Genomic DNA, 57,671 nt, shown 5'->3' with positions numbered 1-57,671 from the left:
GACAGTGAATTGCGATGGTTTCAGGCTGGATGCGATCAAACACATGGATCCTGCATTTTTTAATGAATGGCTGGACCATTTACGGGGAAAATACCAGAAAGAGTTCTATACCGTCGGCGAATATTGGGCACCGTATGACCTGGGTTCTATGCTGGCTTACATTGAAGCGACGGACAAGCGCGTTTCGCTCTTCGATGCGCCGCTGCAAGCCAACTTTTTCAGGGCTTCAAAAGAAAACGAACATTACGATCTGCGGACAATCCTGAACGAAACGCTGGTGGAAACGATGCCGGAACTTGCCGTGACATTGGTAGAAAATCATGACACGCAGCCGCTGCAATCCCTGGAACAGACCGTTGAAGGCTGGTTCAGGCCGATGGCTTATGCGATCATTCTGTTACGCCAGGCCGGTTACCCCTGTATTTTTTACAGCGATTTGTATGGCTCCAAATACACGGATACAGGCAATGATGCACAGGAACATGAAATCACACTGGAAAAACTGAATGTTCTTGAAGCATTGCTTTACGTAAGAAAAAAGCTGGCATATGGCACGCAAAACGACTATTTCGATGACATTAACTGTATTGGTTGGACTCGCGAAGGTGATGAGCATGAAAACTCAGGTTGCGCAGTTTTGATTTCCAATCACGAAAATGCGGCAAAAACAATGTTCATAGGCCAGCAGCATGCTGGAAAAACTTTTGTGGATTATTTGAATTTCGTTCAGGAACCGGTGGTAATAGGAGAGGATGGGCACGCAGAATTCCGCGTAAACGGTCGTTCTGTGAGTGTCTGGGGAGTTCAGAATGGGTAATTGAAATATTAACAAAAATGCAGGGGAGTATTAAATGCTGCTTCCCTGCCACACAACGTCAGCCGATCTGGTAATGGTTTAAAAACCTGTTAACCAGATTGGCTTATGATTCGTAACCATTTCAAAATTGCATGGCGTAATGTACGCTCGGGCGGTTGGTATTCAGCGCTTAACATTGGCGGTTTGGCTGTCGTGCTGGCTGTGAGTTTGCTGCTTTTTTGGTGGGTTCAGGATGAGCTGGGTTTCGACAGGTTCCACGCCGATGCGGACCGGATCTACCAGGTTAATGCGCGTTTTGGCAAAGGAACAGACGAAAATATATTTACCTCAACGCCGGGCCCCGTAGCCGTCGAGGCCAGAAAGCAAATCCCGGAAGTGGAAAGTGCAGTGCGGATGGGGTATTATCCTTCGGCAACTTTCAAGGCCAATGGCAAAACATTTAACCAAAAGGATAACCTGGCATTTACGGAAGCAAATTTTCTGACATTTTTCAATGGCTTTAAAATGCTGTATGGCGACCGCCACGCACCGTTTCCAGAACCTAACTCGGTTGTGCTTACAGAAAAGTTGGCCAGAAAATTCTTCGGCACGGCGGATGCGGTGGGCAAAACCTTCATGAATGTTGAAACCAATGTTACGCTTATAGTCAGCGGTGTGCTGGCAGATGCGCCCGACAATTCTTCCATCAAGGATCATTTGTATATCAATTTTGAAGTATTAAAAACCGCCGGTCCTGACAAAGGCGGCGCCAAACTCGCTGACGAGAATTGGGATGATTTCGGATTTGCAACGTATGTGAAGCTGCGTTCGGAAGCCTCACCGGAAAGTGTAGGAGGGAAACTAACGGCAATACAAGCATCTATTCTGAAAGGCAAGCCCAACATTCCGGATTATCTCTTACAACCATTTACCGAGATTCATTTATATCCGGTAGAAGGCGGTGGGTTCGCTATGAAGCAAGTAAGCATCTTAGGAATTGTTGCGGTGCTTTTATTAGGAATCGGTTGTATCAATTATGTAAACCTGACCACCGCACGAGCCACAAGAAGGGCCAAGGAAATTGGCGTCCGCAAGGTCGTTGGAGCAGGTTCTGCACAGCTGGCGAGGCAGTTACTGGTAGAATCATTGCTGACATTGACCCTGGCACTAATCCTTTCTATTGCCTTACTGCAAGCGCTTTTACCGCTTTACAAAAGCTTAACGGGCAAAACGGGCCATTTCTCGCTCTTCGATCCAAGGGCTTGGCAAGTGCTGATCGGCAGTCTGACATTCTGTTTCCTGCTGGCGGGAATTTATCCGGCTATAATGGTCGCTGGGTTCAATCCTATTCAGGCATTGAAAGGTCATTCCAGCCAGGTAAGCGGTGCTGGGTTGCGGAAATTACTCGTGGTAACGCAATTTTCGCTGGCAACGATTCTCATTGTCGGCACTTTTATCATTGGCAGTCAGCTTCGTTTCATTCGCGAGCGTGATCCGGGCTTTAAGCGGGCGCATGTTTTTACTTTCGACGGGCGCAAATTTACGCCTCAATTCAAGCAAGCATTAAGCGGCCAATCGAGCATACTTGGCATCAGCACATCTACGGATACACCCGTCAATATTCAGACCGGAACCGCCTCGGTTGATTGGGACGGAAAGGAAAAAGACCGGACGCTGATCATGGTCCAGATGGGTATCGATAAGGACTTTATTGAAAATTTTGGAATAAAAATGCTGTCGGGACGTAATTTCAGCGGATCAAAATCCGATTCAGCCTGTTTCATATTAAATGAAACCGCTGTAAAAGAAACGGGATTGAAAGATCCTGTGGGTAAGCGTTTCAAGCACGAGGGCACGGAAGGGACGATCATTGGCATTGTTAAGGATTTCAATATAACCTCCATTCGCGAGCCTGTCTGGCCTTTAGTCCTGTTCAGCAAACCGGAAAGTAATTTCATGGTGAATATCCGCACCACCGGCGAGCTGGCACCAGATGCCTTGGCGGCAGCCGAAAAACTTTGGAAGCAATATTTGCCTGCCTATCCATTTGAATACGCATTTCTGGACGCGAATTACAACGATATGTACCGAACCGAACAACAAACGGGGCAATTGTTCAATTTTTTTGCAGGCGTAGCCATCGTCATTTCGTGCCTGGGTTTGCTGGGACTGGCTTCTTTTACCACGGAGCAGCGCACCAAAGAAATCGGAATCCGGAAAGTGCTGGGCGCTACTGTTTTGAACATTACAACATTGTTGTCCAAGGATTTTATGAAACTCGTTATTATCGCCATCGTTATCGCAACGCCTGTCGCCTGGTTTTTGATGGAGGAATGGCTGAAAGATTTTGCTTATAAAATAACTATTCAATGGTGGATGTTTCTGCTCGGCGGGTTGCTCGCGATCATTACTGCGCTCATTACAATAAGCTTCCAAAGTGTTAAGGCCGCATTAGCAAACCCGGTAAAGTCCATCAAATCGGAATAATTATCCAAGTCGTTTAAATATAGAGATCGGACTTAACAAGCATTCATTTCGCGGTGCAATAGTTAGTTATTTAAAAAAATCCCGGCTGACATTTAAATGTTGGCCGGGATATTTCTTTGAATAGCGTGACACACCGCTAAATCAAAACGAGTACCGCAAAATAATGATTGAGCGTTTCGGTATAAATCTTCTCAAATTTTCATGGTTGTTTTGCACCGCGTTAGCAACAAATCATATCTCAAAACTTAAATAGGATCATTTGAAAAAAGTAAAAAACCATGAAAAAAACGGGCCGAAAATTCGGCAATCATTTCGTTAAAATTCAAATTTAATTAAAAATCTTTTAAAAATTATTACACAACAAATCATGAAAAATATCTTAAAAACAATCGCACTATTCAGTCTCTCTTTTACCTTGTTGAATTGCAACAATTACAACGAGCCAATGCCTTCCAACGCGTCCGAAAGGACTTCAATGAATGCTGACGCAAATGCAAAACTTGGCGGTGGAAATTTGGGAGATTCGGAATCGGGTACAATGGGACAAGGTTCGATAAGCTCGCGTTTTGCCTGGAAATTAGCTAAAACGCTGGATGTTCCAACCAGCAAGGGATTTAACTTAACAGCTCCTTTTGCCATCACATCCGAAACAACCGGCGATATCGCTTGGGACGAATATGGCTGCTACTATGCTTTAAAACCATTGAAAGTCTCTTTCGCCAATCTTAAAATCGTAGATATTTCAACAGTTAATTATAGCACGCTGAAAAATTTACCATTTAACTTTAATCCCATCGCAAATGCTCCTGCAGGATCTGCTTTCTGGACCAACTATATGCCGGTAAAAACGGTAATTGCATGCAAAACTTCCGCTGGTAAATATTACCTACTCGAAGTTGCCGCTGACAATCCGCTGAAAGTAAATATTTACCATTGGGCTTTGAACATTTAAGCTTTCAATGTAAGTCTTTCAGATAGTAAGATTTATGAATGCCCATGCGTCGCCAGTTTGCTGTTCAGCAAATTGGGCGGCGTTTTTTATTGTTTGGACAAAGCATCATCATCTTCGTCATCTTCAACTCCTTCAAAATAATTCACTACGGTCATTAAGGGCAGGGTAGTGCGGTCGGCAGCATTTGACATTTGTATAACGGCGCGGTCAATATTTGTTTTATCAAAACCAATAAAATGGCCTTCGATCATTTCACCCGGCCTGACCTGGTATGCAATCGCCTTATCGATGTATTTCGAAGCCCGCTTTTGCAAGCCTGTAAGTTGTGGTTCCGACATTCTTTTCTCGTTGTTTCTCTTGTTTTATTCTCCTGCAAATGTTTTATTCTCCTGCAAATATCATAAACCAATTGGTTTCTATTTCATTCCATTTCATCCGGCTTTTATTCGCAATCCAAATGCCGCTGAAAACGCTCCTTAAAGTGCGTTGCCCTCAATGAGCATAATGCGTTCCACCGATTCATCTTTCAAATGCATATGTTTCAAGCGTTGTGGATCATCGCGATATCCCTCGAAGCTTTTCCGGTCGGCAAAAGTGACGAGGTGGATCTCATATGGATGTCCCAATGTGGTGGTTACGACAGAAGAAATGCTGGGACTGATGCGATAGACGAGTTCGCCATTATGGTGACTGAGCAAAGGCAAAACCTGGTCTTCAAAAAAATGGAAGGAGCTTTCTTTGCCGGGCTTAATGAAAATAAGCTGGGTGTAATAAATCATGGCTAATGTAGGGTAAAGATCAAAACCTAAGTCAACTTCTGCTTAAAGAAGTCAATCGTACGCGTCCAGGCCAGCTCCGCGGCGGCTTTGTCGTATCGTGGCGTGCTGTCATTATGGAAGCCGTGGTTTGTGTCGGGATACATATAGGCCGTATATTCTTTGTTATTTTCTTTAAGCGCCTTTTCGTAAGCAGGCCATCCCTCATTCACGCGCGTGTCCAGGCTCGCGTAATGCAACAGCAGCGGCGCCTTTATTTTCGGAACGTCCTCAGCGGCAGGCTGCCCGCCGTAAAAAGGCACGGAAGCGGCAAGTTCAGGCACCCTCACGGCCATCATATTCGCCATGGCACCTCCAAAACAAAAGCCTACCACACCAATCTTCCCATTGCAATCTTTGTGGTTTTTCAAATAATCAAATGCGGCAATAAAGTCTTCCGACATTTCATTTTTGTCTCTTTTGCTCTGCATTTCACGCCCTTTGTCATCATTTCCGGGATAGCCGCCCAATGGCGTCAACGCGTCGGGCGCGATGGAAAGAAATCCCGCAAGGGCCGCCCTCCTGCCCACATCTTCAATATACGGGTTAAGGCCACGGTTTTCATGCACCACAATGACGCCGCCCAGCTTTCCGGTTGCACCTTCGGGCTGTGATAACAACGCCTTAATGGTTTTTCCACCCTTTGGCGAATCGTAGTTGATATAATCTGATTTCAACCGGGGATCATTGGGCTTAACTTGAATGGTGCCCTGATAATCAGGCATCAAGAAACTCATAAGCGACGCCACAGTAACACCACCGACTGCATAGGCCGATAGATTTTGCATAAAATTCCGTCGGTCGATCCGGTCGTGGGCGTAGTCGTCGTATAGGTCAAATACTTCCTGCTTAATGTCTTCTTTTCTGATCTCTATCATATTCGGTTGTCGTAAAGGTGTTTGATAATGCTATTAGGAAAAGCATTTTACCTTTAAAAGTTAGCATCATTTCACGAAAAGGCATGCAGCGGTTTACATTTGCTGAGATGCAAGCCGAAAAGTTTTGCGAGCATTAAGTTCACAAGCGATTTTTATTCAGACTCCAAAAGCACAACCGCTTCATGGTTACCCTGTTGCAAAGCCAGATCTGTAACCGATAGGCCCCGGGCGTCCAGAATAGTCTTGTCCGCACCTCTCGCCAGAAGCAGCTTAACCAGGTCGTTTCTGCCAAACATGGCTGCGAACATCAATGCAGTTCCACCGTTTCCGTGCTGCATATTCAGATCGGCACCATTGTCAATAAGCAATTCAGCGATCTCGGGATAACCTTTGAATGAAACGCCCATTAATGCAGTATTTCCACCATAATCGAATCCATTGACGTCGGCGCCAGCTTGCAGCAGCAATTTAGCGGTCTCATAGCGATTGTTGTAACATGCGATAATCAGCGGCGTATAGCCTTTTTCATCCTGGACATTTACATTAATCCCTCTTGACAGGATTTCTTCAACGACAGCATTGTCGCCCACGCGTGCAGCATGGATAAGGACATAATCCAGATTTACATTTTCGATAGTTCCCATTTATGATGCGGTTGCTTCCAGTTTGTTTTCAATTTCCTCTTTTGTGCCTGCTACAAAATGTTTTTCACCATTTTTCAGGACCAGAAGGCTGAACCGAAAATCGGCATCCGGAACAATTTCGTCGATGTCGGTGCTGTTAATCACAATTTCGCTGGAATCTTCTTTTAAAGTAAAACTGGCCTTGCCCATCATAATCAGGTTTATTTAGAACGTGAAACTTGCGTAAGGCAGGTCAAAAAAGCATGCCACTAAGGGCGATCCTGGTCAGTTGTTGCCTTCGCCGCCTTTTTTATCATCGTTACTAATCCGCTTTTTCTGGCGCGGGCCGCTGCTCATTTGTCCGAATTCATATTTCAAATTGATCCGCCAGCCGCGTCTGTACATGGCCACATCCTGGATTTGTACAAAATTAGGCCCTACGAAATCATTTCGCCATCTGATCTTTCTGTTGAATGGATTGTCGTAACCAAACCCGATTGTGCCCTTCTTTTTAAGCACTTCTTTTTGCAAAACCATATTATAAAAGCCGAATCCGCCATATTTTCCTTGCAGGTTAACCCGCGCGGAATTATAAAAACCAAAAAGCTGCGCCTTAATGCCTTTTCCAAAATCAATGCTCGAATTCAGGTTGATCCGATACATCCAGTCCGCATTGCGCGCTTTGAGCTCTTCGCTTTCCAATACATTATAAAATACATTCAATGAGCCATTTACGCTCCATTGCTTCAATATTTTCGTGTTGGCGCTCAGATTCAAACCGTAAGCTGAGTTCTGAGCCACATTCTGGAAAATTTGGGTTAAAACGCCGCTCGTATCCACGGAGCTGATGTTTTCGATCGCATTGTTTGTCTGCCGCAAAAAGAATGATGCGTTAAAGCTGGTTTGTTTAATGGAAATGCTGTAATTGGCTTCAATAGAGTGTGTTAGCTCAGGTTTCAGATAGGGGTTTCCTCCATATTGATTTTTAGAATCAGCCTGATTCACATATGGATTCAGGTAAAAAAATTGTGGTCGCTGAATGCGTTGCGTGTAACTCAGCCGTAGCTGCTGGTCTTTCTTAACACTGCGAGATAAACTTACGCTGGGAATCAAATTGCCGTAATTGTTTGAAAACGAGGCTGTCCCGTTTAAAAAGTTAGCCTGGATAAAAGTGTGTTCATAACGGGCCCCCAGATTTATGCCCCAGCGTTTTTTGGGCGTCCGGGTGTACACAGCGTAAGCGGATGTCACCTGCTGGGCGTAGTCAAAGATATTCGCGAGCTGCGGCATGTCCCTGAAATCGGTCGAACCGTCGGATGCGCTGGAAATCCGGTAATCGCTCAAGATTTTGCGGAAAATTGTCTTGGAGCCCAACTCCAATGTGCTGATGCTATCGATCGGATTGGTAAAATCCAATTGAACGGTTCCTTCTTTGTTGTTACTGATGTTATAACTTTTTTCGCGGTAATATACTGTTTGCTCGCGGTTAAGGAGGTTGGAATAATAATCACTGTCTTCACCTTCAAAGGAATACATCATGAGCAACGTTATTTCCTTTTTAGGTTTTTTGAACAAACGCGTGTAATCCAGGTTCACTGTGGCACCTGCCCAGTCATAAGTGCGGCTCATATCCCGTTTAAAATATTGCCTGACTGTGCCCAAGCCGCTCTCCGTAAACTCGATATCAAAGTTGTTGGTATTCACACCATTGTAATAATTGAAACCCGCGCCAATCCTGTTCAGCGAATCCACATCCCAATCGACATTGACCGTTGCATACGAATTCTTACCCTTTCCCGTGATCCGCTGCGGTTGATTTTGGTCAATAAGTGTGTCGCCATTGGTAAATGAGCGTCGCAGTTGCATGAAGCGCTTGTTTTTCCAATCATTGAAACCACCATTTGCCGAAATATTAACGGCTTTCATGCGGTGGTTAATGCTCGCATTCTGCCAGTTGTTCCACTGTCCGAAGTTCGGGCTGATCGAACCGTTCGTGCCGCGCAGCGTATTTTTCTTGGTAATGATATTGATAATCCCTGCCGTGCCCTCCGCATCATACTTGGCTGATGGCGAAGTGATTACTTCCACCTGTTTAATAATATCCGCCGGTATTTGCTTCAATGCGTCCGAAACACTCCGCGCCACAATGCTCGACGGCTTGTTGTTGATCAGCACCTTAATGTTGGAACTGCCGCGCAACTGCACATTGCCTTCAATGTCCACCGCCACAGAAGGGATTTTTTTTAGCACGTCCGTTGCATCGCCGCCTTTGATGCTAATGTCTTTTTCAGCATTGTAAACCATGCGGTCCGCCTTCTCCTCAAAAAGCGCTTTCTGCTCGGTAACAGTCACTTCACTCAGGTTCTGGACAGTCGGAGCCAGCTTAATAATGCCCATTTCAATGTCCTCATCTTTCGCGATAATTTTTTCAACCGTTTTTGAAACATAACCCATCAGCGAAGCCTGAACAGCATATTCGCCTTTTTCTACTTTCAGAAAAGCAAAGCGTCCTTTCGCATCAGCATTCACGCCCTGGACAATTTTGCCATCTTTAAGGAGCGCGATGGTAGCGAATTCAATGGGTTTTGAAGCAGTTGAGTCCAGAAGCAATCCGGAGATCTTAATGTGCTGGGCAAATGTGAAGCAGATGCTGGCTGTAAACGCAGCAATAGTCAATAAAACTTTTCTCATGGCTAAGGTTTGGTCTCGTAGTACCGCAATGACGAGCCAACCCCGGAAACGTTGCAGATGTTTGTTTAAATTTTTGCGATATCTAATGCTAAGCTATCCTCGGATTACTCGGAAGAATCCAGAAAGGAATTTTTGAAATGGAGCTTGGTGAAGAGGGGATTCGATGATTTTACTTTCATGAGCTGAGGTAACTGTGCCTATTACTCCAATCCCGGAGGATATGGCATCCCTCTGCGATTTGTTGGTATCGTTCATTTTTACTGAGGCCATTCTTCTGAACAACTCCATTATAAAATTCCCAACCAACGCTTTAATCAACCAATGGAATATGTTTCCTTTAATGTGTCATTAATTATTTGTCAAAATGAAAATTAGAAGTTACGAGCTTTTTCAGGTTCCGCCGAGGTGGTTATTTCTTAAAATAGAGACGGATGAAGGCATTATTGGCTGGGGTGAGCCGGTGATCGAGGGGAAAGCGGCGACGGTGAAGGCGGCAGTGATCGAGCTGATGGATACGCTGATCGGAAAAGATCCGATGGACATTGAAGGACATTGGAATACAATGTACAGAGGCGGTTTTTACCGGGGTGGACCCATATTAATGAGTGCGATCGCGGGTATCGACCAGGCACTTTGGGACATTAAAGGAAAATTCTATAATGCGCCTGTGCACCAGCTGCTTGGCGGGAAATGCAGGGATAAAATCAAGGTGTATTCATGGATCGGGGGCGACCGGCCTTCGGATGTAGCGATTGCGGCTAAGTTGTCGCTCGATAGCGGTTTCAAAGCCATTAAAATGAATGCAACCGACGAAATGCAATACATTGATTCTTACGAAAAGATCGACCTTGTTTTGCTTCGGGTTGCGTCGATCCGGGAAGCAGTGGGTTATGCTTTGGATATTGGCGTGGATTTTCATGGTCGTCTGCACAAGCCGATGGCGAAGGTTCTTGCCAAAGAATTGGAGCAATTCCGGCCGATGTTTATCGAAGAACCTGTGTTGCCGGAAAACAATGAGGCGCTGCGCGAAATTGCGAACCATACCTGCATTCCGATCGCAACCGGCGAACGCATGTTCAGCCGCTGGCAGTTTAAAGAGTTGCTTACACAGGGTTATGCGGACATTATCCAGCCAGATTTGTCCCACGCTGGGGGCATTACGGAATGTAAAAAGATCCTTTCCATGGCCGAAGCGTTTGACGTTGCCGCTGCGCCGCATTGTCCACTTGGACCCATCGCGCTGGCTGCCTGTCTGCAAGTGGATGCAACCTGCCACAATGCATTTATCCAGGAACAAAGCCTGGGCATCCATTACAACCAGGGCAATGATTTGATGGATTACCTGGAAGATAAAACCGTTTTTACATATGAAAATGGCTTCGTAAAGATTCCGTCAGGCCCGGGCTTAGGTATTGAGATCAATGAAGAACAGGTGAGGAGAATGGCAGCAGTAGGCCACAACTGGAAAAATCCGCTTTGGACGCATGAGGATGGCAGCGCTGCGGAATGGTAAGAGTTAAAAAGTTACTTTGAGCATGTTCCCAAGAGATTATCAGCGCGTCTGCAACATGACAATCTTCCCGTCCATTGTCGTTACCAGCACCGTCCGCTTATCGACAGGTGTGATGCCGCTGATGAGTGCGTTGGAAATTTTGTGTTTCCATATCGTTTCGCCGCTGCTCCGGTCAATGGCGCACACTATTCCGGAGTTGCTGGGAACGTATAGGATGTTGTTGGTTTCGACCAATGCGGTGGGGGAGATTTCGTAGGGTAATTTCAATTTGGCTTTCCAGCTCAGTTCCATGGAATCGGCTTTGGTGGAGACGCCGTAAATGTCACCATCCATGGTTTTGACAAAGACAAGACTGCTGTCTGAGGAAAGTCCGATGGATTCCCGTACGCGGACGGTTGGAATTTGTTTGCGCCAGATTACATCCCCGGAAGTGGCATTGAGTGCAGTCATGTAACGGTCGGGGGCGACGATAAAGAGGCGGTTGCCGGAAGCGACGGGATAAACGGCTGCTGGCGAGAACATTCGGTTAGCAGCACCATTGTTCCACTTCCAGACCAATGCGCCGGTTTTCAGGTCGAGGGCATAGAAGTCATTGGCCCAGCAGCCGAAAAAGATCTTTCCCTGATAAATCAATGGCTTGGTAACCACGAATCCTTTTACATCTTTAAAATCCCAGACCAACTCACCGGTTTCCAGCTCTAATGCGCGGAAATGGCCGTCCGAACCACCCGTAAACACTTTACCGTCAGCAATCACGGGATTGGCGACGATTGGTTTTTCGGCAGTAAATTTCCATTTCAGCTTTCCGTTTTTTACATCGACACAATAGATGTTCTTATCACTGGAAGTCACGACTACACTCGAACCGGAAGCGGCAGGCGTGGCGTAAATCTTACCATTGGTTTTGTATTCCCAAATCTTCTTTCCCTTTTTGTTCAAAGCAAACAGCACACCTTTCGTATCAGAACACAAAATGACTTTGTTATGCAAGGTCACACCGGAGCCTATATCGCTGTTGTCCTGGTAATTCCATAGCATTTCGACATTCTTAAACTGATCGTTCACCGCGTAAGACGGCCTTGGGAATTTTTCAGTGCTTTTTGCAAATTGGTGATTTGTTAATGTTACTTCGTTCCAAGCGCTGAGACTGTCGGAGAATGGTTTTTTTATTTCAAAAGACGCTTTTCCATTGCTTATGGTCACAATGTTGTAGCCGCCGATCTCTTCCTTTGCCCGGAGATTGGAGCGGCCCATCACGCCGGGGATCTTTTCAAAATCAAATTCTTTGTTACTATGCCCGTGGCCGCAGAGGATCAGCTGAACATTGTTCTTTTTTAACCTGTCCAGAGCATCGTACCAGTTGTTGAGTGCGGAGTCCTGCGGGTAATGGTTGAGGTAAATAACCGGCATTTTTGGATCGGGCAGCTTGCTTAATGTGCTATCGAGCCACACCAGATGTTCCCTCGGAACCTGGCCGGGACCCATCCGCATGTTAGGCCCCGACGCTGTTCCGAGAAATGCATAACCTTTGTGCTGAAAATAAAAAGACTCGGCACCGAAGATGGTTTTGAAGCTATTACTCCCGCTTTCCGACCAGTTTGAATCGTGATTGCCGGGTATGACATGCCAGGGTTTTTGCAGACTATCCAGTATAGCCTTAGCCAATGTCAGCTCATCATCGGAGCCGAACTCCGTAATGTCTCCGGTCACCACGACGAAATCGAGCGATGGATTGGCATTGATGTCCTTCACCGTGCGCATGAGATCCTCCGCACCTGTGGAGCCGCCCACGTGTGTATCGCTGACGAAAGCGAATTTGAAATTTTCATTTTGTCCAAAACAAAACGGGGCAATGCAAAGCAACAGGCAAAGTGCGAAGTATCTCATAATGTAATGATTATTCCCAGCCGGGATTCTGTGCCAGTTCAGAGCCGGCATCCTGGTAAAGCTTGATCTGATCCAATGGGATAGGGGTCAGGTAAACTTTCGGACTTTCAAATAAGCGTTGTGATTCAGGCTTTGAAGCGGGGATAATGTAGCCTTCTGCAGCACCGCCTTCGATGATGGCATCCGTGTTGGGATAATCTGCTTTTTTGATCCATGCGCCCCGGTTAATGTCTGCATTGGATTGTGTATCAGTATATTCCATCTTTTTCCAGCGGGTAAGGTCATTTAATCTAAAACCTTCCATCATCAGTTCCACGCGACGCTCACGACGGATTTCCCATAACAGTGACGAGACTGTTTTGTCCCGTTTCGGGTCGTCATACACCTTTCCGTTAACAGCCGGTAAGCCTCCCAAAACTTGCAATGGCGGCAAAGCAATACCCAGGCGGGCGCGCAGCAGATTTACCGACTGGTCCAGATCAGCCTGCACCATCGCGCCCAGTTCCGCAGCGGCTTCCGCATAATTTAGCAAAACCTCTCCATAGCGGATCACCGGGCCGTCTGTCTGGTTGAGCGAACCACTTCCTTCGGGCAACTCTTTGGTTTCTTCATTAAAGAATTTCAATGTTGCATAACCACTAGACGAAGCATTAGGCGCATATTTGCTCACACGCAAGGCATCCACAAACGTTGATGTAATGCGTGGATCACGGTTTGTCATCACATTTTTAACGTTTTTGTCACCCAAATACAAGGGCGAAACAGCGATAGGCAAGCCATCCTTAGACAAATAACTTTCCACCGCACTTTTAGACGCGCCGGATTGCGGTTCTTTGTTGTTATAGCTGTTCAAACTGTGCGTAAGCTGCCCGGTCTCATATTTTCGATAAAGGATCATTTCCTTCGAACCCGCCAGTGAGATGGATGTAAACAGGGAGCGGTAATTCTCCGCAATAGCATAGCGGCCGGATTGAATCACCTCATTAGCAGCCCATTTGGCCGCTTCCAGATACGTTTTAGCCCGTGCCTGATCAATGTTATGATATTTCAAATAAGTCCCTTCAAACAAGAACACGCGAGACATGAAAGCCAAAACCACCGACTTATTAACCGTCAGGCCCTTTTCGCCGTCATCAGCTCGAACGTTGGCAGCAGCAAACTGAAAATCTTCTAAAACCTTGTCCATCACTTCGGTACGCGGCTGGCGTTTCTTGTAAAGTCCCGCAGCATCCTTCTCGTCCAGGGCCTTGTCGTAAAATGGCACATCGCCGTAAGTCCGCACGAGCTCGTGGTATTCCATCGCCCTGAAAAACCGCGCAATCCCCGACCAGTGCGCGATGGCATCCTGCTCCATCGGAACAGTTTGAATGCGATCCAGGAAAAGATTCGCTTTTCTGACCCAGGTAAAAGTCCAGGTTGTGGAAGTAGCGGGGACGTTTTTGATAAATTGCGTTGGACTCAGCGGGGCAAAATCATCATTTAATGTTTGTCCTGTAAAATATCTGCCGAATGTAAATCCAGAGCCATAAGCAGGGAAATAGTTGGGATAAAAGCCCCAGGCAAAGGTTCTTACATTCTTTTCATTGGTCCAGTAGCTGTCATCCGTGAGCGCATCCTGCGGCTCGCGGGTGAGAAAATCCTCCTTACACCCCGTTACAACAAGCAGTGAAATGGAAAGGATGAGCAATATCTTTTTCATAATGACTGTGTTTTTGAATTAGAATGTAAGTTGAAGACCCATTGAAACGCTCCGGCGATAAGGATAAACCCGTCCGAATGTTGCGCGATCGATCGTGGAATTACGGAAATCCACTTCTGGATCGATCGGGATATTGAGGTTATCAAACTCAAACAGGTTCTCGCCATTCACATAAATGCGCAGGTTCTGCATCTTGATTTTTTGCGTCAGACGCGCGGGCAACCGGTAACCAAAATTCACACTCTTCATTCTCAGGTAAGACATATCCAGCAGATATTTATCCTGGATCAGGAAGTTCTGCGTATTATTGGACTGCCCGGTGTTGGTAGGTCTTGGATAAAAAGCATCTTGCCGTTCCGGCGTCCAGTAGTCCATCTGATGCGCGTACATGGCATCATTAGGGTTGTTTCCTGGAATAAAAATGGAGCCGGAAGCCCAAAGGTCGCGCTTACCGACACCTTGCATGAAGATATTCAGGTCAAAGCCTTTCCAATCAGCGCCCAAGCGGATCCCGTATTGATAGCGTGGCGTAGCATTACCGATCACTTTCAAATCACCGTGATCATCGAGGCTGCTGCTGCCGGTGAAAATCGTTCCGTCGCCGTTCAGGTCCTTGTATTTTACGTCACCCGGGCCATAGAAGAATGTGCCTGCTTCGTGCTTGGTCTGGTTGGGGATGCCGTCTTTAAGAATGTAATGACCGGCTGCGTCGGTGATCAATGTGCCGTCGGTATTTTGCTGAAAGTCGTCGTTCCGGAAAAAGCGGTCTGTTTCATAACCCCAGATCTCACCCAGAATTTTGCCTTTGTAATTTCCGTTGACCAGATTTCCGTCAAACTTGGTAATCTTTTCCTTGAAATCAGACAATGATAAACCTACGCTGAAATTAAAACCGCTGGCCAGGCTTTGCCGCCAGTCGAGTGCGATTTCCCAGCCTGTTGTCTGCATTTGGCCATAGTTTCTTCTCGGAGGCGTTGCCCCGAAGCTGCTGGGGAGCACGATGCCGCCCGTGATCATATCACTTGTGGTTCGCTGGTACCAGTCGTATGTAACGGCCAGTCTGTTATTGAATAGGCTCGCGTCGAGACCGAGATCGAGCGTGCTGATCTTTTCCCAGGTGAGCGATGGCGGCACAAGCGAAGGCGTTGCCACGGTCACCATATTGCTTGTTCCGATCCACCAGTTGGAAGCGGAAGAGGCCATAGTCGGCCGGAATGTGGTGTTACCCACGTCCGTATTGCCCAGCGAGCCCCATGATCCGCGGACTTTCAAATTATCGAGAACAGGTTTGCTGAATGACATAAACGGCTCGGCAGTAAGAACATAGCCCGCTGACACGGATGGGAAAAATGCCCACTGGCTGTTGTTTGGGAAGAATGACGAACCGTCATAGCGGCCGTTTACTTCCAGCAGAATTTTGTCATTGAATGTATAGTTGACCCGGCCAAAATAACCTTGCGTAGCCCAATGTCCCCTGAAACCATCTACATACTGATCGCCCGTTGCAAGCGGCAGTTCTCCATGCGTTTGATCCAGTAACCCGCGCCTTTCGGAAGACTGTCCCCATCTCTTGAACAAATCGAGATCCATACCGGCCAGGAATTTGAGCGAATGCTTTTCTACATCTTTCGAATAAGTTGCAAACGCCTTGAAGGTGTGCATCTCATTCCAGTTGGAATTGTACTTAACACGGTCGTAAGTGGCGCTCGTATAATTTTCATATTTCAAAGGCACACCGTTCCACTGGTTCCAGGCCGTAACGCTTCCTCCCACTTCGCGCAGGTGATCGTTGGTGTTGGAATAAGTGTAATTGGCGTCAATAGTCAGGTCTTTTGCCAGCTTAAACTGACCACCCACCGTTGCCCGGATGAAATTGGACGAATAGTTGAGCATATTGGCCTGCTGAACCTCTGTAACCACATTTCTAAACGGCTTGCCTTCGTAAGTCCCATACGGGTAAACCGAATGCCAGCGATACAGATAATAAAGCGGGTCATAGGTCGTTCCGCCAAAAGAAAACGGACTTTCCGCTACATTCTTCGAGAGTAATAGCCTGGCATTCAGGCTAAACCATTTGTTCAGATCAGAATTAATGCTGAATGTGCCGCTATAACGTTTGAAAAGGTCTGTTTTTTCTTTCAAAACGCCTTCCTGCCCCATATAACCGAGGCTGACGTTATAGCTGGTTTTATCATTTCCACCGGTAAAGCCCAGATTATGATTGCTTTGCGGCGCCCACTTGCGCATATACATATCGCCCGCGTCCCACGGACGGTAAAAGTATAGGCGGCCATCCTTAATGTCGAAATCGCGGCCCAGGACCATTTCATTGCCCAAATCCTGACCCCCATATTGCGCTTCCCAGTCCCGGATTTTCTGGATGCTTTCGTCTGTGAAATACATGCCCACCGTCCCGAATGTCGTGGCCGACGGGTTGTTGCGTTTTGCAGCCAGCAATGCATATTCCGGCCCATCCGCTGCTGGAGCGAGCTTGGGCGTATTTGTAGGTGTGCTTTGTGAAAAATTGGCGGAGTAGGAGATTTGGTTGCGTGTATTTTTCTTTCCGGATTTTGATGTGATTAAAACAACGCCCCAGGCAGCCCGGCTTCCGTAAATAGAAGTCGATGCAGCATCTTTAAGCACAGAAATGGATTGAATGTCGTCAGGGTTAACAAGGAGCAAGCTTTGTATCTCAACATTATCCAGCAAAATAAGCGGCTGTGCGCCGTTGCCCGCATTCAGCGAACCAACCATTCCCCGGAGGCGGATCTGCGGGCTGCTGCCCAGATCGCCGGTCGTTGTCGTAATCGTCAGGCCCGGAACGGCACCCTGCAATGCCCGGCCCACGTCTGTGACCGGTCTGGATTGCATGGTTTTATCCACGTCAACCGTGCTCACGGCGCCGGTTAAGTTGGCTTTTTTCTGCGTTCCATAGCCCACCACGACGACCTCGCTCAGGCTTTTTGTATCCTCTTTTAATGCAATCGTCAGGCTTGTGTTATTGCCGACCGGCACTTCCCTGGTTTGAAAACCAATGTAAGAAAAAATCAAAACGCCTGACTCTGAGTCTACACTGATCTTGAAATTACCATTTTCATCCGTCAAAGAACCTTCCGACGTTCCCTTCACGAGCACGCTAACACCAGGCAGCGGACTGTTTTCAGAATCCGTAACCTGACCTTTAATGACAATGTCCTTTTTTATATTTAAAGAAGACGCCTGCCCCGTTATCAGTGGACGGTTTGACAGGCTTTCCATCGCTGCCGGCTGGTCTTTTGTTTTGAAAACAACAATGCTTTCCTCCGTTTCCCTGAAAGAGTAGGGGGTTTCGGCCAAAACCGATTCCAGCACTTCTTTGACACTGGTTTCCTGGAAGTTACTGCTATGGACCTTTATCTTTCTGACTTCTTTATTGTTGTAGGAAAAGTCGATCTGACTTGCCTTACTGATTTTTTCAATGGCTTTTTCGAGCGAAACGTCACTGAAACTGACCGTGACCTTCTTGCCCATGAGACGCTGGCTGTAACCATTTTCGGCCAGCAAAGTCCCCGCCGTAGTAATCAACACCCCAAACACGATCAATCCGGCCCTCATGACTCTGATTAGTTTAGTAGTTCTTCTTTTCATAAATTACCTAGGTTTAGTAAACACTTATTAAACACGGCAAAAGCCGGGGAGTGGATCCGTCAAAATCAGCCCCCGGAATTGTATTTATTCTTGCTGGGCCTGTTGGCGCAGGTCCAGCATTTCACGTTACTGACAGCCCTCTCCGCTTACGATCACCTCCTTTCCCTTTATTTCGTAGCGGATCCCCTGGATGTCACGCACAAGGTCCATCACACTTTCGAGGCTCTGATGGGTACTAAACCGAATGCTGTTCTCGCATTCTTTAAATTTTTGCCTATCAAAGTGAATGCTCACCTGATAGGCATTTTCCACAGCTAATATCAAATCTTCAAAGCGCACGGACTTTAATATCACATTCCCCGATTTCCAGTCGACCGATTCGGCCGCTTCCACCAGCACTTCTTTTTCATTTCCACTGTTTTTGTCAAAAATCACTTCCTGGTCTTTTTCCAGAAGCGCCAGCGGTTCGGCGCCCCGCGAAACCGCCACTTTTCCACTCACCACAGTTACGATCTCGTGGGATAATTCTTTGTAGGCCTTCACCCTGAATGATGTCCCCAGCACCCTTGTGTCAAGATGGGAGCTGTGGACCGTGAATGGCGCCGTTGTGTCCCTTTTAACCTGAAAAAAGCCCTCGCCTTCTTCAAGAAAGACTTCCCGTGTTTTGCCAAAGCTGGCCGGATATCGTAAAACGCTTGCTGCATTCAGCCATACATGGGAGCCGTCAGGCAGTGTCACTTCACGGGTTCCGCCCGAAGGAGCTGTGATGGTGATCATATCCTCTGACCCCGCATTGTGAACAGTATAATTATAAACCCCCGCTGCTGAGATTATCAGAAAAGCCAGCGACGCTGCGATCGCATACCATTTGCGCCAAAATATATTCCGGGTTTTGTCAAAATTTAATGTCTCGTCAATCCTGGCTTTAATGTGGTCTCCATCGGGTTGGTGCTTATTTTCGCCATCCGAAGGCGGTTCCAGTCCAAGGTTTTTATAGAGGTCGTCGATATCCATTGAGTACGATTTTTTGATGACCCTTTGAATTTGGATCCCAATTGGTGCTTACAATGACATGACGAATGGGAAGTGCAGTGGTACTATTCCCGCGTAAATTTTTTCTAGATTTTTACAAATGCAGTTCTTTCAACCGGAGACGCCGGATCGCATTACTGATCTGATTTTTGACAGTTTGCGGAGATAAGGAGAGTTTTTGCGCTATTTCAATCGTAGACAAATGCTCCCGCCGGCTCAGCAAAAATATAGTCTTCATATCAGCGGGAAGGTTTTCGACTTCCGCCATCAATTGTTTTTCAATGTCATCGGACGCGACGATATCAAAGAACTGGTTTTCATTTACCGCCGTATTTTCCAGGATATCTTGCTGAACACGCAACCGATACGCATCTTTCCGGCTCTGATCAATGAGACGGTTTGTGAGCATAGCGTGCATATAACCAATGAACGTCGAATGAATGTGGACTTGCTGCCGCTTGTTCCAGATGTCGACAAAAAGATCGTGGACCAGGTCTTCGGCCAGAGAAGCATTGTGCAGTTTTTTGAAACCAATATCATAAATAACCTTCCAGTAGCGGACATACAGCTCATTGAAGGCATTCCTGTCATCTCCATCCTTCAACAGATTCATTAACGCTATGTCTGATAAATCCTTCAAGTGATTGTGGCGGATGATGACGAAGTAAGTATTCAGGAAAAGAGGCCTCTAACTTATACAAAATGATCGCATGTTACAAACTGTGTTTCACCGAAAACATGTATTTTTATCGCATTCACTCACCTTCAACATTGGCTGTACGCTATGTATGTAAATCGTTACCTGTCCCCGCTCATCGTTTATTACTACTCTTGGCGCATGGTGCTTTTCTCACTGTTTACGGGCTCCATGGCTATTTTTGTTTATACATATTTGGATTGGAAATGGGTAGCTATTCCGTGGTTGCCTGTGTCGCTGATCGGTACGGCCACTGCTTTTTTTGTTGGTTTTAAAAACAATCAATCCTATGACCGCAGCTGGGAAGCACGTAAGATCTGGGGTAGCATTACGAATCACAGCCGGTCATTTGGTGCCGCATTACGAGCCTTTGCAGCAGAAGAAGGTCCGGAGCTGGCCGGTGAATGTGATGAAATTAAAATCATGATTTATCGCCACATTGCGTGGCTGTATGCATTGAAAAACGCCATGGCGCAACGCACGAGCTGGGAGCATAAGGATCGAGCGAGCAAGCGCCAGCGCGACGCGCTGCATGGGAAGCAGACGCCATGCGAGATTGAAATTGAAAAATATCTGGCCGCTTCGGAACATAACGCACTTAAAAGCAAGAAAAACCTTGCTACTCAGATTTTGGATAAACAATCGCAGCATCTGGCCAGGTTAAGGCAATCGCGTAGGGTGGATGCTTACCAGCACGTCGCCTTGCAAAATCTCATTTCGAGCCTGTACGATGAGCAGGGCAAAAGCGAAAGGATCAAAAACACGCCCTTTCCCCGTCAATATGCAACGACTTCGAATCTATTCATTTTCGTTTTCATGACATTGCTTCCGTTTGGCTTGCTGCCGCAATTTGTTGAACTAGGCGAGCATTACATGTTCCTACTGATTCCGTTCAACATGATCGTCTCCTGGGTTTTCATGTTTATGGAATATGTGGGCGACATCAGCGAAAATCCTTTCGAAGGTCTTCTCAACGATATTCCCGTCGGCACCATCGTCCGCAACATTGAAATAGATCTAATAGACATGCTCGAAAATGAGCAGACCCCGGAAAAGTTGCAACCTCATTTTGGAGCTTTGTTTTAAAGATGCTGACGCGTTTCCAACCTAAAACTAAACCTTCGCCCGAACATTCTCCGCTGCTTTTTCTGCCGTCAGCTTCACGCGTTGTTGCCGTGTTTCGGGCCTTTTGGCATCAGAGATCCAGGTTAAGATAAGGCGCTTGGCTGATGGTGGGAAAGCGAGGAAATTTTTAAGTGCATCCTCATTTTGATCGAGTAATTCCTGCAAATCAGCTGGAATTACGTTGTTTTCCGCGTCCACAAGCGCGGCCCAGGTTCCTGTTTTTTTCGCCAGATCAATGAGTGCCTGGCCTCGTGGTGTCATCAGCCCGGCTGCTGTTAACCGCTCGACGCGTTCCTTATTCACAGCGCTCCATTTGCCCGCTGCTTTTCGCGGCGTGTACATTTGGTACGTGCTCTCTTCGTCGCGCTTCACAGATTTGGAGTCGATCCAACCGAAACACAATGCTTCTTCAACAGACTCTGCGTAGTATACGCTTGGGGTTTTACTTGATTTATGATAAATGATAAGCCAAACGGATTGCTCCGTTTGACCATTTTTTTGCAGCCATTCACGCCATTCCTTTCTTGTTGGTGCGTGGAAAGCCTTAATGTTATTTTTAGTTTCCATGGTAGGCAAATGGGCTTGATCAGACATTTTTCTTATCATTTAAGGTTAAATATTGTTTCCTTACAAAAATAAGAGCGGCCTGCGACAGCCTTATGTCAGGGGTGTCATGATTTATTTTGAGAAATTTGAAAATATTCCTGCGAACAGCACACGTTCCGATTTTCTATCATGATCATTGAATGGCTAAGACGACTAAGTTAATGACTGTCAGCCAAACTTAGCCGTCTTAGTGATCAGGAATTAAGAGATTGCCATTCGAATCGCTCTTTCCACAGGGCTGTTTCCATTAATATGCAGCTCATTTCGGGTTAATAACGGCGGCTGCGCCATAAACTTCGGGTTCTGACCGCGATGCAGTTGAGCCGCATGGGCGATAAATGGATGGCAGAGGTAAACCGTTCCCGCCTTACCCGTTGCCAGCATCTCGTCGCGGACAGGAAATTTATCCAACTCATTTGCCAGATCCATAAATCCAAGACCTTCTTCGCCTTTTGTGGCCAGTAACCGGGCAACATCCATATGCGAACCAACACGGATGCGTGTAGGCGCGTCATTCTGACCAACATCTGAATACAGGAAAAGCATCAGCAACGCGCGGCCTCTCGAATTCACATTGACCCACCATTCGAAAAAGTTAGCCGGATCACTACCCGGGAAACTTGCATCCACGTGCCAACCCGTGTCGCCCGGATCCTCGTCTGATGGAAAACGAACAGGAAAAGTGCCCATACTCATGCATGGAAGCCAATTACCAGCACCAACCAATTGATCAAAAGCGCTATGCAAAACCGGCGTGTTCGCGGATTGCACAAAGGGCTCCTGCGAATACATGCCGAGCCGCACAACCGGCTTCGTCCAGCTCGCCGGATCATACGGGTCGTAGCCCAGATCAGCCCACAAAATATCCCTGGCGGCCTGAGCTAACTCCTCAGAAAATGCATTGTCCAGGCGGACAAAGCATTTATTTATAAAATCATGAATTTGATTGTCATCCAATATTTCTCCCATAACATTGTTTAAAATTGGGTCAAAAAGCAGGACAAGCCGTCCGCATTCAGATCGGGTTTTTGAAATTGTAAATACACAATGAAACATTCCCTGTAAAAAAGGGAGCGCGCCGGGGTTGACGCTTGGAGAAGTATTAGAGTGTTGGAGTCATCCTCATAGTGGCAAATCTAAAAATCCAGCAGAAATTTCACAAGAAAAAGGGGTTGAAATTCAGGCACGATTTGTTTGACATTTCTCTTAATCGACCAAAATCAATTTCGAAAAGCATTATGGAAGCTGATACGCAAGGAAAAAAGGCCATTGTATTCGGAGCGAGCGGCTTCGTCGGCAATTATATATTGGAAGGACTTTTGAATGATCCGGACTATGACCATGTAACCGTCGTGGTGCGGAAAAATTTAAATGTGTCCAATCCAAAGCTGGTAACATTGATCGGAGATTACCATTCTCTGCCCAGTCTGAAAGACCAGATCGTTGCAGACGATGTATTCATTTCGCTCGGAACCACAAAAAAGAATACACCTGACCAAAAAATCTATTATGAGGTCGATCACGACTACCCGGTCCTGGCAACACAGATTGCGAAAGAAAAAGGAGCGAAATCCGTTTTTCTGGTATCAGCTGTCGGGCCGGATGTAGGTTCGAGCATTTTTTACGTCCGGACAAAAGCAGAAACAGAGCGTGATGTCGTTGCCCAGGATCTGCTCCATACCCATATTTTCCGCCCGTCCATGATCATGGGAAACCGGCAGGAAAGCCGCCCAATGGAAAAAATATTCATCAAATTATTCTCCCTACTGAACCCCCTCCTCATCGGCCCGGCCCAGAAATACAGAGGAATAAAAGCAAAGGACATCGCCAAAGCAATGCTATCAGCAGCCAAAAAGCCTGCGGGAAAGGTGAAAGTTTATGAGTGGAAAGAAATGAATGAATTGCTGTAATCTTTGCCGAGAAAAAAGGTGGAGAGGGGGTCCGTATAACAGCGTTCGTGATCACTTTGACAAACAAAGAATCCATCCTGGAAGATGTGGTCAGCTACAAACATCCCGAATCCTCCTGTCTCTTCGCACAAGATATTTCAATCCCAGCGGGATAAAATATCAGTAGCCAGGAGTTACCACCCACAATGAAAAAATCCCGGAGGGATGCAACGACTCGTAGGACGTTGCATCCCTCCGGGATTTTTTCATTGTTCTATATTTTTTGCTACCGATATGGCATCCCTCCGGGATTTTCTAAATAACCTACATTGCATCCCGCTAACATCATTTCAATTCCAGCAACGTCTCGTGGCCGTTGATGGCTACCCAGGTGCCTTTTCTTTTGATGTAGACATCTGAATAGACGTTTTTTCCTTTGAGGACTTTTTCTTTGTCTCTTAGTACGAAGCTGGTGTAGGCGGTTAGGAGGCCTACGTTGTTGACGATTTGAAGATCCATGCTGTCGATGGCAACGTTGATGATCTGACGGTCTGGTGTCAGGAGGTCTTTGATAACGTCGTTTTTAGAGAGCTTTTTGCCGGTTTGTGAGATCATGATGAAATCGTCGGCTAAAATTTTGCTTACTGCGGCGGTGTCGCGTTTTGGGTATGATTGCAGCCATTGGGTGTTCAGCTGCTTGATGAGCGCGCTGTCGTCGCCCTGCGCAAAAATGGGTGTTGCAAAAAGCAGCGAAAGGCAGAGGATGATGTTCAGGGATTTTTTCATTGTGGTTTTAAGTTGGTTTTATTGAATGTAGTACATTTAAATGTAGGACATCTATCTGTATCTGCGCTGCCAAATTTTATACCAGTTCTTATTCTTGGGATAATGCCGGTGCGCGGCGCGGTTATTGACGAAGAGCGCAACGAGAAGCAAAACCAGTACACCGGTCAAAACGGGACTGAAAACGTATTTATATCCCAGACTCGTAATCTTTTCGGAACCAATGTTTGCAATCAATGCCGTAGCGCCTCCCGGCGGGTGCAGGGTTTTGGTGATTTGCATAAAAACAATGGATAGCGAAACGGCAAATGCAGAGGCTAGCCATATTTGGTCGGGGATGATCTTGTGCACCGTTACGCCAACGATTGCGCAGATTAAATGTCCGCCGATCAGATTTCGTGGCTGTGCAAGCGGACTATTGATAATGCCATAAATTAAAACAGAAGATGCGCCGAAGGAACCGATCAGGAACACATTGTCGGCTTGGGTGAACTGGCTGTTGTTGATATAACCAATGAGTGCAATGCCTAAAAACGAGCCGACAAATGTCCAGAAATGATCGTTGAAATCAATGAGGGTTTCTTTGTAAATCACATATCGCGCCATGCGGACATGCTTTCTGAATCGCTTTCTCAATTTTTACTAAATATTTACGCGCTTAAAATCCTGCAAATATAATGTTTGGTCCGTGCATTCACTTACGATTCACCTGGTTGTAAACATTGAATTTTGGTATACAAAGCAAAAGGGCCCCGAATCCGGGACCCTTTACGAGCAGTAGTTTCTATCTTAAATAATGTGATTAATCGTTACTGAGGAATCGAGGTGAGGGCAGGAACATTGTTTTGGAAACCGTTGTAACCTTTGTTCTGGTTGATCCGTCCCTGAACATTACCATCGATAGCAGACTGAGGCACAGGCCATAGCACGTGATACGGGCTCATGGTGTATTCATCGGCGTGGCGTGTTTTTACTCCCTTGTTATAAAAATCGCTTTTCTCCATGACGCGGTCATAGTAATAGTTGTTGTCGGAGAAGCTTTCCATATTGTAGGTCTTGCCGTTTGGTGCGGGTTTCCCGGTCATGGCGAAAATGTAGGCTACGCGGGTCAGTTCGGTTTTACGCGGTTCTTCGAAATATAATTCGCGCGCACGCTCATCCAGGATGGTGCCAATGTTGATTTTGGCGGGTGCAAGCGGGCTGCAATTGGCACGCGTACGCACGGCATTCACATCTGCTGCTGCTTTTACCAAATCACCTTTCCAGGCATAGGCTTCGGCCCTTAGCAGGTAAGTTTCGGCCAGACGGAACACATACCAATCGGTGTTTCCGCCCTGTGGCTGAATGCGTTGCGGATCTTCGATGAATAGCTTGTAATTGGGCCAGTCGAACCAGCAGCGGATCGTATCAATGGTCAGCAATGCACCAGTGGCGTTGCGGAATTGCAGGTTTTTGCCATAAAAAGGATCATTAGCCTTGATAGCAGGGTTGTTGTAAACCAGATCTTCCATACGGGTCCAGTTTCCCGGCGCGTGACGCAAATCTTTTTTATCATCCCAAACACCTTCCTGCGAATAATAAGTAGGACGCACGCGTCCGATTCCGCGACCAATTGTCGTGATCTGGTCGATTTCAATGCCATAAGTGTCAATGGTGCCCCGGTTACCAGCCGGTGTGTTGATATTATTATGCCAAAAGGGAACCGTATTACGCATGATCTGGATACCGGCTGGTACATTCCCATCCATGTTAATGCGGTCAATCACCAGCATTAAACCTTCTGTATTAGCGCCCAATGCCTTGTTGGCAGGGCGGTGCAGGTCCCAGATCACATTGCGGTTAGCATTGCTGGCATCCACGCCAAAACGGCTGGTCATCAGCTTATGCGTGCCACCGTCAATAACATTACTGGCGGATTTGATGGCATCGTCAAACAAGCCCAATGCCAGGTTAACCTTCGTCAGCAAGTGGCTAACAGATCCTTTATTTACCGATCCTTTGTCTGTAATGGCCGGAACCCACTGTTCAGCGAATTCCAGGTCTTCCTTCATTTTCTTCAAAATCACTTCCCGTTTCGTCGACTGGAAGTCAAGTTTAGGGCCAATGACTTCATCCAAAATTAATGGTACATCACCGAATTGCTGGGTAAGCCGGTAATAACGTGCGGCACGGTGGAAGTAAGCGGCACCAAGAATTTCATTTTTCTCCTGTTCGTTCTTGTAAGTGGGCTGATCAATCCGGGATATAGCGACATTCGCATATTTAATCCCTTTAAAACCTTCAACCCAATACCAGCCGATACGGTTATAATCAATATGGTCAAGTTGGGCATCCGGGGTGATCAGCAGGTTCAGGTTTTGTGCGGGGCCCGATTTGTCTGTTGTTCCTTCTACCGCAATGTCCGAAAACACAGCTTCGGTCACCATCGGAGGCGCGTCGCCATACCATTCCAGGCGCATGTTCTTTTCGCAGGCAACCAATGTTGCGCGCAAGCCAGCCGGATCATTAAATGTAATGTCAGGATTGTAAAAAGATAGTGGCTCGGGCGGGAGCCAGTCTTTCTGGCATGCCACCATTGTCATGCAGCCCGCTATCAGCGCAGGTGCAACTATTTGTTTTGATCTGTTATATATCGTTTTCATTTTGTCAATTTTTGGAAGAAAATGTTACAGGGTTATATCCAGACCCAATGTGAAAATGCGTGGACTTGGTACGGAAATATCAAGGTTCGTATTCTTGTCGTTATCCGTTCCGTTTTCCGGATCCCAGAAACTCCAGCTCGATAAGTAACCCAGGTTACGCACATTGCCATAGATGCGCAGGTTCTGAATGTTGACCTTCTGCACAATGTTCTTCGGGATCGTATAAGCCAGTGCTAAGCTTTCAAAACGGAGGAATGATTTGCTGCGGTAAACGGCGTAACCGGTTGCGGATCCTTCGCTTGAATACAGGCGTGCCCATTCGTTATTGCGGTTTTCAGCAGTCCAGTAAGGGAATACATACGAGCTCGAACGGTCAGGGAATCCGGGGCGGTTCTTCATTTGGTTGAACTCGCCTTTTTGTCCCAGATATGAATACATCATAAATGAGGCATCGAAGTTTTTGAAGAGCTTGAACTCGTTACGGAATGTAAGCCTTACCCTTGGGGATTTGTAACCCTGGAAAACCTTGTCATCATTGGTATATTTTCCATCATTATTAACATCCAGGATCTTGTGGTCTCCAGGTTTAACACCGTATTTGGCCGCCGCATCCGCTTCTTCGGTTTGCCATACACCCAGCACTTTGTAGTTCCAGAGCTCGTCCACCGCGTGGCCGATAAACCATTTGTTGGTGATATCGTCGGCTTCTTTTTGTCCCGTTACATTGCCTGAGGCATCTTTCACATCAACCATATTTCCATACAATTTCGCGATCTTGTTACGGTTCATCTGAACATTCAGTGTGGAGCGCCATGAGAAGTTTTCGCGCTTCATATTGTTGGAATTCAAACTCAGTTCCAAGCCTTTATTATCCACTTGCCCCAAGTTATCCAGTACAAAATCGAAACCCAGCACATTGGGAAGCGCTCTTTTCACGAGCAGATCTTTGGTTGAGGATTTGTAAAGTTCCAGGCTACCGTCAATGATGGTGTTAAACAGCGCAAAATCGAGACCCAAATTGAGTGAGTTGGTGCGCTCCCATTTCAGGTTAGGGTTTTGCATCCGGTCTACATAAAGCTGGCTCACCTGCACCACCGTTCCGCCTGAATTTACGTGCAGATATTTGCCGGTTGCCAGGTTGGATAATGCATCGTAACGTCCAATGTCCCTGTTTCCGTTGCTTCCGTAGGAGACACGTAACTTACCATAATTCAGCCAGCTTACTTTAAAGAATGGCTCATCCGTAAACACCCAGCCCAATGCGGCTGAGGAGAAAAGCGCTCTTGGATTTTTTTGTCCAAATGCCGAGTAACCGTCCCTTCTGGTTGAAAGCGTCACCATGTAACGGTCTTTAAACGAATAAAATAAACGCGCCATTAACGCATCCGCCGTGCTTGTTTCATCATTGCTCCACATGATAGGCGCATTACCGCCGCCAATGTTGTGGTAACCCAAAATGTCCGTTGGCGCAAAGCCCTTGTTCGATGTGCTGTCATCCCATCTCCGGAAACGTTCAGCATTGGCGAGCAGCGTTACATCGATGTTGTGCTTTTCGGCAATGGTCTTGTTCCATTTCAGGATGTTGTCGATTTGCCAGTTGATGGTTTTCGTGTTACGGCGTGAAGCGCGGCCACCTTCTGCTGCCCATTCCGCGTGTTTGGAAGATTCCGCATTATAGCGGTGATAAAATTCAAATCTCGGCGTAAAATTCGCCTGATAAGTAATGCCGAATGGCAGGCCGACTTTCGCAAATATTACATTGTTAATGGTTGTGGAACCTTTGTCGCGATCGGTGAAGCTGGGGGCGTAGTAGGGGTGGTTTCCTCCGCTGGCCTCCTCATTGGGCCTCCATTTGTAAGTCCCGTCCGGATTAAACTCCGATCCCCAGGGTGAAAGGTTGGGAGCGAGGTTATAGTCAACAGGAACCTGGCTTTCGTCCCGGTCTGCAAACTGGGTGTTGATCCCGACGGTCAGGAATTTGTTCACTTTTCCTTCCAGGTTGATCCGGGCGCGGATCGTGCTGTACTTGTCGCCTACAACAATCCCTTCATTATTGAGGTAACCCAATGACATTTAGTATGATACCTTGTCATTTTTACCCGAAAGACTGATGGTATGATCCTGGCGCAAAGCTTTCTGATAAATCTTGCTATACCAGTCCACGCTGCGGCCTTCTTTGTAATTTTTTATTTCAACGGATTGTAAACCAAGTCGTTGCAGCCAGACGGTTTCCGGATCACCGGCCGATCCGTCAAATGCGAGCCATTGGTCCACTGTTACGCCTGCGGGCAGATTGTTGGGATTTGTAAAACGGCTTGGCTGAGCGGCTGCGTTGATATTACGCATTACTTCGCCGCGCCAGGTCAGGAAACCGTCCGGGCTCAGTACTTCTTGATTTTGAGCGACTTCGGCGAAACCAATGTTGGAATTTACATTGATGATCGTTTTACCTTCTTTTCCTTTTTTGGTGGTGACGAGAATCACACCACTGGCTGCTTTTGCACCAAAAACCGCTGCTGAGCTGGCGTCCTTTAAAACGTCAACTGTCTCAATGTCATTCGGGTTAATGTCTTCCAGACCACCATAATAGATCGCTCCGTCCAGAACGACGAGCGGTGATGATCCCGCGGTCAGGGAATTGGCACCGCGCACACCCACATTACCACCGCCTTTTGCAGATGCCGAAAATCCAACGTTCATTCCGGGAATATTTCCTCTCAAAACATCCTGCACAGACTGCGGGTTTTCATTCTCGAGCTTCGTGGCGCTGATCTGGGAAACGGCGCCGGTAAGGTCACGTTTTTTCTGCGTTCCGTACCCGACCACGACCACTTCTTCGAGCGTTTTCTGATCAGTTGATAAGGTAATGTCCACCACGCTGGCTGTTCCCACTTCTTTTTCCTGTGGGAGATAACCAACGGCGGAAAACACCAGTACAGAATTGTTTGCAGGGACGTTGATCTGGTATTTACCGTCAACGTCGGTGGTTGTGCCATTGGTTGTGCCTTTAACCACAACGGTCACGCCCGGGATGGGCGAGTTGTCTTCTTTTGACAAAATCCTTCCGGAAATTGCCTTGTCGATGGCGTGATGGGAACCAATTTTCCGGTTTTTCGGCACATTGTTGGCCATTGCAGGGGGCAGTAGCAGCGCAAGCAGCATACTTCCCGTCATCACAGGTCGAAGGAATACTGTATATCCTTTTCTCATTTGTTTGGGTTAGGAAATGTTTCACATTAGCTCGCATTCAGCTTCGCTATATCAATATTTCCAGACGAAATGCTACATTTCTACCCTTACATCCGAAGTTAACTAAGTATAAAGTAGTTTATTAAAACAAAAACCCCGATAAGAGACGCGCTCATGTCGGGGTTTTAATGCTTCATCTAAACTAAATCAGAATCAGTTCCTTATCAAATCAGAATCAGTTTTTTGCTTCTTTAACAGCCGTGATCGGGAATTCGCCGTCCTGTGAAACGATGGTTCCTTTCAACGACTCGCCTTCCTGCATCAGGGTAACATTGAGCAAACCGCCCTGAAAATCCAGTTTGAATGTTATTTTCCCCTGATCAACCACCAGTTCTTTCATTTCCATTTTTTCCGTAGAACCAAGCGTGCCGCTTAGCTTACCATCTTTTTCCTCGAAAGTCATTACGCCGGTTTCATATTCAGGCGGAACATTGGTCACTGTGTATTTCCAGCTTCCCACAAGGTCACTGGCTTTTAAAGTGCCCTGGGCCTGCACTGAAAACATACTGATCGCGAAAATCGCAAGAAAGAAGAACTTTACTTTCAACATAGCATTAGGATTAAGTTGTTTAACATGACTAATATGCAGCAAATCTGCACGCGTCAAATTTAGGGAATCAATCCAGATTACTTCTACCCATTGTTTTATTTTTCCGCAAAATATTACTGAACGAGAGGCCTCACCAACAATTCAAACGGCTTTTAATGCGCAAATGCCTCATTGATCAGCGATTGCATGAGCTGCTCCGCACTTCCCGGTTTTAGATTCACGGCATTCTGGCCTGACCAAAAAATACTGAGATCCGTTCGTCCCTGTGCAAGCGCTGCTTCCCGCAACGGTCCCATGAAGCGTGACTGCAACGGAAACGGAAGCACTTCGGTTGCGTAGGGAACTTCTTCGGTAACGCGGTTACGGATCATCCGTCCCATGCGGCCCGTGAGCGATTTGGAAAGAACAGTATAACGCGACTCGTCCGAAAGGAGCATGGCCCGGTGCGCGGGGGTAGCATTGGATTCGTCGGTCACCAGAAATGCAGTTCCTAGTTGGGCGGCGTCGGCACCCAGGGTCAATGCGGCCCTGATGCCGACACCGTCCGCAATGCCGCCCGCTGCTATAATGGGTGTTTTGATCTTGGCTTTTAAATGTTGAATAAGTGCAAATGTGCCTGTTAATGATTCAGGGGCCGGTTTCAGAAACGAAGGCCTGTGGCCGCCAGCTTCGAACCCGGATGCAACTAGGGCATCGACGCCGGCTTGTTCCAGCGCCAGTGCTTCGTCCAGCGTGGTTGCCGCGCCAACGGTTTTAATACCCAATCTGCGCGCCTCATCCAGTATATCTTTGGACGGAATGCCAAAAATGAAGCTAAAAACCGCAGGCCGCGCTTCGAAGACTGCTTCCACTTGTTTCAGGAATTTGGAAGGAATGTTCGTGTCTAAATCCGGAAGCGGAATGCCCAATGAATCAAAATAGGGTTTAAAAAGCTGCTTTACTTTTTCCAGCTTTTCTGCCGGGAAATGTTCCAGGCTTTGATCCACATCTGAGACCCAAAGGTTGATATTATAAGGCTTGTTGGTCTTCGATTTAATCTCCTTATCCACGGCCAAAATCTGCTCGGGAGTAAGCGTGTAAGCACCAAAACTCCCCAGCCCGCCTGCATTCGATACTGCCGCAGTTAGGGTGGCATTTGAAAACCCGCCGCCCATCGGCCCTTGTAAAATCGGATATTGAATCCCCAGAAGCTCCGTTATTCTTGTTCGATTTTCCATTTTTTCAGACACTTAATGTTAAACGTTCCTTAACCCAAATGATGTCCCGCAACGTGACCGCCATCCAGATTGATGATTTCGCCCGTTACAAAGTTGCTTCCTGCAAGGTAAAGTGCCAACTCCGCAACATCACTTGTCTCACCAATGCGATCAACCAAGTGCAGCGCAGCAAGGCTGTCTGCGTTGCTAATGCCATTTTTTGCCTGCAACGGACTCCTTATAATACCGGGCGCGATGGTGTTTACGCGGATATTATTTTTGCCAAATTCCGCTGCCAGCTGTTTTGTCAGCGCGTGAATTCCAGCTTTGCTAACAACCGGCGCTGTTCCGGGAAACCCGCCAATGGCGTGATCAACCAGCACGGTGCCAATGTTAATGATCGAACCTTCTCCTTGTTTCAGCATTTGCCTGATCGCCGCCTGACTAGTGAAGAACGTGCCTTTTAAATTAATGCTCAAAAAACCGTCAAGATAAGCTTCATCAACGTCAGTAAATGCCTTTGGCTCAAAAATCCCTGCATTGTTGACCAAAACATCCAACGCACCAAAGCGCGCTACTGCGGTCTCAACTAGCAAGCGACCCGTTTCCGGCTTGCTGATGTCACCCACTACCATTGCCAGCTGGTCGTGACGACCCAGTTCCTGATATGTCGCGTTCAAATTTACTTCGTTTGCGGCGTTAATGACAACATTATACCCGCTTTCCAAAAACAATGTGGCAATGGCCTTTCCTATTCCTGTTGACGCGCCTGTTACTATAACTGTCTGTGTTTTCATGATTTCTGAATTTATTTGTTTTGAGTTTTTGTTGACACGATTCCTTTCTCCCGCAGCACGGACACTTGTTCGCCGGCATGGCCCCAGTCGTCCAGGTCAATTTCCTGGATCACTACGAATGTGAGGTTTGGATCTTTGTCCAGAACATCGGAGAGCAGGGTGGTAACCCCGGAGATCAGGGCTTGTTTTTGTTCGCGGGTAACGCCTTCACGGGTTACCTCAATTTTTACGTATGGCATGATCCTGACTGTTTATGTTATCATTAATTGTTTGATGACACAAAGTAAGTCTGCCGGAACGCGCCCGTTACGTGACCTAGATCACAAAATGTAAGTTCCTATCTGTGATGGTTGTACAGGCGGCTAAGGGTCTCGCGGGAGACGCCGAGATAGGCCGCGATGAGGTGCTTGGGAACAAGATTGTAAAGTTGGGGATATAAGGAAAGCAGCTCCTCATAACGTGCTTTGGTATCATTGTTCATGAAGGAAAGCAGTCGTTTTTGCGAGGCTACATAACCTCGGTTTGTGCGCCACCGGAAGAAATGTTCGAGTTGGTGCAGCTCGCTGCAAAGTTTTTCGCGGTCATCACTGGAAAGGCAAAGGACTTCGGCATCGGTAATGCAATCCACTGTAATGGTGGCATTTGCATGGTTGTACATAGCGGCGTAATCAGAAGTCCACCAGGTGGGCATGGCAAATTGTAGAATGTATGTCTTGATGTCGTCGTTGACAAAAAATGCTTTGAGGCAGCCTGAGATCACAAAATATTCATGAGCGACCGGTTTCCCGACCTGGATCAATGCTTCGCCTTTTTTGCAGGATAGGGATTTGAAATGGGAGAAGAAATAGTCGAACTGCTCGTCGGTGAGGTTAGCTGCCTGGGCAATGTGTTTCCTTAATGTTTCTTTGGCTTCCATGTTGCCGCTCATAAGTTGGTCTTTTTGCAGATCTGCCTTAAATTTAAATCCAAAAGTATTTTATATAATTAAACTGCGTTTTCCAAGCATGCATACTTTGTTATTTCTAATAGGCCTAGCTTTTATCTGCATTTCGTGCGGCGGAGAGCGCGGGCCTTTGAAAAATAAGAAAGAAAAAACCGTTGAGACCATTAATGCGCTGGGGGCGTTGCCGAAATACGTCACAGATCCGCCGGGAAACAAATCAACCTCTGAAAAGATACGGCTGGGCAAGCTGTTATTTTTTGATCCTATCTTATCGGGAAATAAAGATGTTTCCTGTGCGACCTGTCACCAGCCTGAGTTCAATTATGCGGAGTTTTTGGAAACATCGATCGGCGTCAATGGCCACGGAACCGGCAGCAAGCGCAAGTTTTCGGAAAAGAATGATATACCATTTGTAAAAAGAAACTCGCAGAGCATAGTTAATACAGCGTTCAACGGCATTAAAAACGGAGAAAGTTATGATGCGGAGTCCGCACCGATGTTCTGGGACCTGCGGGCGAAGGGCCTCGAAGAACAGGCACTTGTTCCGGTCCGTACATTGGAAGAAATGCGCGGGCATTCCTATCCGGAAGACAAAGTGATAGATCAGATTGTGGCGCGGATCCAAAAAATCCCGGCTTATGAAAGTCTCTTTCGCGAAGCGTTCAAGGAGGACGCGAACCCCGTTAATGTCGTGAATTTGTCAAAAGCCATTGCTTCTTACGAGCGTACGCTCATTGCCAACAACTCGCGGTTTGATCAGTATATGCGCGGAGACAGCAGCGCATTAACGACAGGCGAAAAGGAAGGGCTGAATCTTTTTCTGAAAACGGGCTGTGCTAAATGTCATTCTGGTCCCATGCTGTCGGACTACAAGCTGCATACGCTGGGCGTTCCGGATTCGCAAAACAGGAAAGAAACGGACGCAGGCGCCAATAATGATTACGCTTTCCGGACACCTTCTCTCCGTAACCTGCGTTACACCGGGCCTTATATGCACAGCGGAAAGTTCGCGACGCTTGAACAGGTTTTACAGTTTTACGAAGACATTGCAGGCGGGAAAATCCCGAACCCGAATGTCAAACCCAGCCAGATCGATACATTGGCGGCGGATATGAATGTTAATTTCAGGGATATTTCCCGGATCGTGGAGTTTTTGAATGCGCTGAATGACGATAATTTTGATAAATCTGTCCCGGAGCGCGTGCCCAGCGGTTTGCCGGCGTCGGGATTATGAGGTAGAACTTCGCTGCGTGGCGCTTTAACATTTTGTCAAACCAAAATCTCAGATCCCATGAATTATATTGACAGAAAGACATTTCTGAAAGAGTTATCCCTGCTGGCGGGCGCGTCTGTCGTATACGGGCAAGCGGGCGCGGCGGAGTTCCGGAACAAAGCGAACTTCAAACTTGGATTTGTAACTTATCTGTGGGGAAAAGATTGGGACCTGCCTACATTGATCAAAAACTGCTCGGATACGAAAATAAACGGCGTTGAATTACGCGTCGAGCATGCGCATAAAGTAATGCCTGATCTCACTAAGGCAGAACGTGCCGAAGTAAAGAAAAAGTTTGCCGACAGCCCCGTGGAGCTGATAGGGCTCGGTACAAACCAGCAATATGATTATCCGGACCAGGCCAAATTGAAAGCTTCCATAGAACGCACGAAGGAGTTTATCAGGTTGAGTGCTGATGTGGGTGGCTCGGGCGTGAAGGTGAAACCCAATGCCCTTCATGCAGATGTTCCTGTTGAAAAGACATTGGCGCAAATTGGTGCTGCATTGCATGAATTGGCTGCTTACGCGAAGGACTTCGGTCAGCAGATCAGGCTGGAAGTGCATGGCGAAAAAACACAGGAACTGCCAAATATCAAGCAGATTATGGAAGCTGCTGACCATCCCAATGCCAGGATTTGCTGGAACTGCAACAAGGAAGATCTGATCGGCGACGGCTTCCAGCATAATTTCGACCTTGTGAAAAAGTGGTTCGGCGACACCATCCACGTCCGCGAACTGGACCGCACAGATTATCCTTATAAAGAGCTGCTAAGCAATCTTGGAAAAATGAACTACAAAGGCTGGGTCCTGCTCGAATGTCACACGAATCCCGATGACAAAGTGAAAAGCATGATGGAGCAGGGCGTCGTTTTTGACCGGATGGTGAAGGAAGTTTGATGTTTGAAGGGTTTGCGTTCGCGGTTCTGGACCCCCGGCCCCTAAAGGGGAGACGTTTTAGTAGCTCGTAGAACTGCTCTCTTAGCGCTACGCCAACCACCCCTTCAGGGGCCGGGGGCTAAGGCGAATGCAATAATTATACAAAGCACCGACTGAATTGTGTAAAACTTTACGGAGTGCGCTGTGATACATTTGTAAAAATGAAAACAGCGATGGCTACGATAGTTGAAAACAATATAAAAGAAACCTTTCCCGTGCTGGGCATGTCGTGTGCAGCCTGCGCGGTGAGTGTAGAAAGTATGCTCAAATCCGTCAAGGGTGTGCATGATGCAGGCGTGAATTATGCGACGCAGACGGCCTGGGCGGAATACGAGGATACAGTTACGCCTCTGGAACTTCAGAATGCGGTCCGCTCCGTGGGTTACGACCTTGTTGTGAATGTGGAAGACCCGCAGCAAGTGCAGCAGGAAGCACAATTAGCACATTATAATGGTTTGAAAAAGAAGACAATCTGGGCGGCTGTCTTATCGCTTCCTATTGTCGTTATTGGCATGTTCTTCATGGAAGGTTCTGCCAGGGCGTTGCCTTATGGGAACTGGATTATGATGGTGCTGGCTGCACCCGTTGTGTTTTTTTTGGGCCGTAGCTTTTTTGTTAATGCATTCAAGCAAGCTCGTTACGGAAAGGCCAATATGGATACACTCGTTGCATTGAGCACGGGGATAGCATTCATTTTCAGCGCATTTAATACCATATACCCCAAGTTCTGGCATGCGCGCGGCTTGCATGCGCATGTATATTTTGAAGCGGCTGCGGTGGTGATCGCATTTATTTCACTCGGCAAACTGATGGAGGAAAAGGCCAAGTCCAACACAACCTCGGCCCTTAAAAAACTCATGGGTTTACAACCCAAAACGGTTACTATCATCAGCGGCGGTACGGAAACGGAAATTCCGGTTGCAGGAGTGAAGGTCGGCGACATCATTGTAATTAAACCCGGTGAAAAGATCCCGGTGGATGGCATGACGACGGAAGGCAGCTCGTTTGTGGACGAAAGTATGATCAGTGGTGAACCGGTTGCTGTGGAAAAAAAGACTGGCGAAAAGGTGTTTGCGGGCACAATTAATCAAAAAGGAAGCTTTCTGTTTGAAGCCACAAAAGTTGGTGGCGATACGATTCTGGCGCAGATCATCAAAATGGTGCAACAAGCGCAGGGAAGTAAAGCACCGGTGCAAAAGCTGGTGGACAAGATCGCCGGGATTTTCGTGCCGATGGTCATTGGTATCGCTATTCTGACATTCATCGTCTGGATGGTTTTGGGTGGAGAAAATGCATTCACGCATGCATTACTGACCTCCGTGACCGTTCTTGTCATCGCTTGCCCGTGTGCGCTCGGCCTCGCTACGCCTACTGCTATCATGGTTGGGGTAGGGAAGGGTGCGGAAAATAATATACTTATCAAAGACGCCGAAAGCCTGGAACTTGCACATAAGGTAAATGCCATTATCCTGGATAAAACGGGAACGATCACCGAAGGCAAGCCTGCTGTTACGCAACTGGTTTGGAGTGCAGAAGCGCGGAATAAAGCGTTGTCCCAACAAATTTTATTAGCCATGGAATCTCGCTCGGAACACCCGCTGGCCGATGCGGTTGTCAATCATTTGAAAAAGGATCATACTGAAAAAGTGCCTTTGACATCTTTTGACAGCATTACCGGCCAGGGTGTTCGGGCTGTAAGTGAAGGGGAAACGTATTTTATAGGAAACAAAAAACTGATTTCCGAAGGCGGCGTGGCGATTGGCAGTGAGCTGGTAACATTGGCTGAAAACTGGCAGCAGGAAGCACAAACGGTCATTTATTTTGCTGATAAGACACAGGTTCTGGCAATCATTGCCATTGCTGATAAGGTTAAAGCAACTTCAAAACAAGCCATTGAAAAATTGCAAAAAATGGGCATTGCAGTTTATATGCTCACCGGCGACAACAAGCAAACGGCCGCAGCCGTGGCTGAACAGATTGGTTTACAACATTATAAAGCCGAGGTTATGCCTTCGGACAAAGCAGAATTTGTAAAACAATTACAGGCAGAAGGAAAAATTGTGGCAATGGTAGGTGACGGCATCAATGACAGTCACGCACTCGCGCAGGCGGATGTGAGCATTGCGATGGGAAAAGGCTCGGACATTGCCATGGATGTAGCCAAAATGACATTGATCACCTCCGATCTTAACATGATCCCGAAAGCATTAAATCTGTCCGCCAGAACGGTGAAAACGATCAGACAGAACCTTTTCTGGGCATTTATTTATAACCTTATTGGCATTCCCATTGCGGCCGGTGTGCTTTATGCAGTGAATGGGTTCCTGCTTGATCCGATGTTGGCGGGTGCCGCCATGGCGCTGAGCTCGGTTTCGGTTGTGGGGAACAGCTTGCGGTTGAAGGCGATGAAATTGTGAGTTTTAGTTGCGTAATGGTTAGGACATCAAGAACCAAAACTTGCGGTAACCCGTTGTAAAAATGTGCATCTGCTTCATTGCGGTGCACATTTTGAATGTTCAGTTACTCGCACCTTAATGAATTCATTCCTTAATAAGAAATACGACAAACCGGTTTTAAAGAAAAATCAGCCGGACGACTCCTATAAATTCCAGCCACTGCCGGCACCCACAGGAAAATATCCTTATCACTTTGATTTAGAGTCGGTTCAGGAATTAAATGACCGTAATAAGCTGGCGTTTCACATGCTCGGCGATACGGGCAGTATTCGTAATCCGGATTTTCAAAAGCTCGTGGTTGCCGAAATGATCAAGCAATATCAGCAGACTGATGGCACGGGTAAGGAACCCATGTTCCTGTATCATTTGGGCGACATTGTTTATAATTTTGGAGAAGCGAGTCAGTATAAAAGACAGTTTTTTGATCCCTACCAAAAATATCCCGGCCCGATCTTCGCCATCCCGGGAAACCACGACAGTGACGTAAATCCGGACAGCCGCGTTTCCTACCGAAGCCTGGATCCGTTTAAGGCCGTTTTTTGTGATAAGCAGCCGCAAACCGTAAGTTTCAGCGGCGGGGCGGAACGGAAAAGCATGACGCAGCCTAATGTTTTCTGGTCGCTCATTACACCGGTTGCGCGTATTATCGGCATGTATGGCAATGTTACCAAGTTTGGCGTCATTACCCCGGATCAGCGTAAGTGGTTAATGGAAGAGCTCAGGAGTGCCGATGCTGATCGTCCTGAAAAGGGCATTATTCTCTGTATTCACCACGCGCCCTATTCTGCAGATATCAACCACGGATCCAGCCTTCCAATGATCCAGTTTTTTGACGGGGTTTTTGAGCAGACCGGTGTCCGCCCGGATGTGGTTTTTAGTGGGCATGTTCACAATTACCAGCGGTTTTCGAAGCGATATTTTGATGGCAAGACGGTTCCCTTCATTGTTGCCGGCGGCGGCGGTTATGACGAGCTCCATCCTGTTGCGTCCACTTCGGACAGCCGTTTTACAGCCAATAATGCGGCTTTTAATCATGTTACCCTTGAAAATTACTGCGATAACAAGCACGGCTTTTTAAAAGTCTCGCTCGAAAGAACAGAAAAAGGGATCCGCATTACCAGCGAGTTTTACACGCTTCCGCATGAAAAAACGGTCGAGCCAGGAATGAATGCCATCCTGGCCGACCGTTTTGTAATAGAAACCTAAGTCCCTACTGCTTGAAAATGATCTTTGAAAGCGTCATCAATGGTTCGATGGGCTTCGCCGTTTCATTTTTAAACAATATATAAATGTCATGTTTGCCCGTGGTTGGCTTAATGTTGACCAGAACCGGCGCGCGGGTAGGGCGACGCGGCGGTTTTACGGTTTCACCCGGCTTTTTCTGGCTTTCCAGTTCGGCCATCAGCTTGGCCATATCCACTTCCGGAGCAATTTCAACATTCTGTTCACCAACGAGTGTTCCGGTAGGTGAACCCAGCCGTATCTCGATCTTGCCGCCCATGGCGCCTTCCCGTTTCTGGGCCGCGGCATTCATTTCAAGTGCCTTGATATCAGTTAAATCTGTTTCTTTGAACGCCAGAAAGCTGTTTGCAAAAGTCACCACGCTGAAACCAAGGCCGGCTGTTCCCAGTGCTTTCATATCTGCACCTTGCACAATCGGTGCTTCGGCCGCATTCAATTCCGGGCTTCTCAGCACGATCATTTCTTCCGTTGTCTGGGCCGGGATAGCCTTATTGCCGCTCATAGAACGATCCGTAAATGCCGCCCTGATCAGTACGGAGCCTTTTCCATTATCCTGTGCAGGAATTTTTGGTGTAAACTCACCTTTGACAGGCAATGTACTCAATGTCTTGTCTGTGCTGTTGAGAATGTATTTTACAATGGTCTCTGCATCAGCCACAGGCAATGCGGGGTGGGCAGGCATGGCCACTTCGCCCCAAACCCCGGCTCCGCCTTTCAGAATTTTCCCTACCAATGCTTCCGTTACGCCCGGCTTACCTTTGTATTTGTTAGAAATATCTGCAAATGAGGGTCCTACCGATTTTGCGTCCACCTGATGGCAGACTTTGCAATCGCTCTTGCCGATCAGGACCTGGGCAACGGCAAACTGCGTGCTCGCATCCACACTGCGCTGGCTCTGAATGACTTCGGCATAATCAAAACCTTCTGAGGCGTAGTCAATGCTCACCGCAATTTCCTCAGGTTTGATTTTTCCTTCCAGTAAACTACCGTCTTCCTTGTCGGTGACGTCGATGGAGTAGGGAATAGGTTTTCCTGCGAAAAAGAATGTTTTATTTCCGTCTACGTTCACCGAAACCTTTGGCGGCTCGTTACCGGCAATAATTCTCAGGGATTGCGAATTGGAAGCGCCTTTGGCGTCGGTTACCGTCAGGCTGGCTGTATAAACGCCTGGTTTGTCAAATGTTACCGTTGGCTCAGCAGTGGCAAATGTTTTCGCAGCACCGCCGTTACCCGTGATTTTCCAGCTGTATTTCAGTTTGTCTCCGTCAAAATCTTTTGTTCCGGCCGAAGAAAGCTTAGCTTGAAAGGGAACCGTTCCGCCTTTTTTATCCGTAGAAACCTGAACAATCGGCTTGCGGTTGCCACCATTGTATTCAATGCGGATCAACCTAGAATTTTCACTCTTTCTGAACCAGTTGCTGCCGTATTCAAGCACATACAAATCACCATTCGGGCCAAATTTAATGTCGATAGGCTGCACCGGATGGTAAGCTGGCAACACGCGTTCCATGGACTCATAATCACCATTCGGACTCATAGAAATGGCCATAATCCAGCCACGGGAGAAGTCGGCCGCTATCCATTTGTTCTCATAATAAGCCGGCCATGGTCTTTTTGGTGATTTGAAATCCGCACGGTGATATATCGGTCCGCCTGTTGCGCTCCGGGAACCGGAACCCACTGCCGGGAATTTTTCAGAAATGCCGTAAGGATAGTAAATAAAACTAGGGGCAGTCGGTAAAAGCTCTTTCAAGCCTGTATTATTAGGTGAGTTGTTGACCAGATTTTTCGGGTCTTTTTTTGCCAAAGGCTTGTTGGCAGCGTAATCATACACCGGGAATGCCTGATCGTCGCCCACAAACCAGGGCCATCCAAAATTACCCGGCTTTCTGGCCTGGTTCAGCTCATCATAACCGCGCGGCCCGATCTCCGAATCTTCGCTGGCATCCGGCCCCACTTCACCCCAGTATAAGAAGCCCGTTTTGCTGTCAACCGCAATGCGCCAGGGATTCCTGTGGCCCATTGAGTAAATCTCAGGACGCGTTTTTGCCGTTCCTGTGGGGTATAGATTGCCTTCCGGAATGGTGTATGAGCCGTCTGGTTCAGGATGGATTTTTAAGATTTTCCCTCTCAAATCATTCGTGTTTCCCGCATGTCCCTGATCATCCCAGCTGGCGCGTCCCTCGCGCTCGTCGGTTTGAGCGGCTTTCTGGTTTCCGGTGTTGTTACCAACCGTCAGATACAGGTTACCACCTTTATCCCAGGTCATCCCGCCGCCCGTGTGGCAGCACACCTCGCGTTGTGTAACCACCTCGATCACATCCTTTTTTGAGCTTTCTATGAGTTTGTCATCCCGCAATTCGTAACGTGAAAGAATGTGTTTTTTCTCGGTCGGATGCGCGTAATAAAGATAGATCCAATGGTTTTTTTCAAAATTGGGGTCCATAGTAAAACCCATCAGTCCTTCTTCGGCTTCCCGGGAAACACCTTCTGCGCTAACGTATTTGGTGTTAACGGGGATCATTGCGATCAGGTCGGTGGACTGGGTGGACGCATTGTATTTTTTCAAAGCGCCCTTTCTTTCAATAATGTAAGCCGAACCGTCGGGAAGCACTTCAAAAACCATGGGTTCGTCCAGGTTCTCCGCCACCACAATGGGCGTGAAGCGGCTTTCATCCGGTTTGGGCGGACTATCTTGAATAGTGAATGCTGCAATCAGCAAAAAAGCGGGAATCTGGGCGGTGTTTTTCAGGACACGCGAAATTCGCCGGAAACGCGGGGAAAGGTTTGTCATAGGTAGTAAACAAGAGTTTACTGGAAATATAACAAATTATCGTTAAAAATTCTTATTCCTATTTTCCCATCCAATGTTTAAAATCGCCCACTTTTTCACGGCTTACCAGCGCTTCCTTACTATGCGACGGTCGCAGGCTCAGCGCAAGACGGCTTCCAAAATATGGATCGATTTTGTCAACCGCTTTGTGCGTCACCATCATCCCGCGGTTAATGCGGAAAAAACGAGCAGGATCCAGCACGTCGGCGAGCTCATCCAAGGTATAATCCACCAGCAATTTCTGGTTATTGTCCGTTACAAAGAAGCTGTAACGCTCTTCTGTGAAGAAATAGGCGATCTCGCTTACCTCGATGGATAGCATTTTTTGTCCTTGTTTTACCAAAAATCGTTGCCGGTATTCTTTCTTGCTCGTTTTCTGGAATCCTTCCAGCAATTTCTTAATCCCTTCGAGCGAGTCTTCGGCTGGTAAAGCACGCATGTTTTCATATTTCTGCAAGCTCCGCTGCAAATCGTCGCGGTGTACGGGTTTCAGCAGATAATCAATGCTGTTGAGTTTGAAAGCCTGCAATGCATATTCATCGTAAGAGGTTGTGAAAATGATGGTGCTGGTCACCTGCACGCGGTTGAATATTTCAAAGCTCTGCCCATCCGACAACTCAATGTCAAGAAAAATGAGGTCCGGATCTGCACGGCCTGCCTTCTGGTTGTTTCTCAGCCATTCCACGGTTTCTTCAATGCTGTCGGTCACGCCGCTGATGAGCAAGTCGGGCGCAGTTTCATTCAATAATTTTTTTAATCTTCTGACAGACAGGTCTTCGTCTTCCACGATCAGTGCGTCCATAATTTTAATTTTCAGGCTATTAATGGCAGTATTACGGTAAAGAATTCGTGATTACTCTCAACGACAGGCTGTGAAATGTCCTTTTGCTGTTCGTTAAGAAGCTTATATTTAGTAATGATATTGACGAGTCCCACGCCGGTCGATTCCAGGTTTTCGGCACCGGCGGTCAATGTCTTCTTTTGCAGGTTGTTACGCACCATTAAATTCCCTTCCTGCGTGCTTAATATGAAAATGGTGAGCGGCCGGCTGGCTCGGATCACATTGTGCTTTACTGCATTCTCAACCAACAATTGCAATGTTAAAGGCGGAATCCTGCGGTTCATCAAATGCTTCTCCACATGCACATACAGCTTCATGCCGTCACCGTAGCGTGTTTTTAGTAAATGTCCGTATGATTCTATGAAGGAAAGTTCTTTCTGCAATGTGGTGAGCTGGCTGAAATCGCCGTCGTCCAGAGAGGCGTGATTGGTTTGCAGCAAGTAACGGTAAACGCGCGCCATCTCATCTACAAACTGCTCGGCCTTCCGTGGGTCTTCGGCAATTAATGTAGACAATGAATTTAATGTATTGAACAAGAAATGCGGGCTGACCTGTGCTTTCAGACTTTCCAGTTGTCCGTTAACATTTTCCTTCATCAACCTTTCGCGGTTCACTTCATGGTGTTTCCATCTGCCGATGGCATTAAAAGATTCCTGAATGCCCATAACCAGCATAATTGCGCCCATATTGATCAGGTAAATGGTCAGGATCTTCTGGACGGTGAGCGTGGACCCGAACAGCCCGAAACCAATGTATAACCAGGCGATCAGCAACAAGAAAACACCGGAAATTGCTGCGTGCGCGGCTATGGAAACGAAAATGCGCCTGATGGTCTGGTCCAGTCTGGGATGGCGCTGCGCAATGTTGTCACTGATTTTGGATTGAATAAAAAACGTGATGGTCAGTAGCGAACCATTCAGTAATGTGCTTCCCGCGAATGTTTTCCAATTGCTGTAAAAACCCGGCCCCACCATCAGATAATTGAAAAAAAGCAGGAAAACCGGCATCGTCAGCACGTACGACCAGCGCGTTTTAGGGCTCAATGCACCTGACATTCCTGCTATCAATTTTCCTTTGTTCATTGTGTGCCGGCCCGGTGACTCTTGCCGCGATTTCAGTTTGTTAATGAATTCAAAAGTATACCAGCAGTGCCAAACGCGGGAATGTATGTTGTATCAATTGAATGAATAAATACATGAATTGTACCGTTTCGCATCTGTACATCAAGCCCTGACCCGGGCGGAAAGCAACGGGACGGTGACCGTAAAATGCTCGTCCGTTTCGTCCACGCGCAGCTCGCGGTTACTCAGTGCATGATATTTTACGCGCAATCCGGACAGCCCGCCCTGGTCGGTCGCCATCGTCCTGACCTTGTTTTGAATGTTGTTCCGGACCATAAGTCGCTGACTAAACGCAATCGCTATTTCGATAGTCAGCGGTTTCGCTTTGCTCATTGTATTGAATTTGATCGCATTATCAATTAAAACTTGCAACACCAGCGGCGGAACGAGCAATTCGCCCGCATAAGGTTCCGGCTCTATAATGTGCAGGCTCTCGCCATAGCGTGCGCCCAGCAGCCGCGCGTAGGTGTGCAGAAATGTAAATTCAGCCTGGACCGGGACGAGCTCCGTTTTGGAGGCCTGCAAAATGTAGCGGTAAATTTTGGCCAGATCTTCCACGAATTCTTCAGCCTTATCCTGATCATCGCTGATCAGTGCGGAAAGTGTATTGAGGCTGTTGAACAAAAAATGCGGGTTAACCTGTCCTTTGAGCGCATCAAACTGGTGTTGCAGCGATTCCCTTTCCAGCTTTTCACTTTCCGTCTGGTTTTTTTTCCATTGTTCCAAAGAGTAAAAAAGGCCCAGCATGGAACACAGGAAAATATCGAAAAAGGCCCCCAGGATCATAATCGGCCATATATTCTGCCAGATAAATTGCACGTCGAGGCCAGGCGTAATGCTGTAAGCCCAGACATCAAAAGCAGCAAGTCCCATTGTAAGCGTCCCCACTGCCAGCAACATGGCCAGTAAGCGCGGCCTTGTCTGGTCCACATGCGGAAACCTGCTGATGATCCAGCGGACCACAAGGGTAAGCATCACGATCGAAAACCAGTAAAGCGCCAGCACGAGCAATGTCGCTTTCACGAAGACAGGAAATTCTCGGAAATAAACAGTGCCTATAAAGTAATAATTGCCGACAGCGCAGAACACAGGCATAATCGCCAGATGATACCACCATTCGTATTTCGAAAAAAAACGCGGCCTCACGATAATTCAGGAAGGGTTTTGCAAGATAAATTCAAAAATAGCGAACCCTAAATAATTACTTATCAGGCCGCTGATGTTTTTTGCAATTCATCGGCTTCTTTTCAGCGCCAGCCCATGGCCAGGCCGATGCCGGCATGGGAGGCGAGGGGGTTGGGAACTAACGGTGGCGTGTATCTGATCTTTAAAATGTATATCCAGCGGCCGGTTACCAAATTGAAGCGGAATCCTGCAATTCCCGATGGTGTTAATGCTGGCTGTCCGTTGGCTCCCGAATGCAAGCCTCGGTCGTAGCGATCGACGAAAAAGGAGGCAAGTCCTCCTTCAACATAGGTTTCGACGGCATAATGGGCGGGATGCGGCGTGCAAGAGTTTCGTTTATAGGGATTTAAGATAAAGCAATGCGTTAATGCTGCCGAAAATGCAGGACTGCGAAATTCCGGCTGGCTCACCGCACCAATTCCTGCCTGAACGTCCCAGAACGACCTCTTAGTATATCCAAATGCTGCCTCGGCAACGAAAGCGCCTTTCGGGGTAATGCCAAAAATTTCTGCACCAAAAGCCCCGCGAATGCGCGTATAGTAAGGCTGCGCGGCAGCGCATGAGGCACCTAGCAAGAAGATCGGAAGCAGTCTTGTGAACACGGAGTAAGGCTTTGCCTTTCAACGGTCGAATGTGCTCTGTAAGTATGTCGGAAGTTACATTTGAAAAGTTACAACTGGAATGTTACCAGGCTTCGCGTCACCAATTCGGCAGGATTTTGGAATTCGATCCTAAGTCAGGTTTTCAGCGATAATTCATCCACGAGTTTTAACCCCAGACCTAAAAGACCTTTTCTGGCATCTTTTTGGGCGAGAATATGCTGGTAGTCTTCGTCACTGAATCCTTTTCCGCCGTTTTCGATGAAAAAGGTAAGCCGGTTTTCGTTGCCATTGATGCCAAGCCGGATCAAACCGTTTTCGTCAGATGCCTTGACAGCGTTTTGAAGCAGGTTACGGATAATGGCCTGCAAATAGTAGGGATCGGTTTGGACCATTGTGCCTGAGGGAACATTGTTTTCGACGCGCAGGTTTTTGGAATCAATGTTCAGTTGCAGCAATTTCAAACTTTGCGAAGCGATGTGGGAAATGTCAACGGGCTGGATATCAGCCTTAAACTGGTTCATCTGAGGTTGGACCAAAGCAGCAGATCTTCCATTGTCTCCAGTAACGATCCTGTGGCGGTCTGGATTTTTTCGCTCAATTCGGCCTTTTGCAGGTCGGAAAGCAGTTTAGGGTTCAGTTGCTGCAATTTCAAAAACTGGTAGACCTGGCTGATCGGTGAACGCAGGTCGTGGCTGATAATGCTGAAAAGTTTGGCTTTTGTATGATTTGCTTCTTCCAGCTCTGCGATCAGTTTAGCGAGTTCTTTGTTTTTTTGATCTAAAATTGCTGCATTTTTTCTTTTATTCCTGTAAATAATGCCCAGCAAAACCAATGATAAGGCAAGCAATGCGAGCCCGGAAATAAGCCAGATCCGCTGCTTTTGCGCTTTATCGATCTGAATGTTCTTCATCTCGATCTGCTGCTGCTTGTCCTTGTTCTGATATTGGGCTTCCGCATCAGCGATGCTTTTCCGGGACGATTCTACATACAGCGAATCACGGATGGGCGCATATTTATCATAATAGGCATACGCCTGCTGCCACTGACCGGTTGCAGCGTAGCATCTGGCGAGCGATTGTAAAAGAAAAGCATGAATTTGGAGACCAAGTGCCGTGCTGTTTGGTTCGGCGGCCTTTAACAATGGAAGGGCTTTCGCATATTGCTTTTGCGCCATGTACAATTCCCCGGTCATGTAGTTCACCTGCGACATCAAGAACTCACCTGCCCATTTCGGTGCCAGATCATTGGCCCGTTTGATGAAAATGGCTGCGCTATCCAGCTTGTTATTGGACATATAATAGTCTGCAAAAGTGAGGTCTGCTGCTATTTTATTGGAGCGTCGGCCTGAATTCTGGTTGTCGGGCGTGATCATTCCGGCCAGGCTGTCGTAGTAAATTTTTGCCATACCCGGTTGTTTCAGTAGAATGTAAACATCCGTCATGTCTTTGTAATGGTGATTGAGATAGGGTTTGTAAGCCACAATGTATTTTCGTGCTTCCTTGCCATAATAGAGGCCTTTTTCACCCTGCGCCATTTGGATATAAATTTCTGAAAGGCTCATCAGATCTACTACCACATCTTCGCGGTCTTTCGTCACACCTTGTTCAATCAGCTTCTTTTTAATGGCGGTGCCTTTCAGCAAATACTGGATCTGCGTGTTGTATTGCCCTTTGACAGAATAATAGTTGCCAATCGTAGCATACAGGGACGCTTTGCTGTTCTCATTTTTGGTGGTATCAATGCTGGCCAGCATTTCCCGGAGCGCTTTGTCGCTTTTGTGCGTGTGCCCCGGCGTATTATAATAGGAAAACAAGAGCCGTTGCAGGACAGTGAGCATGCGGATCGGTAACTTTCCCTTGCGGGCGTCTGCGAGGGATTGCTCGTGGAAGTAAATAGAGCTGTCGGGATCGGCGCTTTCATAGGCGAAGCCCAGATTGTAATGGAATATGGAACGGTAATACCAATCGTTGGCGGGCGCCAGTTTTAATGCGTATTTGGAAACCACTTTCTCACGTTCGACGTCCTCGGCGAGGGCCAGTGTATCGCAAAGGTCAGGGGATAATGGTGTTGTTGCAGACCACTTCCGAATGCCGCAATTCTTTGATCTGATTTAAAGAAACGGCATAGCTGCGGTGCACGCGCATAAAACGGTCGGCCGGAAGCTGCTCCATGAAGCAGGTGAGCGTGGATAATGTAATATAGTTTTTTTGCGGTGTGATGATTTTGGTATAATCCTGCATGGCTTGTAATGAAAACGGCCATATCCACCTCGGCCCGGATCTTGCGTAATAATTCAAGGCCGGAGAACCCAGGCATTTCAATGTCCAAAAAACAAGATCCGGCTTAATGTATTGCTGCGCTTCATAACCTTCCAGCGCACTCGAAAAAGCGCCGCAGTTTTGCAGGAACGGGGATGCTTTTGCGAATTCGGTAATAAAAAGAAGATCCAGAGGATTATCGTCGATTGCAATAAAACGTACATGCGGGACCGTACTGCCGTTCATAAAGGAATGAGTAAATATCGGCTCAATATATGCAAAAGCATCGGCCCGAAATATCCACAAAATAAAAAGGCAGGTTAGGGGTTTTGCCTGTCATTCATGCCGCAAACTTTTCACAGGGTCGGCCAGGGCCGCTTTCATGCTTTGATAACTCACGGTAATGATGGCAATGCTGATGGTGCCGAGGCCGCACAGGACGAAAATCCACTCGTTGATGCGCGTGTGGTAGGCAAATTTTTCCAGCCAGAGATTCATCATATACCAGGCCGGGTAGGCAGCCAGGAGTAAGGATAGCAACACAAGTCTGACGAAATCTTTGTTCATTAATACAAAAATTTCCGTGACCGAAGCGCCTGAAACTTTCCGGATACCGATTTCTTTAGTCCGCCTTTCCGCTGAGAATGAGGCAAGTCCAAAAAGTCCGAGGCACGAAATAATGATGGCGACAGCCGAAAACCAATTAGCCAGCGTCCCCACCTGTATCTCGCTCTGATACATGCGCTCGTATTCCTGATCCACAAACTGGTAATTGAAAATAGCGCCGGGAAGCAGCGATTCGTATTTTTCTTTAAGCTGTTCCATAGTGACAGCTCTGCCATTTTTATTGATCCTGGCAAAGAAAAACCGGGTTTGGAATGGTCGGAACAAGATTACGGTGGGCTCGATCATCTGGTGAACGGATGCGATATGGAAGTTCTCAACTACGCCCGTAATGGTCATTTCCATCCCGTTTACCTGGATTTGCTTGCCAACAGGCTCTTCCAGGTTCATTCTGCGGGCTGCTTCCTGGTTAATGATCACGCCGGCACTGTCCGAAGCCAGCATTGGGGAAAATTCCCGGCCCGAATGGATTTTCATTTTCAGTGTTGATGTCAGATTATGATCGCCGCTGATGACTGCGAACATATTCCTTTCCCGCTGCTGGCCGTTCATCCATTCCACATAGTTGCGCCCGAATGTTCCCTGAAAAGTTGCGCTCGCGCTGGAAAATGCTTCCACGCCAGGCACTTCAGACAATGTTGTGCGGGCCTGCCTGTAACGGTTTACCTGGGACAGTTCCTTAGCCTCAATCCGGACCAGATCATGCTGGTCGTAGCCTTGACTACGGTTTTTGATAAATTCAATTTGCTGATACACAACGCCTGTGCCTACCATGAGAATGCTTGTAATGGTAAACTGCACAATGATAAGCGCCTTGCGTTGCCATGCGGGGCCTGCTGAATTTCCCAGACCAGCGCCTTTCAACACCAAAACCGGCTTGAACGCAGACAGCACGAACGACGGATAAAACCCAGCCAGCAAGCTTGTAAGCAACAGCACGCCGAGCAGGCTCACGGAGTAGGACGGATCCAGCCAGTTGATGGTGATTTTTTTGTCCAGAAAATCATTAAAAAAAGGCAATATGGCATAAATCAAGCCTATGCTGATTAATCCGGCCAGGAATGTGAGGATAAAAGACTCGCCCAGGAACTGTGCAACCAATGCAGATTTTTTTGCGCCGATTGCTTTGCGTATGCCCACTTCCTTCGAACGCCCGGTTGCCCGCGCAATGGATAGGTTTGTAAAATTGATTGAAGAGATAATCAGGACAAAAATGGCCACTATGACAAACAACCGCACATAACTGATACGCCCGCCGCCAGTGTAAACGCCATTTTCGAAGTGGCTTCGTAAATGCCAGTCGTTGAGGCTGTAAGGGAAATAGTTCCATCCCGTGACAAACTCAGGCATATGGCGTTTGGTGATGGGTTTCATCTGATCCCGAAGCTTTTCCATGTTCACGCCCGGTTCCAGAAGCGCAAAAACATGGGCTTTCACTTCCACCCAGGAGGCCGTGCTCATCGAATCGGGCATTGACCGGATAAAGTCAAATTGAAGCGAAGAGTTGGAAGGCACATTTTCCAGGACGCCTTCGATATAACAATGTTCGGCATTCCCGATCCTGATCACTTTGCCGACAGGATCAGCCTGGCCAAAATATTTTTCAGCAAATTTTTGCGTGATCAAAATGACATTTGGCTTGCTCAGCGCAGTTTCCGCATTGCCTTTTAAAACGGGAAAGTTGAATATTTTCAAAAATGCCCGGTCCGCCATGAGTCCGGTTTCTTCATTTGTTTTTTCGCCGTAAGTGAACATTGCTTTGTTTTCCCAGGAGCAAGTGGCATTTACCACGCCAGGGATTTCCCGTTTCATGGCCTCGGCAACCGGCGGCGCAGTAAGCTCATAGGTCTGGGTGGTCTGTGACTCGGTCGCAATGTTGAGCATAACCTTCACAATGCGGTCATAGTTGGGATGAAATTTGTTAAAACTCATTTCATCTTTGACCCAAAGCAGAACCAGCAGCGAGGTCGTCAGCCCGATGGCTAGTCCGCCAATGTTTAGAAACGTGTACAGGCGTTGTTTGAGCAAAACCCGGAGGGCAATTTTTAAGTAATTCTGTATCATGGCTTTTTAGATTTTGGGAATTGGATCAATATGATTTCTCAAATATAGAACTAACTTATACGTTTAAAAACTAAAAGCTTAGTTTTTAAATTTTTGCGTGCTTCCTTTTTTGTTCGTTCCTTAGTAAAATATACATCTATCCTCTATGAGACCGCTACTTTACCTGACCACCACGGCGCTGCTTTCCGTTGCGCACATCTCAACCAGTTTTGCCCAGTCCGACAAACTTTCGCCCAGGGCTGATTCGCTGTTTTCGGAATGGAACAAGCCGGGCAGTCCCGGGGCGGCAGTTGGCGTGGTCCATCAGGGGAAACTGATATATGCCAAAGGTTTTGGAGAATCGGATGTAGAAACAGGCGCGAAAAACGGACCGCAGACCATATTTCACGTCGCATCTGTGTCTAAACAATTTACAGCTTATGCCATTGTATTGCTGGCCCAGCAGGGGAAAATCTCCCTGGATGACGACATTCGGAAGCACATTCCGGAAGTTCCGGATTTTGGTAAAACCATTACAATCCGTCACCTGATCCACCACACAAGCGGACTGCGCGACCAGTGGAACCTCCTGGTCATGGCAGGCTGGCAGCTTGATGATGTCATTACCAAGCAACACGTTTTCAACCTGATCAAAAGGCAAAAAGAGTTGAATTTTGAGCCAGGCTCGGCCTTTGCGTACTGCAACACCGGTTATACTTTGCTGGCTGAGGTGGTCAGCCGCGTTGGTAAAAAGCCGTTCGCCGAATGGATGCAGCAAGAAGTTTTCAAGCCGCTGGGAATGAAAAATACATTGTTTTACGATAACCAGGAGCAGATTGTAAAAGGGCGCGCCTATTCCTTCCATAAATCACAGGAAAAAGACGGCGGATTTGAGAAAGCCATTCTGAGCTATGGTAATGTGGGTGCAACGAGCTTATTTACAACGGTTAATGATCTGTTGTTCTGGATGAACAACTTCCGCACTTCACAACTGGGCGGACCTGCGGTGATGAAACAAATGCTCGAACGCGGCCGCATTGCCAAGGGCGATACATTGCCTTACGCTTTCGGCCTGGCCCACGGAACATACAGAGGTTTGGCTTATTATGGCCATAATGGTGCGGATGCCGGTTTCCGGTCGTCTATCACGTATTTTCCGAAAGAGGATTACGGCTTTATTGTGCTGAGTAACCAGGCGGAATTTGCGCCGGAGAAAAAGGCATTTGACGTGGCGGGAATTTATATGGGTTCTTTGTTTAAAGAAGATAAATCGGTGGCGAAAAAACCTGCTGAAAGTCCGAAAAACGAAAACTATAAATTTGACTCAACCCTTTTCCGGCAGTATGCAGGCTCCTATGAGCTCGCGGAAGCGCCCGGATTCATATTGAATTTCAGGAAAGAGGGCGACCGTTACATGACCCAGGCCACAGGGCAGCAAGCGGTTGAAATGTTCGCTTCTTCCGATTCCACTTTTTATCTGAAAGTTGTAGAGGCTTCGATCGTTTTTCATAAGCCGAAAGAGGGTAAGGTGACTAAAATCACCTTGCGGCAAAATGGTGAACATCCGGGTAACCGCGTGGAGCCAAAGCAGGATAAGGATGTCAGCAAAGCAGATTTTGCGGGACAATATTATAGTCCGGAACTGGAAACCATTTACACCATCAGTTTCAAAGACGACAAGTTAAAACTCGTCCATGTGCATCACGGGGAGGTGGATTTGAACGTGGTTAATAAGGACCGCCTGAATGCGCCCTGGTGGTTTGTCCAAAATATCGAAATGGTCCGCGGAAAGGCCGGAGAGATTACCGGACTTCGCATGACAAACGGACGCGTGGCCAATTTGTGGTTTAAAAGACTCCCTGAAAATTTCGCAAATGATTGATTATCAAGTTATTTACTTGCATTTATACTGCATAGCAAGCGCCCGCTGGTTCATGTAAAATCCATCTTTAGGAAATCCGGCGGCATCGTAGTTGAACTTGTAATCGAGCACGGTAACCTTCCCGCTCATGGAATTGGTTGTGGTGACTTTTGTCCTGTTATTAGTAGAAAGTAAATGTTCCTGATCATCGAAAAACGCCGCCTGGATCTTGTATAATCTTGCAAATGGATTGGGATTATTGTCGTATTCGTATGCGTTGGTCGAAATGAGCTCATTTTTAGTGGAGTATCTTTTCAGTGTTGCCAGATTTCCTTTTGCATCGATTTCCAGTTCAATGTAGTCGTGCGCCTTTTCCACATAGCTTTTCGGGTCGTCGGCCGCGCCGGTCCGCTCGAAAAGGCTTCTTTTGACCCGGGCAATTTTGCCGCCTGACCATTCCAGATTTATTCTCTGACGGGGTATCGTTTTCTTTTCGTACCAGGTCTTTTGGGATAAAAGTCCTTCATTATTGTATTCAAATCGAATGACATTTTCGTTCTCAGAATTGCTGATGGACGACGGCTTGTCCTCATTGTAATAATAGCTGATGGTGCTCTTTAACTTCGTCGTATCCCCAAAATAGCCCGTATAGGCATATGTGGTTCCCGTTATAAGATTTTGTTTGTCATAATTGATCTCAAATTTTGCCCCGCTGCCGGTTGTATCTGTTACATAGCTCAGAAGCATGCAGGGTTCACTTTCAACAGCTGTTTTGTCAACTTCCTTGTCCTTGCAGGCAATGAATGTGAATGTAAGAATGATCAGGGAGAGCGTTTTCATTTGTGGCAAAGTTGAACGGATGAAGTTAGCACACAATTAGTTAACAAAGACGTTAACCACATTGATATACCATTCCACACTTCCGCATTTATAAGCAAGGCCGTTCAAATAGTATAATCCTGCGCTTGAAGCCTTAACACTATTGATAAAATGCATTCAGTAGAGAATCCCAAAGGCATGAAACCACAATTGGCGCAGGTAAGATGGTACCGGATCATTCCCGTTGTTTTCATTACATACAGTCTTGCTTACCTGGACAGGGCCAATTTCGGTTTTGCGGTTGCCGGCGGAATGGCCGACGACCTGAACATTACACCCAACACGTCTACATTACTAAGCTCGCTATTCTTCCTGGGTTATTTCTTTTTCCAGATCCCCGGCGCACAATATGCAGCGCATAAGGCAGCTAAGAAGCTGATATTCTATTCATTGATCCTTTGGGGCGCATTAGCCGCAGCCACCGGAATCGTTAATGATACCACTACGCTCATCGTGATCCGTTTTATGCTTGGCGTTGTGGAAAGTGCAGTTATGCCCGCAATGCTGATCTTACTAAGCCAATGGTTTACCAAAGAGGAGCGCTCCCGCGCAAACACTTTTCTGATCCTCGGAAATCCCGTAACGGTGCTTTGGATGTCCGTACTTTCGGGTTATCTGATCGATTCAATGGGCTGGCGGTGGATGTTTATTATTCAGGGTGTGCCGGGAATTCTGTGGGCTTTTATCTGGTGGAAATTGATTGACGAACGTCCTATTGAAGCAAAGTGGCTTACGGATAGCGAGAAAACAGAACTGGAAAGACGCTTGCAGCAAGAGCAGGTGGGCATTAAACCAGTCAAAAACTATGCGGAGGCTTTCCGTTCCAAAAAAGTCATTCTGTTATCGTTACAGTATCTTTTGTGGAGCGTAGGCGTTTACGGGTTTGTGATGTGGCTGCCGTCGATCATTAAGGCTGCGCCGGATATGAATATGGTTACCACGGGATGGCTGTCGTCTGTTCCTTACTTGCTGGCTGTGATCGGGATGCTGAGTGCCTCTTATTTTTCTGATAAATCCGGCAACAGAAGTATTTTCATCTGGCCTTTTCTGCTGGTTGCAGCCATTTGTTTGTATGCAACTGTCTGGCTTGGTCCGGAGAAGTTCTGGTTATCCTATGCGTTACTGGTGATTGCGGGCGGGGCGTTATACACGCCATACGGGCCTTTTTTCGCAGCCATTGCGGATGTTTTGCCTAAGAATGTGATCGGCGGGGCAATTGGGCTTATCAATAGTCTGGGTGCGCTGGGTTCGTTTGCCGGGTCCTATCTGGTAGGTTATCTCAATAGCGAAACCGGTAATTTCAATGCTTCCTATACATTAATGTCCGGGGCGCTGGTGCTTGCCACGATCATTACATTACTTGTGATCCCAAACCCTAAAAAGCGGAACGTTATCCCGACAGAGACTTTTTAAGTAGTTCTTTTAATGGTCAATGACTGCGATATGGCATCTCCTTCCCGGACGATGCCGGTTTCCAGTCCTATGACATTTTGACCAAAAAATATATCCTTTCCCTCTTTGCGGTAACCCATCAATACTTTCAGCGTCTCGGGGCTCTTGATCCCTGTCTTGGGATCAATGTTGACCATTACGCATCGTTCACAGGGTTTTGCAACCTCAAAGCGTGTATTTCCAATCGTTATGTATTTCCAAAGATCTTCCTCAAAAGGTGCAGTGCCCGAAACAACGAAGTTGGGGCGGAAGCGCTTCATTTCCACGGATTGTGAAAGTCTGCCGTTCAGATCGTCCAACGAGGCCTGGGATATGAGCAGAAACGGAAAGTCGTCTGCAAAGCTCACCGTACGATCGGTTACGGCATAAACCGAGCCCATTTTGCGGTGTGTATTAGCCTTGCTGACAAAGGAAGAAATAGAGCAAAACCGGAATGAAAACGACGGTTTTCTTGAATTGGACTATATTTTCGAAAATGCTTTTAAAGACCTGTTCCGCGACAAAGATCCGGAGTTTTACGAAAGGATCCGGGAGCTGAACATAGAGCAGTTTGTGGAGTCGATGATGGCTGTGCGTGAAAAAACGGAGCCATTCAAGCTTTTCAGAAAAGAATATGTAGAGGCGGAAAAGTCGATCCGGAATGAGGAGTCGATACATAGTAAACTTGTTCCGGAAAGCAAAGGCGGTATAACTTATCATGATACGGATGAATCAGGTGAAGAGAAGGCCATTTATTACAACACCTTTGTGGATTGTATCGGTCAGCCGCATTTGCCTTTTGAAAGTTTTCCGTTCAAAAGCCTCATCGCCGATGGAACTGTTATGCCCGCACATTTAAAATTCAGGTCTTCGGCAGAAGGCGGTGCAGCCATTGCAGATGGCAACGAGAATGTGGAGCAAACGGCCAGGGAAGATTTCTACCTGAAAGTGCCAGGGATTGCCATTACAGACCATTTTCAGGTTTTGGAGCGTTCGGGTTCTACGAATCGCCAGATTTATGTTATGGCCGTTCCTTACATCGGAGGTTATAACCCGGATTATTCAGGCCTGGATTTCTGCGAGCAAGCATCCTTGACGATTGTGGAGAGCATTTTAAAAGAGTAGGGTATTTTACAAAAGTTGCTATGTCAGATATTTTGTGAATAAATAAGTATTTTACCTGAGTGACGCGCTTGTTCTCTAACAATAATCTTAATATCCAAAATGTTCAAACCCACCTTATTTGCTTTGCTTTTGAGTTTCGCCTATGTAGGTGCTAAATCACAAGCCCTTAACACGCTGTCTGCCACGGAAAAAAAGGACGGCTGGAAGCTTTTGTTCGATGGTAAAGACTTCAAAGGCTGGCATGCCTATGGCGGCAAGCAGGTGGGGACGGCCTGGATTATCGAACAAGGTGCCATTAAATTGAATGTGCCTGAACGAGCTGGAAATAAAGCAAAGAATGGCGGAGATATCGTTACGGATGAAGTTGTGACCGGTGATTTTGAATTTAAGGCTGAATGGAAAGTAAGCAAATATGCCAACAGCGGCATTTTCTTTTTTGTAACAGAAGCAGCCAAATACCCGAATATGCACACAACAGGCCTGGAATTACAGGTGATCGATGATAAAATTTATGAAGGTGCCAAGGAAAATACACACCGCGCCAGCGACTTTTTCGGCATTGCCAATGCGCGTTTACGCGAAGGAAATCCGGAGGGAGAATGGAATAAAATCCATTTTATAGTAAAGAAAGGAAAGCTTACGGTGTATCAAAACGAATTCATGGTCCAGGAGCACGACCTCAACAGCGCTGACTGGAAGCAAAAAGTGGCGAACAGCGGACTCAAAGCAGCACCCATCTCCAAAGGATCCTATGACGGGCGGATCGGGTTGCAGGACTGGGGAAGCACGGTTTGGTATCGCAACATTAAGTTGAGAAAGCTTTGAATTTATAAAATCAAAAAATGTTTTGCGGTTATAAAAGTAAAATGGTACTTTTGGAATCATAAAATTGTTATCAATAATAACAATTACTCAACTTCCATCATGAACCAGACGACGCCAAAAAGCGATCTTGCCAAGCGGCTGCAAGACGAGATCCTTTCTTTGCAGGGCTTTAAGACCGCATCGGAAGGGGCAAAAAGTTCGTTTGATTTTGGAGCATTGGAAAAGGCATTCCCGAACCAGGTTTTCCCGACCGGGGCGGTTCATGAGTTTTTGAGTGGTGCTAGGGAAGACGCCGCGGCAACCACGGGTTTTATGATGGGGCTGCTGGGTAAATTGTTGCAAAAGGGCGGGGCTTGTCTATGGATCAGCATGAACCGCACTCTGTTTCCTCCGGCCATGAAGTTTTTTGGCATTGAGCCGGACAGGGTTATTTTTATAGATCTCCTGAAAGAGCAGGATGTGTTATGGGCAGTGGAGGAATCATTAAAATGTGAAGCGCTCACTGCCGTAGTAGGAGAGCTCAATGAAATCACATTAACCCAATCCCGCCGATTGCAACTTGCTGTGGAGCAGAGCCGTGTGACCGGTTTTTTGCATCGTTGCAATCCGCGGAACCTGAACACATTAGCTTGCGTTTCGCGCTGGAAAGTGACACCTAT

At 47.1% G+C, this 57,671-nt stretch carries 49 protein-coding genes (2 of these 49 only partly in view); 15 read left to right on the top strand and 34 right to left on the bottom strand.

What is annotated here, in order from left to right:
- From G395_RS0104375 to G395_RS0104360, 3 genes are all read left to right on the top strand, one after another.
- Positions 1 to 817: the 3' portion of an alpha-amylase gene (locus tag G395_RS0104375; protein ID WP_026628962.1), read on the top strand. 671 nt of this gene lie to the left of the window's left edge; 817 of the gene's 1,488 nt are visible here — the last part of the coding sequence; its start codon lies off the left edge, out of view; its stop codon occupies positions 815 to 817.
- A gap of 105 nt (positions 818 to 922) precedes the next feature.
- Positions 923 to 3,283 (top strand): ABC transporter permease, encoded by a 2,361-nt coding sequence (locus G395_RS0104370; RefSeq protein WP_026628961.1) that lies wholly within the window; start codon positions 923 to 925, stop codon positions 3,281 to 3,283.
- A 367-nt stretch (positions 3,284 to 3,650) separates the two neighbouring features.
- Positions 3,651 to 4,235, top strand: a complete 585-nt coding sequence (locus G395_RS0104360; RefSeq protein WP_026628960.1) for a hypothetical protein — start codon at positions 3,651 to 3,653, stop codon at positions 4,233 to 4,235.
- A gap of 86 nt (positions 4,236 to 4,321) precedes the next feature.
- Here G395_RS0104360 and G395_RS28500 read toward each other — a convergent pair whose 3' ends face one another.
- From G395_RS28500 to G395_RS0104330, 6 genes are all read right to left on the bottom strand, one after another.
- Positions 4,322 to 4,573, bottom strand: coding sequence for a hypothetical protein (locus G395_RS28500; protein ID WP_035360373.1), 252 nt, complete (start codon positions 4,571 to 4,573; stop codon positions 4,322 to 4,324).
- 138 nt (positions 4,574 to 4,711) lie between these two features.
- Positions 4,712 to 5,014 carry a hypothetical protein gene (locus G395_RS0104350; protein WP_026628959.1) on the bottom strand — a complete coding sequence of 101 codons (303 nt, stop codon included), beginning with the start codon at positions 5,012 to 5,014 and terminating at the stop codon, positions 4,712 to 4,714.
- Between the two features lie 26 nt (positions 5,015 to 5,040).
- A complete protein-coding gene (locus tag G395_RS0104345) occupies positions 5,041 to 5,928 on the bottom strand; it encodes a dienelactone hydrolase family protein (RefSeq protein WP_026628958.1) in 888 nt (295 codons plus the stop codon).
- A 152-nt stretch (positions 5,929 to 6,080) separates the two neighbouring features.
- On the bottom strand, positions 6,081 to 6,572 hold the full coding sequence (locus G395_RS0104340; protein ID WP_035360371.1) for an ankyrin repeat domain-containing protein: 492 nt from the start codon (positions 6,570 to 6,572) through the stop codon (positions 6,081 to 6,083).
- Positions 6,573 to 6,764, bottom strand: a complete 192-nt coding sequence (locus tag G395_RS0104335; RefSeq protein WP_229203974.1) for a hypothetical protein — start codon at positions 6,762 to 6,764, stop codon at positions 6,573 to 6,575.
- Positions 6,765 to 6,836: 72 nt separating this feature from the next.
- Complete coding sequence (locus G395_RS0104330) at positions 6,837 to 9,242, bottom strand: TonB-dependent receptor (RefSeq protein WP_026628955.1); 2,406 nt, start codon at positions 9,240 to 9,242, stop codon at positions 6,837 to 6,839.
- A gap of 364 nt (positions 9,243 to 9,606) precedes the next feature.
- Here G395_RS0104330 and dgoD point away from each other — a divergent pair, with 364 nt between their 5' ends.
- Positions 9,607 to 10,755 carry a galactonate dehydratase gene (gene dgoD / locus G395_RS0104320; protein WP_026628953.1) on the top strand — a complete coding sequence of 383 codons (1,149 nt, stop codon included), beginning with the start codon at positions 9,607 to 9,609 and terminating at the stop codon, positions 10,753 to 10,755.
- A gap of 39 nt (positions 10,756 to 10,794) precedes the next feature.
- On the opposite strand, the gene G395_RS0104315 is transcribed toward dgoD, so the two are convergent.
- From G395_RS0104315 to G395_RS0104295, 5 genes are all read right to left on the bottom strand, one after another.
- Positions 10,795 to 12,642 (bottom strand): outer membrane protein assembly factor BamB family protein, encoded by a 1,848-nt coding sequence (locus G395_RS0104315; protein ID WP_026628952.1) that lies wholly within the window; start codon positions 12,640 to 12,642, stop codon positions 10,795 to 10,797.
- A gap of 10 nt (positions 12,643 to 12,652) precedes the next feature.
- The gene (locus G395_RS0104310; RefSeq protein WP_026628951.1) at positions 12,653 to 14,341 is read right to left on the bottom strand and encodes a RagB/SusD family nutrient uptake outer membrane protein; all 1,689 of its coding nucleotides are present in this window, start codon (positions 14,339 to 14,341) and stop codon (positions 12,653 to 12,655) included.
- A gap of 18 nt (positions 14,342 to 14,359) precedes the next feature.
- A complete protein-coding gene (locus G395_RS0104305; RefSeq protein ID WP_229203972.1) occupies positions 14,360 to 17,968 on the bottom strand; it encodes a TonB-dependent receptor in 3,609 nt (1,202 codons plus the stop codon).
- A gap of 126 nt (positions 17,969 to 18,094) precedes the next feature.
- Positions 18,095 to 18,982 (bottom strand): FecR family protein, encoded by an 888-nt coding sequence (locus G395_RS0104300; RefSeq protein ID WP_026628949.1) that lies wholly within the window; start codon positions 18,980 to 18,982, stop codon positions 18,095 to 18,097.
- A 112-nt stretch (positions 18,983 to 19,094) separates the two neighbouring features.
- A complete protein-coding gene (locus G395_RS0104295; RefSeq protein WP_026628948.1) occupies positions 19,095 to 19,613 on the bottom strand; it encodes an RNA polymerase sigma factor in 519 nt (172 codons plus the stop codon).
- Positions 19,614 to 19,784: 171 nt separating this feature from the next.
- Between G395_RS0104295 and G395_RS0104290 the strand changes: the two genes are divergently transcribed.
- Positions 19,785 to 20,783 carry a bestrophin family protein gene (locus G395_RS0104290; protein WP_026628947.1) on the top strand — a complete coding sequence of 333 codons (999 nt, stop codon included), beginning with the start codon at positions 19,785 to 19,787 and terminating at the stop codon, positions 20,781 to 20,783.
- Between the two features lie 27 nt (positions 20,784 to 20,810).
- On the opposite strand, the gene G395_RS0104285 is transcribed toward G395_RS0104290, so the two are convergent.
- Both G395_RS0104285 and G395_RS0104275 read right to left on the bottom strand, forming a co-directional pair.
- Positions 20,811 to 21,416, bottom strand: coding sequence for a YdeI/OmpD-associated family protein (locus G395_RS0104285; RefSeq protein ID WP_229203970.1), 606 nt, complete (start codon positions 21,414 to 21,416; stop codon positions 20,811 to 20,813).
- A 213-nt stretch (positions 21,417 to 21,629) separates the two neighbouring features.
- The gene (locus tag G395_RS0104275) at positions 21,630 to 22,397 is read right to left on the bottom strand and encodes a phytanoyl-CoA dioxygenase family protein (RefSeq protein WP_026628945.1); all 768 of its coding nucleotides are present in this window, start codon (positions 22,395 to 22,397) and stop codon (positions 21,630 to 21,632) included.
- A 158-nt stretch (positions 22,398 to 22,555) separates the two neighbouring features.
- Here G395_RS0104275 and G395_RS0104270 point away from each other — a divergent pair, with 158 nt between their 5' ends.
- Positions 22,556 to 23,338 carry an NAD(P)H-binding protein gene (locus tag G395_RS0104270; RefSeq protein ID WP_211237742.1) on the top strand — a complete coding sequence of 261 codons (783 nt, stop codon included), beginning with the start codon at positions 22,556 to 22,558 and terminating at the stop codon, positions 23,336 to 23,338.
- Positions 23,339 to 23,662: 324 nt separating this feature from the next.
- Here the strand turns inward: G395_RS0104270 and G395_RS0104265 are convergent, their stop codons facing one another.
- From G395_RS0104265 to G395_RS0104225, 10 genes are all read right to left on the bottom strand, one after another.
- Positions 23,663 to 24,103, bottom strand: coding sequence for a nuclear transport factor 2 family protein (locus G395_RS0104265; protein ID WP_026628943.1), 441 nt, complete (start codon positions 24,101 to 24,103; stop codon positions 23,663 to 23,665).
- Positions 24,104 to 24,154: 51 nt separating this feature from the next.
- Positions 24,155 to 24,706 (bottom strand): HPP family protein, encoded by a 552-nt coding sequence (locus G395_RS0104260; RefSeq protein ID WP_035360367.1) that lies wholly within the window; start codon positions 24,704 to 24,706, stop codon positions 24,155 to 24,157.
- Between the two features lie 203 nt (positions 24,707 to 24,909).
- Positions 24,910 to 26,742, bottom strand: a complete 1,833-nt coding sequence (locus tag G395_RS0104255) for a RagB/SusD family nutrient uptake outer membrane protein (RefSeq protein ID WP_051349973.1) — start codon at positions 26,740 to 26,742, stop codon at positions 24,910 to 24,912.
- A 24-nt stretch (positions 26,743 to 26,766) separates the two neighbouring features.
- Positions 26,767 to 28,815, bottom strand: a complete 2,049-nt coding sequence (locus G395_RS28495; protein ID WP_229203966.1) for a SusC/RagA family TonB-linked outer membrane protein — start codon at positions 28,813 to 28,815, stop codon at positions 26,767 to 26,769.
- Complete coding sequence (locus G395_RS32625; RefSeq protein ID WP_229203965.1) at positions 28,816 to 29,952, bottom strand: carboxypeptidase-like regulatory domain-containing protein; 1,137 nt, start codon at positions 29,950 to 29,952, stop codon at positions 28,816 to 28,818.
- Between the two features lie 214 nt (positions 29,953 to 30,166).
- On the bottom strand, positions 30,167 to 30,541 hold the full coding sequence (locus G395_RS0104245) for a hypothetical protein (RefSeq protein ID WP_229203964.1): 375 nt from the start codon (positions 30,539 to 30,541) through the stop codon (positions 30,167 to 30,169).
- Between the two features lie 152 nt (positions 30,542 to 30,693).
- Positions 30,694 to 31,758: an NAD(P)H-dependent flavin oxidoreductase gene (locus tag G395_RS0104240; RefSeq protein WP_026628939.1), complete on the bottom strand. Its 1,065-nt coding sequence runs from the start codon at positions 31,756 to 31,758 to the stop codon at positions 30,694 to 30,696.
- Positions 31,759 to 31,787: 29 nt separating this feature from the next.
- Positions 31,788 to 32,534, bottom strand: a complete 747-nt coding sequence (locus G395_RS0104235; protein ID WP_026628938.1) for an SDR family NAD(P)-dependent oxidoreductase — start codon at positions 32,532 to 32,534, stop codon at positions 31,788 to 31,790.
- A gap of 11 nt (positions 32,535 to 32,545) precedes the next feature.
- Positions 32,546 to 32,773, bottom strand: a complete 228-nt coding sequence (locus G395_RS0104230; RefSeq protein WP_026628937.1) for a tautomerase family protein — start codon at positions 32,771 to 32,773, stop codon at positions 32,546 to 32,548.
- Positions 32,774 to 32,871: 98 nt separating this feature from the next.
- A complete protein-coding gene (locus G395_RS0104225) occupies positions 32,872 to 33,462 on the bottom strand; it encodes a Crp/Fnr family transcriptional regulator (protein ID WP_229203962.1) in 591 nt (196 codons plus the stop codon).
- Between the two features lie 76 nt (positions 33,463 to 33,538).
- Here G395_RS0104225 and G395_RS0104220 point away from each other — a divergent pair, with 76 nt between their 5' ends.
- The 4 genes from G395_RS0104220 to G395_RS0104205 all read left to right on the top strand — a co-directional run bounded on the left by G395_RS0104220 (position 33,539) and on the right by G395_RS0104205 (position 39,348).
- Positions 33,539 to 34,711: a cytochrome-c peroxidase gene (locus G395_RS0104220; RefSeq protein WP_026628935.1), complete on the top strand. Its 1,173-nt coding sequence runs from the start codon at positions 33,539 to 33,541 to the stop codon at positions 34,709 to 34,711.
- 57 nt (positions 34,712 to 34,768) lie between these two features.
- Positions 34,769 to 35,647, top strand: coding sequence for a sugar phosphate isomerase/epimerase family protein (locus G395_RS0104215; RefSeq protein WP_026628934.1), 879 nt, complete (start codon positions 34,769 to 34,771; stop codon positions 35,645 to 35,647).
- 212 nt (positions 35,648 to 35,859) lie between these two features.
- A complete protein-coding gene (locus G395_RS0104210) occupies positions 35,860 to 38,103 on the top strand; it encodes a heavy metal translocating P-type ATPase (protein ID WP_026628933.1) in 2,244 nt (747 codons plus the stop codon).
- Between the two features lie 117 nt (positions 38,104 to 38,220).
- A complete protein-coding gene (locus G395_RS0104205) occupies positions 38,221 to 39,348 on the top strand; it encodes a metallophosphoesterase family protein (RefSeq protein WP_026628932.1) in 1,128 nt (375 codons plus the stop codon).
- A 4-nt stretch (positions 39,349 to 39,352) separates the two neighbouring features.
- Here G395_RS0104205 and G395_RS0104200 read toward each other — a convergent pair whose 3' ends face one another.
- From G395_RS0104200 to G395_RS0104160, 9 genes are all read right to left on the bottom strand, one after another.
- Entirely contained in the window at positions 39,353 to 42,178 is a 2,826-nt protein-coding gene (locus G395_RS0104200) for a PQQ-dependent sugar dehydrogenase (protein ID WP_026628931.1), read from the bottom strand.
- A 58-nt stretch (positions 42,179 to 42,236) separates the two neighbouring features.
- Complete coding sequence (locus tag G395_RS0104195; RefSeq protein ID WP_026628930.1) at positions 42,237 to 43,019, bottom strand: LytR/AlgR family response regulator transcription factor; 783 nt, start codon at positions 43,017 to 43,019, stop codon at positions 42,237 to 42,239.
- 11 nt (positions 43,020 to 43,030) lie between these two features.
- Positions 43,031 to 44,140, bottom strand: coding sequence for a sensor histidine kinase (locus G395_RS0104190; protein WP_051349972.1), 1,110 nt, complete (start codon positions 44,138 to 44,140; stop codon positions 43,031 to 43,033).
- Positions 44,141 to 44,281: 141 nt separating this feature from the next.
- The gene (locus G395_RS0104185) at positions 44,282 to 45,325 is read right to left on the bottom strand and encodes a sensor histidine kinase (RefSeq protein WP_229203960.1); all 1,044 of its coding nucleotides are present in this window, start codon (positions 45,323 to 45,325) and stop codon (positions 44,282 to 44,284) included.
- 101 nt (positions 45,326 to 45,426) lie between these two features.
- Complete coding sequence (locus G395_RS0104180) at positions 45,427 to 45,966, bottom strand: hypothetical protein (RefSeq protein ID WP_026628927.1); 540 nt, start codon at positions 45,964 to 45,966, stop codon at positions 45,427 to 45,429.
- 134 nt (positions 45,967 to 46,100) lie between these two features.
- Positions 46,101 to 46,487 carry a sensor histidine kinase gene (locus G395_RS0104175; protein ID WP_026628926.1) on the bottom strand — a complete coding sequence of 129 codons (387 nt, stop codon included), beginning with the start codon at positions 46,485 to 46,487 and terminating at the stop codon, positions 46,101 to 46,103.
- Positions 46,484 to 47,971, bottom strand: coding sequence for a hypothetical protein (locus tag G395_RS0104170; RefSeq protein WP_026628925.1), 1,488 nt, complete (start codon positions 47,969 to 47,971; stop codon positions 46,484 to 46,486). Before G395_RS0104170 ends, G395_RS0104175 begins: the two co-directional genes overlap by 4 nt.
- A 46-nt stretch (positions 47,972 to 48,017) precedes the next feature.
- Entirely contained in the window at positions 48,018 to 48,470 is a 453-nt protein-coding gene (locus tag G395_RS32370; protein WP_026628924.1) for a LytR/AlgR family response regulator transcription factor, read from the bottom strand.
- 90 nt (positions 48,471 to 48,560) lie between these two features.
- A complete protein-coding gene (locus G395_RS0104160) occupies positions 48,561 to 50,912 on the bottom strand; it encodes an ABC transporter permease (protein ID WP_026628923.1) in 2,352 nt (783 codons plus the stop codon).
- Positions 50,913 to 51,057: 145 nt separating this feature from the next.
- Between G395_RS0104160 and G395_RS28490 the strand changes: the two genes are divergently transcribed.
- On the top strand, positions 51,058 to 52,773 hold the full coding sequence (locus tag G395_RS28490) for a serine hydrolase domain-containing protein (protein WP_051349971.1): 1,716 nt from the start codon (positions 51,058 to 51,060) through the stop codon (positions 52,771 to 52,773).
- Positions 52,774 to 52,785: 12 nt separating this feature from the next.
- On the opposite strand, the gene G395_RS0104150 is transcribed toward G395_RS28490, so the two are convergent.
- A complete protein-coding gene (locus tag G395_RS0104150) occupies positions 52,786 to 53,592 on the bottom strand; it encodes a hypothetical protein (protein ID WP_026628922.1) in 807 nt (268 codons plus the stop codon).
- Between the two features lie 150 nt (positions 53,593 to 53,742).
- On the opposite strand from G395_RS0104150, the gene G395_RS0104140 reads away from it, so the two are divergent.
- The gene (locus tag G395_RS0104140) at positions 53,743 to 55,044 is read left to right on the top strand and encodes an MFS transporter (protein ID WP_229203958.1); all 1,302 of its coding nucleotides are present in this window, start codon (positions 53,743 to 53,745) and stop codon (positions 55,042 to 55,044) included.
- Here G395_RS0104140 and G395_RS28485 read toward each other — a convergent pair.
- Positions 55,041 to 55,463, bottom strand: a complete 423-nt coding sequence (locus G395_RS28485; protein ID WP_051349970.1) for an MOSC domain-containing protein — start codon at positions 55,461 to 55,463, stop codon at positions 55,041 to 55,043. The two genes, G395_RS0104140 and G395_RS28485, sit on opposite strands and share 4 nt — an antisense overlap.
- 1 nt (position 55,464) lies before the next feature.
- Between G395_RS28485 and G395_RS28480 the strand changes: the two genes are divergently transcribed.
- From G395_RS28480 to G395_RS0104120, 3 genes are all read left to right on the top strand, one after another.
- Entirely contained in the window at positions 55,465 to 56,187 is a 723-nt protein-coding gene (locus G395_RS28480) for a hypothetical protein (protein ID WP_157486540.1), read from the top strand.
- Between the two features lie 99 nt (positions 56,188 to 56,286).
- Positions 56,287 to 57,012: a 3-keto-disaccharide hydrolase gene (locus G395_RS0104125; RefSeq protein WP_026628920.1), complete on the top strand. Its 726-nt coding sequence runs from the start codon at positions 56,287 to 56,289 to the stop codon at positions 57,010 to 57,012.
- A gap of 99 nt (positions 57,013 to 57,111) precedes the next feature.
- On the top strand, positions 57,112 to 57,671 hold the 5' portion of the coding sequence (locus G395_RS0104120; protein WP_026628919.1) for an ImuA family protein. The gene runs 190 nt beyond the window's last position; the window shows 560 of its 750 coding nt (coding positions 1–560); it begins with the start codon at positions 57,112 to 57,114; its stop codon lies off the right edge, out of view.

The organism is Dyadobacter alkalitolerans DSM 23607, from assembly GCF_000428845.1.
Classification (GTDB): domain Bacteria; phylum Bacteroidota; class Bacteroidia; order Cytophagales; family Spirosomataceae; genus Dyadobacter; species Dyadobacter alkalitolerans.
Note: the sequence above shows the minus strand (reverse complement) of the source record. Positions and strands in the feature narration are given on the sequence as shown.

What these genes read in the sequence shown, in the direction of transcription:
- G395_RS0104340 (WP_035360371.1), bottom strand. Translation starts at nt 6,572, where the DNA reads ATGGGAACTATCGAAAATGTAAATCTGGATTATGTCCTTATCCATGCT.
- G395_RS32625 (WP_229203965.1), bottom strand. Translation starts at nt 29,952, where the DNA reads ATGAGAAAAGGATATACAGTATTCCTTCGACCTGTGATGACGGGAAGT.
- G395_RS0104255 (WP_051349973.1), bottom strand. Translation starts at nt 26,742, where the DNA reads ATGAAAACGATATATAACAGATCAAAACAAATAGTTGCACCTGCGCTG.
- G395_RS0104305 (WP_229203972.1), bottom strand. Translation starts at nt 17,968, where the DNA reads ATGAAAAGAAGAACTACTAAACTAATCAGAGTCATGAGGGCCGGATTG.
- G395_RS0104205 (WP_026628932.1), top strand. Translation starts at nt 38,221, where the DNA reads ATGAATTCATTCCTTAATAAGAAATACGACAAACCGGTTTTAAAGAAA.
- G395_RS0104190 (WP_051349972.1), bottom strand. Translation starts at nt 44,140, where the DNA reads ATGAACAAAGGAAAATTGATAGCAGGAATGTCAGGTGCATTGAGCCCT.
- G395_RS0104285 (WP_229203970.1), bottom strand. Translation starts at nt 21,416, where the DNA reads ATGTCTGATCAAGCCCATTTGCCTACCATGGAAACTAAAAATAACATT.
- G395_RS0104225 (WP_229203962.1), bottom strand. Translation starts at nt 33,462, where the DNA reads ATGAGCGGCAACATGGAAGCCAAAGAAACATTAAGGAAACACATTGCC.
- G395_RS0104235 (WP_026628938.1), bottom strand. Translation starts at nt 32,534, where the DNA reads ATGAAAACACAGACAGTTATAGTAACAGGCGCGTCAACAGGAATAGGA.
- G395_RS0104240 (WP_026628939.1), bottom strand. Translation starts at nt 31,758, where the DNA reads ATGGAAAATCGAACAAGAATAACGGAGCTTCTGGGGATTCAATATCCG.
- G395_RS0104210 (WP_026628933.1), top strand. Translation starts at nt 35,860, where the DNA reads ATGGCTACGATAGTTGAAAACAATATAAAAGAAACCTTTCCCGTGCTG.
- G395_RS0104310 (WP_026628951.1), bottom strand. Translation starts at nt 14,341, where the DNA reads ATGAAAAAGATATTGCTCATCCTTTCCATTTCACTGCTTGTTGTAACG.
- G395_RS0104290 (WP_026628947.1), top strand. Translation starts at nt 19,785, where the DNA reads ATGTATGTAAATCGTTACCTGTCCCCGCTCATCGTTTATTACTACTCT.
- G395_RS0104300 (WP_026628949.1), bottom strand. Translation starts at nt 18,982, where the DNA reads ATGGATATCGACGACCTCTATAAAAACCTTGGACTGGAACCGCCTTCG.
- G395_RS0104370 (WP_026628961.1), top strand. Translation starts at nt 923, where the DNA reads ATGATTCGTAACCATTTCAAAATTGCATGGCGTAATGTACGCTCGGGC.
- G395_RS0104230 (WP_026628937.1), bottom strand. Translation starts at nt 32,773, where the DNA reads ATGCCATACGTAAAAATTGAGGTAACCCGTGAAGGCGTTACCCGCGAA.
- G395_RS0104345 (WP_026628958.1), bottom strand. Translation starts at nt 5,928, where the DNA reads ATGATAGAGATCAGAAAAGAAGACATTAAGCAGGAAGTATTTGACCTA.
- G395_RS32370 (WP_026628924.1), bottom strand. Translation starts at nt 48,470, where the DNA reads ATGAACGGCAGTACGGTCCCGCATGTACGTTTTATTGCAATCGACGAT.
- G395_RS0104360 (WP_026628960.1), top strand. Translation starts at nt 3,651, where the DNA reads ATGAAAAATATCTTAAAAACAATCGCACTATTCAGTCTCTCTTTTACC.
- G395_RS0104295 (WP_026628948.1), bottom strand. Translation starts at nt 19,613, where the DNA reads ATGAATCTGTTGAAGGATGGAGATGACAGGAATGCCTTCAATGAGCTG.
- G395_RS0104140 (WP_229203958.1), top strand. Translation starts at nt 53,743, where the DNA reads ATGCATTCAGTAGAGAATCCCAAAGGCATGAAACCACAATTGGCGCAG.
- G395_RS0104125 (WP_026628920.1), top strand. Translation starts at nt 56,287, where the DNA reads ATGTTCAAACCCACCTTATTTGCTTTGCTTTTGAGTTTCGCCTATGTA.
- G395_RS28485 (WP_051349970.1), bottom strand. Translation starts at nt 55,463, where the DNA reads ATGGGCTCGGTTTATGCCGTAACCGATCGTACGGTGAGCTTTGCAGAC.
- G395_RS0104220 (WP_026628935.1), top strand. Translation starts at nt 33,539, where the DNA reads ATGCATACTTTGTTATTTCTAATAGGCCTAGCTTTTATCTGCATTTCG.
- G395_RS0104260 (WP_035360367.1), bottom strand. Translation starts at nt 24,706, where the DNA reads ATGGCGCGATATGTGATTTACAAAGAAACCCTCATTGATTTCAACGAT.
- G395_RS0104160 (WP_026628923.1), bottom strand. Translation starts at nt 50,912, where the DNA reads ATGATACAGAATTACTTAAAAATTGCCCTCCGGGTTTTGCTCAAACAA.
- G395_RS0104150 (WP_026628922.1), bottom strand. Translation starts at nt 53,592, where the DNA reads ATGAAAACGCTCTCCCTGATCATTCTTACATTCACATTCATTGCCTGC.
- G395_RS0104200 (WP_026628931.1), bottom strand. Translation starts at nt 42,178, where the DNA reads ATGACAAACCTTTCCCCGCGTTTCCGGCGAATTTCGCGTGTCCTGAAA.
- G395_RS28490 (WP_051349971.1), top strand. Translation starts at nt 51,058, where the DNA reads ATGAGACCGCTACTTTACCTGACCACCACGGCGCTGCTTTCCGTTGCG.
- G395_RS0104335 (WP_229203974.1), bottom strand. Translation starts at nt 6,764, where the DNA reads ATGATGGGCAAGGCCAGTTTTACTTTAAAAGAAGATTCCAGCGAAATT.
- G395_RS28500 (WP_035360373.1), bottom strand. Translation starts at nt 4,573, where the DNA reads ATGTCGGAACCACAACTTACAGGCTTGCAAAAGCGGGCTTCGAAATAC.
- G395_RS0104330 (WP_026628955.1), bottom strand. Translation starts at nt 9,242, where the DNA reads ATGAGAAAAGTTTTATTGACTATTGCTGCGTTTACAGCCAGCATCTGC.
- dgoD (WP_026628953.1), top strand. Translation starts at nt 9,607, where the DNA reads ATGAAAATTAGAAGTTACGAGCTTTTTCAGGTTCCGCCGAGGTGGTTA.
- G395_RS0104350 (WP_026628959.1), bottom strand. Translation starts at nt 5,014, where the DNA reads ATGATTTATTACACCCAGCTTATTTTCATTAAGCCCGGCAAAGAAAGC.
- G395_RS0104275 (WP_026628945.1), bottom strand. Translation starts at nt 22,397, where the DNA reads ATGGGAGAAATATTGGATGACAATCAAATTCATGATTTTATAAATAAA.
- G395_RS0104245 (WP_229203964.1), bottom strand. Translation starts at nt 30,541, where the DNA reads ATGTTGAAAGTAAAGTTCTTCTTTCTTGCGATTTTCGCGATCAGTATG.
- G395_RS28495 (WP_229203966.1), bottom strand. Translation starts at nt 28,815, where the DNA reads ATGTCATTGGGTTACCTCAATAATGAAGGGATTGTTGTAGGCGACAAG.
- G395_RS0104215 (WP_026628934.1), top strand. Translation starts at nt 34,769, where the DNA reads ATGAATTATATTGACAGAAAGACATTTCTGAAAGAGTTATCCCTGCTG.
- G395_RS0104195 (WP_026628930.1), bottom strand. Translation starts at nt 43,019, where the DNA reads ATGGACGCACTGATCGTGGAAGACGAAGACCTGTCTGTCAGAAGATTA.
- G395_RS0104315 (WP_026628952.1), bottom strand. Translation starts at nt 12,642, where the DNA reads ATGAGATACTTCGCACTTTGCCTGTTGCTTTGCATTGCCCCGTTTTGT.
- G395_RS0104265 (WP_026628943.1), bottom strand. Translation starts at nt 24,103, where the DNA reads ATGAAAAAATCCCTGAACATCATCCTCTGCCTTTCGCTGCTTTTTGCA.
- G395_RS0104175 (WP_026628926.1), bottom strand. Translation starts at nt 46,487, where the DNA reads ATGAACCAGTTTAAGGCTGATATCCAGCCCGTTGACATTTCCCACATC.